A 57,671-nucleotide genomic window follows, 5' to 3' on the forward strand; every position below is an offset into this window, starting at 1 on the left:
TTCACATTCGAAAGCTCCACACCCGTCCCATCCGACTTCACGCGGATCTTAACGTTGTAGTCAACAACCCGCTTTACCGGGACCAGAATCTTCATCGTGGGAGCCTCCATCTCTTCAATTTCGCGGCCATCACATCCGTCCGCGCACAGCTTCGGGATCATAGGGAGATTCCGCGATTACACGCGCCTTGCGCATCTCCCCCAGGATCGACACTTCCAGTTCGGTCCCGAAGCTTCCAAGCTCGACAGGGAGCAGGGCGAAAGCAACGTCGCAGCCAAGCGTATAGGCGTAACCGCCGGAGGTGATACGGCCGGCCAGTTTGCCCTTATGATAGACACCCTCATGAATGTACGAGCTTGCTCCGTCCGTATCGATGGAAATCGTGACCGATCGCTGTTTGACGCCCTGCTCCTTCTGCCGAACCAGGGCCTGCCTGCCGATAAACTCGCCCTTGTCCAATCGAATGAAGCGATCGAGGCTGCTTTCCCAGGCAGTCAGCTCCGGATTCATATCCCGGTACATGGCACGATAGGATTTTTCGAGCCGGAGCGATTCCAGCGCCTGCAGGCCGATCAAGCGCAGGCCATGCGGCTCGCCCGCCGCCAGCAGCGATTCCAGGAGATGACGCTGATAGCAAAGCGGATGGTAAAGCTCCCAACCGAGTTCGCCTTCGTAGTTGACGCGCAACAGGCGGACATCGGTGGCAAGCCCGACCGTACCCGATTTCACGCCAAACCACGGGAAAGCCTCATTGGAGAGGTCGATCTCGGTCAGGCCCCGCAACACCTCGCGCGCCTTCGGTCCGACGATCGTGAAGCAGCCACGCTCATTCGTCGCGTTGCGAAGCCACACGCTGCCGTCCTTTGGCAGCAGCCTGGAGAGATCGTCGTAGTTCCAGCGCTCCGCCCGCGGCGTCGATATGAGATAGAAGGTGCCATCCTCCAGACGCGAAACGATATACTCCGCCTGGACACCGCCGTTCTTCGTCAGATGGTGGCTGAGATTGACCCGGCCGATTTTCGGCAGGCGGTTGGCGAGGATGCCGTCGAGCCAGGCCTCGGCGCCTGGACCGGAGACCTCGAATTTCGTCATCGGCGTCATTTCGACGAGGCCGACGGCGTTGCGCACCGCATGGACTTCCTCGCCGACATATTTGCCCTTCTCCGTCCAGCGCCAGCTGTGCTGATCCTTGGCCTCGACACCCTCCGGTGCGAACCAGTTCGGCATTTCCCAGCCGTTCAGCACACCCCAGACGGCGCCGCGCTTCGTCAGAATATCGTAGGAGGGTGCGGTCTTTTGCGGACGGGCTGCCGGCATGTCCTGGCCGGGATAATGCAGCTCGGCATGCGTGCCCCAGCTTTCCCGTACCTTCTGCCGCGTCCATTCCTTGTTGGCATAATCGCCGAAGCGGCGCGGGTCGAGTTCGGACGTGTCGAGGCTGTTGGCGCCTTCGACGATACGCTCCGACAGGTAATAGCCGATGGCGCCGCCCCAGAGGATACCGCCGGGCACGCCCTCCGCGATCCAGACATTCTCCAGACCCCAGGCCGGCCCCATTAACGGCAACTCGTCGGCCGTCATCTGGAACGGACCGCGCACATTCGCCTTGATGCCGACCCGGCCAAGGGCCGGAACGAGGTCCATGGCACGTTCCCAATTCCAGGAGACGGAATCGAAGTCCTCCTCCAGCAGGTCGGCACCGAACCATTCCGGAACGCCATTCTCGGCGAAGAGCTTGAGGTGTTCGGTCTTTTCATAGGGACCGAACATCAGGCCATCGCCCTCCTCGCGCAGATAGCCCTCGAAGCCCTCGTCACGCAGGATGGGCATTTCCGGCAGGCCCTGCCGCTTGCGCTCGATCACCTCCGGAACGGCGTCCGTGATCCAATACTGATGGACGATAGGGATTGCCGGAATTTCGAGGCCGAGCATGGCGCCGGTCTGGCGGGCATAATTGCCGGTCGCCGAGATGACATGTTCGCATATGATCTCACCCTGGCTGGTCAGGATCTTCCACTCGCCACCCGGCATGCGTTCGAAGCCGCGCACTTCGGTATTGAGATAGATCTTGGCACCACGGTCGCGCGCGCCCTTGGCCATCGCCTGGGTTACATCGGCGGGCGCGATATGACCATCATCCGGGTGATAGAGAGCAGCCAGCATGTCGTGATTGTTTTCGAGCAGCGGCCAAAGTTCGCGCGCTTGCTGCGGTGTCACGAGTTCGGCGCGGATGCCCTGAACGGCGGCGACGCTCATATAGCTCTTGTATTCGTCCAGACGGTCACGCGTGTTGGCGACGCGCAACTGTCCGCATTTGTGCCAGCCGACATGCTGGCCGGTCTCCGCTTCCAGGCCTTCATATATTTCGATCGTCTTGGCGATCATCCGGCCGATATTGATGCTGCGCGCATAGGAGGGAATGAGGCCGGCGGCATGCCAGGTGGAGCCGGCGGTCAGCTGCGTGCGCTCCAGAAGCGCGACATCCGTCCAGCCGCGTTTGGCAAGACCGTAAAGGATGGCGGCGCCGACACAACCACCGCCAATGACCACGGCGCGAGCATGAGTTTGCATGGAGAGTTCCCGGTTTGATTTCGGGCGAGACTACCGACCAGGAATGCACTTGTGACGTTGCAAAAAAATGCAGAGGAGCATAACTTCAATTTATGCACAGACTGCGATCCCTGGTTCCCTCGGCAAATTATCTTTTCGTCTTCGAGGCCGCGGCACGACGACGGAGCTTCACGGCGGCGGCCGAGGAACTGAATGTCAGCCAGCCGGCCGTCAGCAAAACGATCAAGCTGCTGGAAGAGGCGACGGGGCTGAAACTGTTTCGCCGCGAACACACGCGCCTCGAACTGACCGCCGAGGGCCTGAGGCTCTACAGGGAAACGCAGCAGACCTTCGACCACCTGCACATGGTCTTGACCTCCTTGCGCACGAAGCATTCGAACGACACTGTCAGAGTGTCGTTCTCGACCTCCTTCGTGCAACTCTGGCTTCTTCCGCGCCTCAAGGACTTCAAGGGGAAGTATCCCGATATCGCACTGCGCATCGAGGAAAGCAGTCGCGACGACCAGGATCTGAATGAGGAAGACATCGATATTTCAGCGCGTCTCGGCATCGGCAAATGGCCGGGGATACATGCATGGCACTTCGTAACCGAGGAAGTCATCCCCGTTTGCAGTGCCGATTATCTGAAGGAGCACGGTCCCGTCAACGAACCGGCCGATCTGCTCAATCACCGGCTTCTGCATTTCGAAGAAAGACACCGTGTCCGGCTTGGCTGGCGAGAATGGTTGACCCACCATTCGGTCCCGATCACCCGCCTTAAACAGGACTTCGTCTTCACGGACGCGCTCAGCTCGATCGAGGCTGCCGTTCTCGGACAAGGCGTGGCGCTGGGCTGGAAGCACCTTGTCCACGATCACGTTCAGGCTGGTCGTTTGGTCTATCCGCTTGATGCCGTCCACCGCTCCGGCCAAGCCATTTATGTCGTCATGCCGGCGCAGCGCCCCACAAAACATGGTGCGACGCTCTTCCGGGATTGGCTGCTCGAACAGAATGCCGACGCACCGATCAGCGCGGCCAAAGAGATCCCCGTTCCCTGACCGCCGACACGATCAACGTCAATTCGCCGCCGCCCTCTAGAACCGCTCGCCGGAAAAATGCGCGAGCTGGGCACCGACCTCGTAATAGGATTCCCTGAGGCCTCTCAGGGACTGCTGTCTTGCATCGGTGACCGGCAGCGGTAGGTCGGCCTCCTCCAGTTCGCCGAGAATATGACGGGCCAGGACTTGGCCGAACACGGTGCCCGGCGCTATGCCGCGGCCATTGTACCCGGAAAAGCCGACGATGTTCCGCCCGAAACGATGGAAGCGCGGCAGGGCATTGTCGGTCATGCCGATCTTGCCGTACCACTCATATTCGAATTCCACCGACCCCAGCTGAGGAAACAACCGGGCGAGCGCACGTTTTGCCCAGGCGACATGGATGGCCGTACCGGTATTGCGCAAGGCGCCGACGCTGCCGAACACGAGGCGACCGGCCCTGTCCATCCGGAAAGACGAGAGGATTTCCTTCGTATCCCATGCACCTTCCCGACCGGGAAGGATCGTCTCGCGCAGCTGGGGCGACAGCGGGCGGGTGGCGAGATTGAAATAGGGAAGATGCACCTGCTCGCGGCGGACATTCGCCCATGGTCCCTCGCTATAGGCATCCGTCGCAACGATGACCCATTCCGCGATCACCGACCCGCTGGCCGTCGAGACCTTCCAGCCCGTTCCTTCCTGGGCGCAAGACAGAACGGGAGACCCTGTATGCAGCACGGCGCCCGCCTGCAACGCGGCATGCGCCAGACCACGCACATAGGCGAGCGGTTGCAGCGTGCCCGCGCGTCGATCGAGAAGCGATCCGGCATAGGCTTTCGTGCCGATGCGGGCCGCCGTCGCCGCCGCATCCAGGAGTTCGACGGGCGCTCCACGCTTTTGCCATTGCCTCGCGCGTTCGGTGATTTCTTTCAAGCCAGCCTTGCCGACCGCACAGTGCAAAGTGCCGTTGCGCTCGAGTTCACACTCGATGCCATGTTTGTCGACAATGGACATCACGATTTGCGGACCATTGCCGAGAAGCTGGAGGAGCCGCTCACCGTGGACCTCGCCGAGCTCCCCCGGCAGGTCGTCGGGCATCACCCACATGCCCGCATTGATCAGGCCGACATTGCGGCCCGATCCGCCGAAGCCGATTTCACGACCCTCGAGCACGACGACGCGCCGCCCGGCCTCGGCGAGATGCAGAGCCGCCGAAAGCCCGGTGAAGCCGCCGCCGACAATCACCACATCCGCGACGAGACGACCGGTCAGGCAAGATGTCCGAGGGGGTGCAATGGCGGTCTTTTCCCATAGGCCATGGGAACGTGCGTCATTCAACATATCATGGGTCCTTCCGGTCGACCGCGCATTCAGCCCGGATCCTTGTTCTTCGGCTGACCGAACGCATAGTCGGTAATCTTGGGCAGCAGGATTTCCCGTCTATAGCCCGGCGGCTTGTCTCCGACGGATGCGCCGGCATTCAAAATCGCGGCCTGATAATCGTCGCCAAAGAGCGCGTAGGGATAGGGAGCATCGATGGCGGTGGTGCTATCGAGTTCGGAACGAAATTCGGGCGGAATTGTAAAGTCCAGTGCGGCAAGATTGTCGTCGAGTTGCGAAAGCCGGCTCGCGCCGATAATCGCCGCCGCGACGCCAGGGCGATTGACGCACCAGTTCAGCGCCACCTGCGCCATGCTGCGCCCCATTTCGCCGGCAATCCTTTCCAGTACGGTGAGGATGCACCTATTGCGCTCGGTGAACAATCCAAGGCCGCCGCCGGATGCATCTTGCGACAGCCGCCCCTGTTCCGCCGAACCGGGGCGATATTTTCCCGATAGGAGCCCCATGGCGAGCGGGCTCCATGCGGTGATGCCAAGACCAAGCGTCTCGGCAAGCGGCACGAATTCGGGCTCAATGCTGCGCTCGACCAGCGAATAGGGCAATTGCAGGCAGATGGGCTGGGTGAGAGCATGCGCCTCGGCCCAAGTCTGAGCACGCGCGGCATACCAGCCGGGCACGTCGGAGAGCCCGGCATAGCGGATCTTGCCGGCCCGCACGAGGTCGTCGAAGGTTCGCATGACCTCCTCGGCGGGCGTCATGCGATCCCACGTATGCAGCAGATAAAGATCGATATAGTCGGTCTTCAGGCGCTTGAGCGAAGCATCGACCGCCTGCATCATCGCCTTGCGACCGTTACCGCCGGCGTTGGGATTGCCAGGCGACACATTGTTGGAGAATTTCGTGGCGATGACGACATCGTCGCGCAAGCCCGCTTCGGCGACGAAGGCGCCGACGAGTTTTTCGCTCAGTCCCCCCGCATAGGAATTGGCGGTATCGATGAAATTTCCGCCCGCGGCGATGTAGCGGTTGAAGATTGTTCGTGCGGCCGCCTCGTCCGCGCCCCAGTTCCCACCGATACCGCGGATGCCGCCGTTGCCGAAGGTCATCGTGCCCAGCGCCAGGCGGCTGACGCGTAGTCCCGAGCGCCCCAGCAGATAATATTGATCGACAGCCATGGTTGAGGTCCTGGGCGAAACGGCCGCGCGTCACATGCTGCCGGCATAAGGCCGGCGGGCGATGCTTTGCTGGACGTAGTTGATCATTGTGATGAAGTCAAAGACAGGACGCCCGGTGACGGCTTGTACCGCATGCGCATAGGGCGGCAGGTCGCTGCATTCCAGCAGGATGGAACGCACCTCCGGATGCTCTTCCACCAGCCGACGGGCGACCCGCGTCACCTCGCGTTCGATTTCGGCGGAATCGAGCGTCCCCTTTTCCTCGAGGATCGCTTCGCGAAACTCCGTCTGATCCTCCATGCCGGCAATCGCCAGGGGAATGCTGTCGGGGATGTTGCAAGCCCTGAAATGTCGCGGCGCGAGCCGCGATGCATTGGCGGTGATGATACCGACGCTGCCGCCGCAAAGCCCGTGCATGAAGGGAACCTGCATCAGGCTGGATAGGAAGACCGGAATGTCGAGCATCGCCGCCACTTCCTCCTGAAAATAGGCCATGAAACCGCAGGCTCCGGTAATCGCCTTGACCCCTCGAGCCTGCAACTCCAGCGCCGCTTCGATGAAAGCCTCCTTCAGGGCGGGATCGCGCTGATTGAGAAGCCTGTCGATCGAGGCTCCGCGCACTTCCTGAAACCGGACGGGATAGGTGTAGGTGGTAGCATTTCCGACGTTGCCGGGAATGCAAGGATAGGCCGCATCGAGGATCAGGATGCCGATCTGCTCGCCGTACCATGACTGCGTCTTGCGCGTGACCGTGTAGACCGTCATCGCCGATATCTCCCTAACTCTCTTCGCATACATGCGGGGGAAGATCGCCTCCCCCGCACATCATGGCCTTACTGCACCAGACGCGGAGCGCCGGTTTCGCCCGCCGTGCCGTCGAGGCCGTAGGATTTCAGGATCTTGACGATCGTTCCGTCCTTATGCATCGCCTCGATATTGCTATCGAGCGCTTCGCCGAACTCCTTCGCCTTCAGCGAATAAGGAAAGCCGGCCTGCGCCGCTTCCTTGGTCGCCTTCACGCGCGGATCCGCGGCCGCGACGGCAACCTTGACATCCTTCAACGCACCCTTCTGCGCGGCGACAACCCCCGTCGAATAGCCGTCGACGGCGACATCGATACGGCCGGCGAACAGATCCTGCTGCATGTTGACGGAATTCGGATAGAGCTTCAGCGACGCGCCAAGCACGGTCTTCAGATCGGCAACCCAGAGATAGCCCTGAACGGTGCCCACCTTCTTGCCTTCGAGATCGGACACCTTCTTGAAATCCTGCTTCGAATAGATCGCCATCTGGTCCGTGTAGAGCGGCGCTGAGAGGCTCATGACCTTGGCCCGCTCGGCGGTGCGATACCAGTCGCCGGTGGTGATGTCGGCCTGACCGGAAAGGACATACTGGATCGCTGCGGCCGGATCGACGGCAACCGCCTTGACCTTGAGGCATTCGCGCTTGGCGAATTCGGCGGCGATGTCGCCGTCGATCCCCTTCATGTTACCGCTGTCATCGAGATAGGAGTGCGGCGCATAGGTCGTGACGGCAACCGTCAGCGTACCGGGCGCGATGGTGGTGAACTTATGCTGCGGCGTGCAATCCTCGGCATGCGCGATCTGGGCCGACAGGAGCATGCCGGCAATGCCGGACAGAAGGAGGTAAGTCTTGGACTTGAATGCGGGCATGCCGGAATTCCTTTCTGTTGAAGATTAACGTTGAACATAAAGACCCGCCCGCTTTTCGACATGACCGACGAGAAGAGCGGCGGGTATCGAAATGCAGGCATAGAGAGCACCGGCGCAAATGAGGGCCGGGAAATAGCGGAAGGTGGTGGAGCCGATTTCGTAGGCACGGCTCACGAGTTCCGGCAGGGCAATCGTGAAGCATAGCGACGTGCCCTGGAAAATGAGGATCGAGAAGCCGAGAAGAGCCGGCAGCGCCACGCGCAGGCCCTGCGGAAGCAGGACAAAGCGCAATTCGTCGGTCCGGTTGAGGCCGAGCGCCTCGGCGGCCTCGCGCTGGCCATGCGCGATCGATTGCAGGCTCGCCCGGATGATCTCGCTGGTATAGGCGCCGGTGTTCCAGGCAAGCGCGATCACCGCCGCAGCAAAGGACTCGATCGTCAGCCCGATGCTCGGCAATCCGAAATAGATGAATTGCAGCAGCACCAGAGCCGGCGCGCCGCGCCCCACCTCCACCAGAAAGAGCGAAATGGCCCGTAGCGCCCTGCTGCGCGCCAGCACGCCCAAGGCAAGCAAGAGCCCCAACGGAATACCCAGCAACAGGCTGAGCGCGGTGACCTGAAGGCTGATGGAAAGGCCGCCGAGAAGCTCGGGCATCCAGGAGACGATTTCGTCGTAGCTTGGAAACATCACCGCGCCACCTTGGATCGGAGATGCGCGTCGGCCATACGCGACAGCCAGGCCACCGGCAGGCTGAGAAAAATGTAGAACAGTCCGACGAAGGCGAAGATTTCCAGACCACGGAACGTCAGCTGCGAAAGCTGGTTGCCCTGGTAGGCAAGCTCGGTCACCCCGATCGTCGAGGCGACGGCCGTCTCTTTCATCAAGCCGATGAGGTAGCTTGCCGCCGACGGCAGCGCCACCCTGAAGGCCTGCGGCGCCACGACGTCCCGCATCGTGGACCACCGGCCAAGATCGAGGGCCGCGCAGGCCTCCCATTGACCGTGATGGATCGAGTTCAGCGCACCGCGATAGATTTCCGCCATGTTCGCCGCAGCGATGAGGCCAAGGCCGGCGAGCGCCGCCACGAAGGGGCTGATCGGGAAAACGCTTATCCCGAGACCAAAGAAGATGATGAACAACCAGAGGATCGGCGGGATGGCGCGCACGACCTGGATCGCGATCGATGCCAGAAGGCGCACCAGGAAAAGCCGGCTTCGGCGAGCCGCCAGAAGGGGAATTGCGAGGAGAGCGCCAATGGTAAAGGAGCCGATGGTCAAGGCCGTGGTCCAGGCAAGGCCGCGAACGAACAGAAAAAGATCGACGGCACTCATCGGTCATGCACCGCGCGAAGGAAGCGGCGTGTCCGCTCATGCTGCGGATTGCGCATGACCTCGGCCGACCGGCCTTTCTCGACGATCTGGCCATCCGCCATGATCATCACCGTGTCGGATACGTTTTCGGCGAACCCCATCTCGTGGGTGACGACGATCATCGTCATCCCGCTCGTGGCAAGCTCCCGCATGACTGCCAAAACCTCGAGCCCCAGCTCCGGATCGAGCGCGGATGTCGGCTCGTCGAACAGCATGACCTCGGGATCAAGCGCGAGAGCCCGGGCGATGGCAATGCGCTGCTGCTGTCCGCCCGAGCAGCGGCCGGGAAACTGCGCGGCCTTTTCCGAAAGCCCGACGCGGCTAAGCAACTGCATCGAACGCTCGTCCGCTTCCGCCCTGCTGCGGCCAAGCACCCGCTCCTGCGCAAGACTGACATTGCGCAGCACGGAGATGTGGGGAAAGAGGTTGAATGACTGGAAGACCATGCCGACACGCCGGCGCAGGCTCGAAAGCTCGGCAGGGGACACTGGTTGCGCCGCGTTAATTGTGGTTGGACCAATGGTTATCGTGCCGCCCGACGGAGGCTCGAGATAATTGATGCAGCGAAGCAAAGTGCTCTTGCCCGAACCGCTGGGTCCAATGATCGCGAGAACCTCACCTGAACTGACTTCGAGATCGATTTTGTCCAGAACGGTATGTGTTCCGTAACGCTTGCTGAGCGAATGCAGGCCAATGAGCGTTTTACCGGTAGTGGCTTTCATCTCCGGCCACGCTCGACACTTGCGTTGGAACGTAAGTCTTGAACCATCGCCACTGCATACGATGTCACCAATACCGTCGACTCCCGATGAAGCGCACGCATCAGCACGGGCGTGAATGGCCCTGGCTCATGGCGTCGTGACTATCTGCCTTGTTGGTCGCCTCGCTTTGGAAGCGTCCCGTTCCCACTTTTGTTAGCGAAACTCTAACAGTGACGGATGGGGATGGGAGTCGAAAAAAAATAGCGGCCAGGATAACTTGAGGTTATGCGGCCAGGACAAGTGCAAATAGCTCGCTAGAAGGAAGCAGACGGCTTTCCAGCGTCAAATCATACCCTGAAGCAACCCGAAACGCAGGTCTCACCGGTCCTTGGATATGAATCATCGATCCGGTTTCATCAAGACGGTCACTCGGTTTTGCTCTGGGACAGCGAAACCGGGCCACGCCGGACGAACCACGGGATGATCTTGGAGCGGGTTTTCACATATTCCGCATAATCCGGACCCCACAGATTGATGAGATTGCGCTCCAGGAAATAGATGCCGATCATGATGTAGATCGTCAGCCCGATCGCGAAGACGAGATGGCCGACCGTCATGGTCGGCGTGACCCAGAAGGCAATGATGAAGCCAAGGAAATCGGGGTGGCGAGAGTAGTACCAGAGGCCTTTGATGGTGATCGGCCAACCGACCTTGTAATATTCCGGCGTCGTCAGAGGGGCTTTGGTATAGGGCCGGTCTTCAAGGAAATCGATCACCTGATCGACACCGAAGACCTTCCAATGGCCGACGAGGATGGTGGCCCACAGCACGGTCAGCCAGCCGGCGAAGGAAATCCACCCCAGGAGCGGCCGCCAGAACGGATCTTCGACGTTCCAGATGACATTGGGTATCGGCCGCCATTGCCATTGCAGCAGCGCCAGCGCGGCGATCGCTACGACGATATAGGTCGATCTTTCCAGATGCTTCGGGACGATCCTTGTCCACCAGTTCTTGAAGGTCGGCCTGGCCATCCCGGAATGCTGCAGACCGAGAATGAGCAGAAGCCCGATATTGATGGCCAAGGCGGTCCAGAACGGTTCCACCGTTCCCATGTCGATCGACTTCCAGGGAAAGACGGCGCCGAACCGGCTGTTGATGATCGGTCCGAAGAAGTTCCCGACAAAGCCGACGGTATAAAGCAGGATACCCCAGACGCCGATGATGTAGATAAAGCTGCCATAGAGGAAGGCGAAGACCTTTCGCCGTCTCAGCCTAAGTTCTTCTGCACTTGGTTCAAGGAACTGGCCCATTTCATAATCCCCTTTCTTGCGATGAGATCACGACTCCACTGCCTGTACGACGATCCCGGCTTCCGGCCGGTCGGTACGCGATCGCATGGGACACAGGTGGCAAACCCCCTGCCCTCAAGTGTCGAAAATTGCCCTGCCGGCGTATTGACCGAGAGATCGGTAACTCTCCCATTGATCGTCATCGAAAAACTGGTCGATGGTCGCTTCGTTGGGAAAACTCGCATGCGTCGTCGCATAATTGCGGACATCAGCCGGGATTGCCGGCGCGAGGTTGGCCTTGATCAGCAGAAGCCAGGAGCTCCTGCCCGGTTGATCGCGGTAGCGAATTCGCGCCAACGCCGCGCAGGCCGGCCCATTCCGCTTCAGCTGTTCGAGGCTTCCGAGCCGCTCGGGATGGGCGATCAGGCCCTTGATCCAACCGGGGATGATCACTGGCGCCGCGGCGTGTTCCAGCCCCTGCCAGGGATTTGCCGCGGATTCACTTGAGCCGGGGTCCAGCCAGATAAGCTCGGCATCGAAATCGAGCCGCGCCTGGCGCATCAGGATGGCGAGATCATCCATCCGATATTGCTCGTCCTCGGCCGCATCGACGGCGATGATGAAGGGCAGCCGCCGCCTGATCAGCTCGTAGAGGCCGGTCGTGTCGAAGTGCCCGCCATCGCTCAGATACCAGCGCCGGGCGGATGGGCCTTCGAAAGAACCGCGCCATTCGTTGAGCAACATAGCCTGCACGGCAAAGATGGTGGCCGGCAGCGACTTTATTCGTTGCCATAGGTTGGGAGGATATCTGCCGGGGCGTTGGCCGGCATTGATGCCGCTGTTCCACCAATAGCCGAGGCGCACGTTGAGCAGTCCCAGCAGGAGCGACATCGGCAAGCTGCTGGTCCGCCCGGCGCCCGTGGACACGGCCGCGGCCGAGATCGCAAGCCAGCGTCCGAGTGTCAACTGCTCGACCGTTGCCGTTTCCGACGACCACCGACCCAGAACATGGAACTTGTGAGGATCGGGCGCCACCGGCAACGCGCGAACGATGGCCTTGTCGGCGGCCAGATCTTCGGGAGGTGTTTCCCAGATGGCGTGATATTGCTGGCCGACGCTGATGCCGCCCGGCCCGAGGCACATCGGCAGCCCCTTGTTCTGGCGAAGCTGACGGCCGGAAATATGGTCGACGGTCTGATTGATGCAGACATTGATGAGATGCAGCGGCCCGCCGTTGCGCTCCGGATGATAGTCGCTGAGCGACATGTCGTCGCCCTCGTCGGAGACCTGGATCGGCACCGGCGCGTCCGTGCCGACGGGGTGAACGCGCCAATTGTTCGACGCCCCCAGGAACGTCCGCGTCAGCTTCTGCGTCAGGGATTGCTGCAGGGAGGAAAGGTTGAGGAAATTGATCGCGCGGCCGGCGGCCGCCGAGACGGCCAGCCCTGCAAGAGTGACCCAGACGCCGGTTGAAAGCCCCTGTTTGAAAGCGCTATGCGCCAGGATATCGACCGCGAGAAACAGCAGGGCCGCAAAGGAAAACGCCAGGACGGGAATGAGAAGCTTGCCGCTGGCCTTGCCGGTCATTTGGGCGTCGTCACGCGGAATGAGACCGATCACCAGCTTCCGTAGAAACAGGAGGAGCGGCGAGGCGGCCAGCATCGATCCCGCCATGGCCGAGCTGTGGTCTTTCGCCGCAATGGCGCGCGCAAGACTGTCGACGAGGACAAATCCGACCGTCCCGACGAATATCAGAAGAACGCTTCCAAGCACGCGGGACAGCCGATTGCGATAAAGCGTGGCAAAACCGCCGCCGGTCGTATGGGAGGAGACGTTCCAGCGTACGCCTTCCTGCCAGAACCAGGCCAAGACCAGAACAATCGTGGCGATGAGGGCCATGCCGCCGATACCGCCGACCCCGATCGCGGCAATCATGCAGCCCAGCAGGACCAACCAGCCAAGAATGCCGAAACGCGAATAGGGCGATCTCACCCCGCCGTTGGGGGTCAGCCAATAGCCGATCGAGATCGGCAGCACGGCGAACAGCAGGAGCGCCCCCGATGCGAGCCACCAGGGCGAGACGGATATGCCGGCTATCTTCCACTCCACGGCCGCGCCCGGCAATATCATCTCGGCTATCCACCGAAGCGATCCGAGACAGCCGAGGAAGAAGGCGCCGACACAGAAAAGCACGGCCGCGAGGTTCCTGGCGATGATGGCGATATCCGTTTGCACGTCGGAACGGCCGCCACCGATCAGATAGTCCGCATGCCGTCGCAGCCACCAGATCTCCGCAGAATTCGGATCGGTCAGGGTAGCCTCGATGCGCTCGATCTTGTCCGGGGTGTCCTCGGTCATGCGTGTGTAGAGCCGGCCGAGGAAGCCGCCGATATAGCCGCCGCCGGATGCCGAGGACAGAAAGTCGACGCGCCGCAGGATTCCGGTTGCCGCCAATGCCTGCAGGACGCCCAGCGCATAGGTGGCACTGCGGATGCCGCCGCCCGACAGGGCAAGCCCGATGCAATCCTCGGGCAGCGAGGTCGGCGCGAGCTCCTTCGGGTCGGCGACGGCATCAAGCTGACCGCGGCGGCGATGGATCGCGGCGGCTTCGCGCTGCTCCATCTCGCTCGGATAGGCCGGAGAATCCGCCAGGATCGCATCCGCGGCCTTCTCGGCGATCATGAACACGGGCGTAACGATGAAATAGCCGGGAATGCGCGGAAATACCGAGGCATCGACAACCCGCAGGCCGCGAACGCCATGGACCCGGAAGCCGCTGTCGAGCACCGCACCCTTGTCTCGCAACGACTTGACGTTCGGCTGCCAGCGGTCCGGACCCATCCGGCAGGTGCCGCAGGCATGGTGCCCCCATGCCTCGTCCTGCACCCATTGCCTGAGCGCCGGCCCGTCACTCGCCACGCCCTTGCCCGGCTGGATCTCGTCCTTCATGCCGGTGATCTTGCCGTTGATCTCGCGCACGCGCTGGATGGCTTCGCAGACCGCGTCGAGATCGGCGCCATATCCGGCAGGTCCCTCGGAGAAGGAATGAAAATTGATATCGGGCACGTCGAAGGCATCGTTCGTGCGTAGGGTGACCGTGCCGTGATTGTTGTCGGTATAGGCTTTCAATATCACCCAGGTCCAGAGATCGCGCTGGTCGCGAGGAGCGCCCTTGCTGCGCCTCAGCAGTTCCCTGGACCAGTTCCAGTAATAGCCGCGGAAGGCGGCCGGAACGCCGAAGACGAACAGGTCGGGATTTTCCTTCTTCCTGTTGGCCGTTGACGACAGCATCATCGCGAGCGCGCCGCCATTGGTGCCATAAAGCCCTGTCCCGTCGGCGAGCCACTGGGCCCGCAGCGGGTCATTGGGGTCGCCGGGCCGGAAAGTGGCCCCCTTTAGCGTCGCGAATTCCTTGCGCATTTCGGACACGACGCTGACTTCGTAGCGATCCTGAAGGTTCGCCCCCACGCCGGGCAGATTGACGACCGGAGCGATCTCGGTGCCATCCTTGTCGCGCGGTCCGGCGATGCTGAGCGCCTTGAGCCTCCTGGCATCGCCAATGCCGCTCAGCATCAGCAGCTGAGGACTGTTGAAAGATCCTCCGCAGACGACGACTTCCCGGCTGGCGAAATACTGTATCGTTTCTCCGGCTTCCGCTTCGCCGTTGCGTTTCGAGGCCCTGTAGAGATACTTTCCGAACACCGCCTCGACGCCGACCGCGCGGGGGGCTGCGCCGTTTTCGCCTTTTTCGAAGATAAGACGCGTCGCGTGGGCACCGGTTTTCACGACGAGCCGGTCCGGATATCTGGACGCGACCTCCAGCAACCATTCGCGCAATCCGTACCGCGTCCGGCCGTTGGTTCCGATGGATATCAGGGAGAGCCGCGCGCGGCTGTCGATATCGGCGGCGCGCACGTTCGGATCGAGAAACTGGATGATCTGCAGATGCGCGAGCGCCCGCCTGAAGATCGATCGCTCGCCCTTGCCGGCAAGGGCAGACCATATGACATCGAAGATGAGGCCGAGAAAGGTGCGGTCACGCCGCGCGACGCCGGCAATGACGATAGGGTCGATGAAGCTTGTCGGCTGCCAGCCCCTGAAGCCGTGGCCGTTCGGATCGAGATGGCGCTGCGGGTTGATGAAGGTGGCGATGGCCTGCACGAACCTCAAAAGCCCGCCGAGAATGCTGCCGAGAAAGCCCTTGTAGACCTTGTAGTACAGACATTGCTCGATCTTCGGAAAATAGCCCTGCATGTTTTCCGAGCGCCAGCTGTCGTCGCCGGTCAGCCGGGCGATGTCGTCCCAGTCGGAATCGTTGGGACGGATGATGATCATGGCATGATGCGACGTACAGCCGCCGAGCGCCGCCGCGCGCGGATAAAAGATGCCGCCCTTGCCGGTTTCGCCGTGCTGCGAGGGGTCCCTGGCCGGATCGTACTTGCTGTCGGCGCGCTGTTTGGCATTGCTGTCGTAATGGCGTACCGAAAAATCCCAACTCGTCACCTCGTCCTCGGTCGCCGCGCCGTTGTAGGCGGGGACGTCGTAGACTTCCCTCGGTTTGGCACTGTCGTCGATCGCCGGATCGGTGCCTGCCTCGATGAGCAGGACGCGCCGGCCGCTGAGCGCCAGGCGCGCGGCCAGCGGGCCGCCGCCCGCCCCGGACCCGACGACGATATAGTCGAAAGGCGTGACGGCGGGATCGCTCGCCTGCGCGATGGCCGTATCGATCGTGGCTTGCTGCGACTCCGTTGCCATGGCCTCTTGTCGGTCTCCGTTTTCGAGGACGTCAGAGCGTTTTCAGGAATGCCTTGAGCTGCTTCTTCTCGTCATCCGGCAATGCATCGGCGAACCAATGTCCGCGGTCCTGCACGAAATCGGGGCATTTGCTCACGCGCATCAAGGGTGCCGCCGCCTCGTCGCGGAAGGCTTCCCAGGCAGGACCGTCCGGGAGGGAGCTCTTTCGGACACGCAGAATGCCGCGGGTCAGGCCGAAGACCGCCTGCAGCAGATCGCCCGCCGGCGCTTCCGGGTTCATATTCATGACCAGACTGACGGGCGTGCCGGTCGGAATGGGGCCGACTTTCAGGTCGCCCGCCTTGCCGTCGAAGAAGGCATTCGCCTGCTGGCTCGCAAGCAGGCTGAGCAGGGCAAGCACGGCGAAGATGGCCTTGCCGATCCAGAGGCGACGAGTGGCGAACCACAGCAGCGCTGCAATAGCTGCCGCCGCGACCGGTACCAGCCACAGGAGCGGATAGACCGTGTCGACCCGGCTCGCGCGCAGCGCCACCCCCGCCAATATGGCGGCCAACGCGAAGACAAAACCCGCATGTCGCGGCCGCCCGACGACCGCCAGCAACGCTGCTCCCACCGCAAGTCCCATCCACAGATAGGTCGCGAGAAAGGAGGTCCAGAAGGGACCGATCACGCTGCTGATGAGCGGACGGATGAACCGGGCCGGAAAATCGATCCATGTCGGCTGCGTCGTCCGGTAGATGAAGCCGCGGTCGCCATCGGCAAGCGCCATCTTGCCACGAAGATCGCCGGGCAGGCGGACGCTGCTCGTCTCGCGCTTTCCGCTCCACAATATCTTGTCGATCGCGTCGTCAAAAGCTTGCATGCGGCCCTTGACGGAGGGATCGCCGGTATATTCGCCGAGCGTATTGTTGTGCAGGAAGGGGGCGGTTGCCCACAGGCTGATCAGCGAAGCGGGCCGGTAGTATCCCGGTCCTCCGGCGGGGGGAGCATAGGTATCGTTGTTGCCCCAGCGGTCGGCCGGTTTTCCGGAGAAGGGGTTGAAGAAATGCACTTCGCCGACGGCTGGAAGCGACTTGTAGGTTTCCGAGGAGAAATTGTCCCAGACCTGTCCGCGCATCGCATTGGTGCCGACGGCGCGGGCGGAGTTCGTGCCGACGAGCGTGATCGGCACGCGGATGTCGGTCGACAGGTAATTGTCCTTCAGGAAAGCATCCGGCAGATCCGCGGGCTGGCCCGCGAGCGCGCGGATCTGCTTGACGTAGTCGCCGTAGTTCTTGCTCCTTGTGAAATCCTGCCAGTCGGCGAAATCCATCGGCAGGGTCAGCGTCGCCGAACTGTCGAAGCTTGGCACATCCTTGCTTGCCCAATCGCGCGAAAAGCGCAGGGTGAAGCCGGCCGGCTGCTTGCTGGAATGACAGACGGCGCAATTTTCGACGAACACATTGCGGCCATGGGCAGCATCGTTGCGTTCGGCATCGATGATCGGCTTGCCTTGAGGCGTGTCGGCGAGATGCATCGGGCGCGTGACGCTTTCGCCATCCTGCTGGCTGCGATAGGTGAAAAACGCAGCAAGATAGGGAATGCGATATTTGTCGGCGGTGCGCCAATAGACAGAGTTCTTGAGGGCGGTCGAAACCGCGAAGGGACGCTGCGGGGTAAATCCGACGATGGAGTTCTGCACCCGTTTCCACTCCTCGGAATAGGCGCCTATGTTGAGATAGACGCGCGACAGGGCGCCGAAAATCCCAACGCTGTCCGATCCGTCCAAGAGGACGCGCGGCGTATGTCTGGGGTTGGTTCCCTGCTGCGGGTCCTCGATATGCGGGATGAGGAGGTTCGCCGCGCTCTGGTTTTCGGGCGGGTTCTTCTGGGCGCGATCCAGCCGTGCCGGCACGCCGAATATGGCGGTGATCGTGTTCGGATTGTTGATGTGATCGGTGCTGACCAGGGAGGTGTCGATCGTGCCCGGCTGCTGACTGGCCAGGAACTGATAGAGGAAGCTTTCCGGCTTCTTGAGATTGGCGAATGTCGAGACCGGATTCCAGTATTGATCGCCGACGGTTGTCGACAGGTTGGACCATTGCGGCTTTTCGACGTCGGCTGGTGGATTGAGAGGATGCGGCGCGATATGACAGAAGCCGCAGGACATGCTGACGCGGAAAGGCCGGACCAAGTTGGGATCGGCATTGACGGAGATATCCGTGTAATAGGGATCGCCCGGCGCATCCTCGACGCGCGTCTTCCAGTATTGCCGCGCTTTGCGGGCGGCATCGGTCTTGCCGAAGAAATCCGGATTCGGCATCAGCCTCAGGCCGACGATACCGCTGGGATAGCCATAGACATCAGGATCGAGGCCGTCATCGGGAAGCGCAGCCAGCACTTTGTCATACTGACCCCGGTCCCACGGCTCGAAGGCCTCGCAGCCGGATCTTGAGGCAGGACGGGCCACCAGGGCTTGCGTCTTGGGATCGATGTCGGTGCCGGGCTGCTTCAATTTGATTTCTTCGCCGTCGGCCTGATCGACATAAAGGCCGAGCAGCCGCTTGGTCCTGTCGGTCTGCGCCTTCATTCCCGGCTGGTTGATGAGGCCGAACCTGGCAAATCGTTGGTCCCGGTTTCTGGAATCCGTCAGGACCAGAAAATCGGTCAGCCCGTAGCCGTGCTGCTGCACCCAGTTCCAGAAGACATCATTGCCTTCGCCCCAAAGCATCCAGGTATTCTTGCCTCTGATCGCGCTGCGCGCCTCCGGGCTGACGGCGCCACTGGTTTGATAGTCGAACGGATGCAACTTGCCGTCGGCGCCGGGCACCATGTCGACATCGCTGAAGAGATTGCGCGGTTCGGCTGGAAAGCATTCCCCTCCGCGCTTGTTCAACGGCGTGCCCGCCTCGGTCAGGCCGCCCTGCGGCTCATCCGGAGGGGCCGATGGATCGATCCCGTTCGGTGTCGCGTCCCATCCCGCTTGCGATCGTGGGGTAAGCGACGCCCCCGGATAGTCGCTCGGCTGCGCCAGCGCGATCTGAGGGGCGGTGATCAGCAATGTCATGAAAACAGCGATCGCCCGCAATGCGTTGGCACTGCGCAACAGCGCGTTTCGGAAACTCGATATCGCCAGACCGCCCACCGTCGTCCCCCGTGTGGAAGTTGCCTGCTTTACGAATTCTTCCTGCTACAATGATGCTCTTCGCTGCCGATATCCTGGCTTGCGGAATTGGCCTTCTCTTGCAGCCTGTCCGGACAATCCATGTCCCGGTCTCTTGCCGCACGAAGAGAAGTATCTATCAGCCGCTCAACGCACGACCACGGATAGCTTGCCCTACAAAGTTGAGATTAAATACTCTAATTAAAGTATTAATTGCCTTTTGTCGTTTGGCAAGCGGATTCTTGTTAAACCTCCGTTTGATTATAAATTTCCGCACACAATCTGAGAGTTCGTTTCCGCTCTCGACCGGGCTCGGTCATGCGCAGACAAGCGCGCCTCAAGTCGCGCGAACAGATCGGTGACATTCGCCCGGCCGGTCATCTTGGTGAAAGCCAGGTGACGTTTGCAGGGGAAAGCTTCCGACAACGCTCCGGCAATATCGGGGAATCGCAAATTGGCGAAGAACCGCGCACGACCTGGGCGAGCTCACGGTAAATCGGTTTTGGCGACGCAATGGCACATAAAATCAAAATTGCTATTTTCGAGGTGACAAAATTAACTCGGTCCCGGAAATGAAACCAATAAGGGGACCACAATGGGAACGAAACTTTCATTGATCGGTGCGGGCACCGCGATTGCCTTGCTGCTTTCGAACGAGGCTTTTGCACAGACGGCCGAGGTCATGCACTACTGGACGAGCGGCAGCGAAGCCGCCGCGATCAAGGTCATCGCCGATGATGTTGCCAAGAAGGGCGGCACCTGGAAGGACAGCCCGGTTACCGGTTATGAGGCCGCGCGCGCCGCTGTTCTCAGCCGTCTTGCCGGCGGCGACGCACCGACCTCGATGGTGGTCGATCTCGGCGAAATCAAGCCGCTGGTCGAACAAGGCATCCTGGCGCCGATCGACGACATCGCCTCCACCAAGGGCTGGCAGACATTCCTGCCCAAGCTGGTCGTGGACAAGGCGAGCGTCGACGGTCACCTCTACGCCGTTCCGATCGATATCGGCACCGCCAACTGGATGTGGTACTCCACCAAGGTCCTGAACGACGTCGGCGTCAAGCCGCCGACAAGCTGGGACGAATTCTTCGCCGCCGCCGACAAGATCAAGGCCAAGGGCTATGTGCCGCTCGCCTTCGGCGGCCAGGCCTGGCAGGAAGCGCTCGTCTTCCGTTCGATCATGATCGCAACCGGCGGCAACAAGTTCTACACCGACGTCTACACCAAGCACGACGTCGACGTTGCCGGCGGCCCGCTGATGGTGAAGTCCTTCGAAACCTTCGCCAAGCTGCGCGGCTATGTCGACGACGGCAATGTCAACCGCAACTGGAACGACGCCACCAACATGGTCATCACTGGCAAGGCCGCGATGCAGATCATGGGCGACTGGGCCAAGGGCGAATTCCAGGCTGCCGGCCTGACGCCGGGCAAGGAATATGGCTGCGAGCTGGCGCCGGGCACGAACGGCGTGCTGAACATCGTCTCCGATACCTTCGTCTTCCCGGTTGGCGACAAGCCTGAACAAGTCGCGGCCCGCAAGCTGCTGGTCGACGTGATGATCGCACCGGAAACCCAGCTTGCCTTCAACGCAGTCAAGGGCGCCTTGCCGCCCCGCATCGACGTGAACCTCGCCAACGCCGACATGTGCACGCAGAAGGCGGCCGGGCTGCTCAAGGATCCGAACGCACTCGCTCCGAACGCCGAACTGTCCTTCACCAGCGAAACGGTCGGCGCCATCAAGGATCTGGTCACCCAGTTCTGGAGCAACCCGTCGATGACGCCTGCCGATGCCGCCAAGCAATATGCCGACATCGTTGCGCGGAACTAAGTCCTGCCGTTAGGTATCCGCTGCCCTGGCATGGTTGCCGGGGCAGTTTCGTAAATGAGTTGCGATGTCGACGAACGGGGGCAAGCAATGTTTAAAAAGAACCTGGCGGCCAAGCTGACGCTTGTGCCCAGCGCCGTGGTTATCGCCGTGTGCTTCTACGGCACGATCCTCTGGACATTCTATATTTCGCTCACGCATTCGACGATGCTGCCGAACTACACGTTCTACGGGTTCGGTCAGTATGCGGCGCTGCTGTCCATGCCGCGCTGGCACACCGCCTTCGCCAACATGCTGATCTTCGGTAGCCTGTTCATCGCCGGCTCGCTCATCATCGGCACGACGCTGGCAGCGCTTCTCGATCGAAACGTCAAGGCCGAAGGGCTTTTCCGCGTCCTCTTCCTCTATCCGCTTTCCATGTCCTTCGTCGTGACCGGCCTCGCCTGGCAATGGCTGCTGAACCCGACGACCGGTATCGAAGCCCTCGTGCGCGGCTTCGGCTGGGAAAGCTTCCAGTTCAATTGGCTGGCGAGCCCGGAAAAGGCGATCTACGCCGTTTCGATCGCTGCCATCTGGCAGTCCTCGGGCCTCGTCATGGCCATCATGCTCGCCGGCCTTCGCGGCGTCGACAGCGACATCTGGAAGGCCGCCAAGATCGACGGTATCCCCGTCTGGCGCTCCTATATCAGCATCGTGCTGCCCATGCTGCGCCCGCTGATCCTCACCTGCGTCATCCTGCTGGCAACCGCCGTGGTGAAGAGCTACGACCTCGTCGTCGCCATGACCGGCGGCGGTCCCGGCATCAGCACCGATGTGCCCGGAAAATTCGTGGTCGACCTGCTGTTCCAGCGCGCCAATATCAGCACGGCGGCAGCAGCCGCGATCCTGATGTTGCTGTCCGTCATCTGCGCCCTTTCTCCCTATGTCTATATCGAGCTCAAGAGGCAGAAGCGATGACTGCGACCCCTCTCGCCCAATCCGGCGCTTCGACGATCCATGCCGTGCCTCGCACAGCCAAGACAAAGCCCGGCCGCATCCTTCTCTATGTCATCCTTTCGCTCGCGCTGGTCTATTACGCGATCCCGCTGCTGCTGGTGATCTCGACATCGCTGAAGACAGCCGACGAGCTGCGCACCGGCAACATCTTCACCCTGCCCCAGGGCCTGAATTTCGATGCCTGGACGAAGGCATGGCTGACGGCCTGCACGGGTATCCAATGCAACGGCATTCACGGGAATTTCTGGAACTCCGTCGAGATTGTCGTGCCCAGCGTCATCTTCTCGATCCTGTTTGGCGCGCTTACCGGCTTCGCGCTGTCGCAGTGGCAGTCGAAATTGAGCCGCGTCATCCTGCTGTCGCTGATGCTCGGCGCCTTCATTCCCTACCAGGTCATTCTCTATCCGCTGGTCAGGATCTTCAGCACCGTCGGCCTTTACGGCACGCTGCCGGGGATCATCCTGATCCACATCATCTTCGGCCTGCCCTATATGACGCTGCTGTTCTTCAACTTTTACCAGGGCGTGCCGCCGGAGCTTTCGAAGGCGGCGAAGATGGATGGCGCCGGCTTTTTCACGATCTTCTTCGAGATCATGCTGCCGATGTCGGTCAATGTCCTTGTCGTCGCCATCATCATGCAGGCGACGGGCATCTGGAACGACTTCCTCCTGGGCCTGATCTTCGCCGGGCGGGACCACCTGCCAATCACGGTACAGCTCAACAATATCGTCAATACAACAACCGGCGTCAAAGAATACAATGTGAACATGGCCGCGACCTTCCTCACCGCGCTGCCGCCGCTTCTCATCTATATTCTTTCCGGACGCTATTTTGCGCGCGGTCTCGCCGCCGGCGCGGTGAAGGGCTAATGCAATGACACAGATCTCCGTTATCGACGCCAACAAGTCCTTCGGACAGCAGCATATCCTGCGCGATATCAACCTGTCGGTTGCCAGCGGCGAGTTCATCGTCCTGCTCGGCTCTTCGGGCTGCGGAAAGTCGACGCTGCTCAACGTCATCGCCGGCCTGGAGGACCTCGATACCGGCAAGATCATCGCCGGCAGCCAGGATGTGACCAACGTCGATTCCAGCCGCCGCAATATGTCGATGGTCTTCCAGTCCTACGCGCTCTACCCGACGATGACAGTGCGCAAGAACCTCGGCTTCGGTCTGCGCGTCAACAAGCTGCCGAAGGCCGAGATTGCCGAGCGCGTCGAATGGGCCGCCAACCTGCTGCAATTGACGCCGTTGCTCGATCGCCGTCCGTCGCAGCTCTCCGGCGGCCAGCGCCAGCGCGTGGCAATCGGCCGGGCGCTGGTGCGCCGCAGCCCGATCTGCCTGTTCGACGAACCCCTGTCCAACCTCGACGCCAAGCTGCGCACCGAGATGCGGCTGGAGATCAAGAAGCTGCATCAGGAACTGCGCAGCACGATCGTCTACGTCACCCACGACCAGATCGAAGCGATGACGCTGGCAACCCGCGTTGCCGTCATGAAGAGCGGCAAGATCGAGCAATATGCCTCGCCGGACGAACTCTATGAGAAGCCCGAGACCCTGTTCGTCGCCGGTTTCGTCGGATCGCCGGGCATGAACCTGCTGCCGGCTCGCATCCGGATCGAGGATGGCGAGCCGATGGCCGCCATTGGCGACCATCTGTTGCCGATCGACGCCTATCCGTTCCGACAGCCGGCCATCGATGGCCAGGAGATCGTCATCGGCTTCAGACCCGAAGATATCCAGCTCGCCGACGAACGGGCAACCCTGCCGACGCTTCCGGCGCCGATCACCTTCGTCGAACCGATGGGCGCGGATACGCTTGTCTGGTTTACGCTCGGCGAACAGAAGCTGTCGGTCCGCCTGCCCACCGCAAAGGCGCGCGGACTGTCCGGAGACGCACGCCTGGCATTCAATCCGGCCACCGCCTCGATCTTCTCGAAGGAAAGCGAGCAGCGCCTCTAAAGCAATTCCAGGAAAAGTGCGGAGCGGTTTTCCGTCCGGAATTGCGTAAAAACAAAAGGATAGAGTGGTTCAGCGGTCCGGTGAAGCGCTGAACCACTCCAAGCGCTGCCTGCGCAGTCGCCGAATGCGGCCTGCCTCCTTATCCCCGGCAGAGCTGCTCGATCAGCCGGTCCATCATGGCATCGCAGCGCTGCAGCTCCTGCTCTTCGATATATTCGTCCGGCTGGTGCCCCTGGTTCATGTTGCCGGGGCCGATCACCACGGTTTCCAGACCCAGCCGTGTCGCGAACAATCCGGCTTCCGTCCCGAACGACACCTTGGTCATCGGCGCTTTACCGAGCAGGTGCCTTGCGAAGGCCACGGCAGGGCTGTCGTCTGACGTTGCCAGCCCCGGATAGGCGTTGCGGACGTCGATGTCTGTCCCGGCGCCCGCGGAGGCGCGGATGCGGGACAGGATGTCCTCGATATTATCCTCCGCCAGATGGCGGATCTCGAAATCGACCGAGGCCCTTTCGGCAACGATATTGAGAACCTCGCCACCGGCGATCTTGCCGGCATGAACCGTCGTGTACGGCATGTCATAGTCCGCATCCTGCCGGCCGGTCTCGACGATCTCCCTTTGTGCGGCGCGGAGTATGGCGACGAAATCGCAGGCGAGATGGATGGCATTGACGAAACGCGGCGCCAGCGAAGAATGTCCCGCCTCGCCCCGAAAACGTGCCTGCGCCGCCAGCTTGCCCTTGTGACCAAGAGCGATCGACATCGACGTCGGCTCGCCGACGATACAAAGCGACGCCTTGAATTGTTCTTTCGCCAAGGCATCGATGAGCGACCGCACACCGACACAGCCAATCTCCTCATCGTGCGAAAAGGCAATGTGCAGCGGACGCTTCAATGCCTTCGGATCGATGCGATCCGCAACGGCCATGACGCAGGCAAGAAAGCCTTTCATGTCTGTGGCGCCCCGGCCATGCAGCCGTGTGCCTCGCCGCGTCAGCTTGAAAGGGTCCGATGTCCATGCCTGCGTCGCGACCGGAACCACGTCCGTATGGCCGGAAAGGACGATGCCATCGTCCTGTTTCGGCCCGATAGTGGCAAACAGGTTCGCCTTTTCTCCGCTGCCATCGGGAATAAGGCGGCACTCGAAGCCGCGGTCGGTCAGATAGCCGCGGACGAAATCGATCAGCGGCAGGTTGCTGTCGGCGCTGATTGTCGGAAAGGCGATGAGGCGATCAAGCAGGTCGAGCGTGTTCAAGGCATACTCTCAAAAAAGGAAGGCCCGCATGCATTGCGAGCCTCTATCGGGATCTGTCTTCAACGGCGCATTAATTCGCCATGGTCTCTTCGTCAGCCATCGTCTTGTTGATGTCGGCCAGCAGAGCCGCGATATCCGCCTTCGGAAAGGCTTGGCGAAAGCGCCGGTCGAAGGTGGTGAACATGCCGAAGAAGGAATTGGCGCAATGCTCCAGCATCCGATCCGCGGCTTCCTCGTCGATCGACAGATGCTTCTGCAGGAACTGGTTGAACTTCGCCCGTGCAATCGGATTGGCGAGCACGAAGACCGGCTGCGTGTCCCATTTCACTTCGCGGTGGCGCGAGGCGCGCGAACGGATCTGCAATGGCGCTGCCAGGTGGATGTCGCGCGAGGATGAGCCGATTTCGATGTGAATGGCATCGTCATCGAGAATCCAGCGGCCCTTGCCGGAATCATAGAGAGCGAAGTCGGCCGCCGGAACGGTCAGCGTCAGGCGCTTCGATTGACCGGGCTCGAGATGAACCTTGGCGAAGGATTTCAGCTCGCGCTTCGGCCGCTGCAGCCTCGGCTTGCCGTAGCGGACATAGAGCTGCGTCGCTTCCTTGCCGGCAACGGCGCCGGTGTTGGTCACCGTGAAACTCGCAACGACCGCCTCGCCGGCATTCAGCTCCGCGCGGTCCAGCGTCAGGTCCGAATAGGCGAAGCTGGTATAGCTGAGGCCGAAGCCGAAGGGATATTGCGGCTCGATCTCGCGGGCATCGTACCAGCGGTAGCCGACATGAATGCCTTCGCTGTAGGAGTGCCGGCCGTTCTCGCCGGGATAGCTGAGATAGGAAGGCATGTCCTGCATGCGCTTCGGGAAGGTCGTGGTCAACTTACCCGAAGGGTTGACGACGCCGAAGAGAATATCGGCAATGCCGCCACCGGTCGCTTGGCCGGAGAAGAACATCTCGACGATCGACTTCACCTCCGAAATCCACGGCATGACCACCGCATCCGGGCTGGCAATGACGACCACGACATTCGGATTGACGGCGGCAACGGCGCTGACGAGGGCATCATGGCCCGGCGCGAGATCGAGCGTCGTGCGGTCCGAACCTTCGCCGTCATAGCCGTTCTCGGTGGAGACGAAGATGACCACGACATCGGCGCCACGCGCGCCTTGGACGGCTTCCGCGATCAGCGCCGCGCGCTCGCCTTCCACCTCGCTGGTGCCACGATATCGATCAACCTTGATGCTGTCGCCGGCCAGCTTGATGATCTCGTCGATCGGCACATCGACGAGGGTCGGCGTCGTGGTGGCGCAGCCCGAACCCTGGATGACCGGAACGCCGGCGCCTTCGCCGATGACCACCATCCGCTTGACCCTGGCAGGCGTGATCGGCAGGAGCTGATCATCGTTCTTCAGCAGCACCATCGATTCTCCGGCCATGCGGCGGGCGAGCTTGTGATGCGCATCGCGATCGAAGACCGTATCGCGACGCTCGCCGCGCTTGCCGGCGCGCACCAGCGCCAAAACCCGCGCGCAGGCCTCGTCGACGACGGCCATGTCCACCTTGCCGGCCTTAATGGCGTCCAGCAGATCGCTCTTGCGCGTTTCGCTTTCCGGCATGTCGAGATCGTTGCCGGCGTTGAGCGATGCGGGGCGATCCTTGATGCCGTGCCAGTCGGAAACCACGAGGCCATCATAGCCCCATTCCTCGCGCAGCACCTTGGTCAGCAGCCAGGCGTCCTCGGCGGCCTGGACACCGTTCAGGCGGTTATAGGAGCTCATGACCGTCCAGGGATTGCTCTTGGCAATCGCCCGCTGGAAACCCTTCAGATAGATTTCGCGCAGTGCCCGCTCGTCGACGACGGAATCCATCGATGTACGTTCGACTTCGGAGTTGTTGCAGGCGAAGTGCTTCAGCGAGGCGCCGACGCCGTTTTCCTGCAAGCCGTTGATGACGCCGGCGGCGAAATCACCGCTGACGACCGGATCTTCGGCATAATATTCGTAGGAGCGGCCGCCGAGCGGCGTGCGGCGGATATTGATGCCCGGGCCGAGCAGCAGGTGCACGCCGAATTCCTGGCATTCCATGGCAAGCGCCGTCCCAAGGTCATGGGCGAGATCGACATCCCAGGAGCAGCCGAGGCTGGAACCGTTCGGGAAGCAGGTCGCCTGCTTCATCGCACCCCATGCCACCTCGACATGGCTGGCCCGCTGGCCGACAACATTGAGAAAAGCGGAGAAGTCGACGCCGCCGGCCTGGTCGTTGTCGATCTGGTGGATCGAATAGCGCACGCCGTAGGTGCCGTCGGTCATGACGATGCTCGGAATGCCCAGGCGCTCGATCGCCTTGGTCTTCCACATGCGATGCCCGGCCAGAAGGGCGACTTTTTCCTCGGTCGTCATTTCCGCGATCAGCGCCGCGAAGTCACCACTGATAAGCTTGTCTGAAGTCACGTCATGTCTCCAAGATATCTCTGCACAGGCAATCTACGGAAGGTCGAGCAACGCCGGACCGTAACCGGAAAAGCTGTTGCGATCGATCATGGCACCCGGCCGTGCGCGGAGAAATGATCTTTTTCCGAGGCGACGCTTCGTCAAAAACTTGGCTGCCGGATCAGCCCGGCGCCTTGCGCCGCTCCATGGTGGGCGCAACCATTCCCGGAATATAGGCATCCGACACAAAGGACTGGCAATGCTGCTGAAACATTTCGATCAGCCGTGACTTGCGGTTCTGACTGAGCGTGATCACGCCGATGACCATCGGCTTCTGCCCGCCGGAGATTGGAACGCGAACCACCGGCCGGCCGTCCATGGCGAGTTGCGAGCGGGGACGAACATTGGCGATCGTGTAGCCGTAGCCGTTTGCTACCATCGTGCGGATAATATCCTGATACGCCGACCGCATGACGATGGTCGGCTCGACGCCCGATTTCGCGAACAGCCCGAGGAAATATTCGCGGCTGATGGGCAGATCCAGCAGGATCAAGGGCGCATCGACGAGCTCGTCAAGGCTGATGGAGGAATAGCGCGCAAAAGGGTGCGCCTCGGCGACGAGGATATGCGGCGGCAGGGTGGCCAGTGGCACGAAGTCGAAGCCTTCGGGAATGAGAAGGTCATAGCTCAACGCGACGTCGATTTCGGCATGCTGCAGCTTTTCCAGCAGCTCCTCATGGTCGCTGACAGTCTGAATGATGCGGGTTTCCGGAAAGGCGGAGGTGAAGGAGTGCGACAGCTCCGGCATGATCATCGACGCGAGCGTGACCATGCAGCCGAGCGACAGCTGCCCCCTGATCTTGTCGTTCACTTCCGAGGCAACCGTATAGATGTTTTCCGCCTGCTCGACGAGTTGCTTCGCCTCAACCAGCATCAGCCGCCCGGCCGGCGTCAGCGACAGCCCCTTCGCGTGATGACGCACGAAGAGCTGCGTTTGCAACTCGGTCTCCAGGTGGGTAATCGCCGTCGAAATCGATGGCTGGGAGATGTTCAACCGCTCCGACGCGAGCGTGATACTTCCTGTCTCCGCAGTCGCAATGAAATATTCGATCTGACGGAGCGTGTATCTCATCGCACCTTTATAAATCCGCTAGCCAAAAGAACAAGCAACGATGGGCGCATTATTCGTCCCCGGGGACGCCGAAGGATGGAGCGGCGCTCGGGTCAAGCGCGCGCCTGACATAGTCTTCCATCTGCGGTTCGTAGACGCACCAAAGATCCTGCAGGGCCGCGATCGGCTGGTCGTGCCAATCGACACGCAGATCGACGACCGGCCAGGCGACGTCGCGCACGACCTTCAGCCCGGCCGAACGCACCGGCCCTGCTTCGCCGCCCGCCTCAAGACCGGCCGCGAGGGCTCGAACCAGCCGCGACGGCAGATCGCCGTCAGCCGCTTGGAAGGCCGCGATCATATGCTGCGGCACATCGGTATTCGCCAGCAGATTGCCAGCGGCGATGCAACCCGCTCCCTTCGCCATGGCATGGATACCCAACGTCCGCTCGCCGGAATGGCCGGCAACATTGCCGCGTGCATCGACGATGGCGAGCTGCCGATAGGCGGCAAAAGGCGTCGACGCCACGAGGCGCGCCAGGGCATCCTCCGCCGTCGCGCCCAATGCCAGCATCTCCAGACCCGAGATGCCCAGACCCGGATCGGTGATATTCTGGCTGGCCACAGCGCCGGCGCCGGCGCGGACATGCGAGCAGCGCGCCGCCACAGCCGGCGAAGAGGAAGAGATGGCGATACCGAACATGCCGGTTTCGGCGCAGCGGGCGGCGATGGAGAAGGTCATGAGATCGCGATCCCTTTATTCAGGAATGACGGCGATGGCGTCGACTTCCACCAGCCACTCGGGGCGGGCGAGCGCCGAGACAACGATGCCTGTCGAGACCGGGAAGACGCCCTTCAGCCACTTGCCGACGACACGATAAACGGCCTCACGATAGCGCGGGTCCACGATGTAGATGGTGATCTTACAGACGTGATCGAGCGACGAGCCGGCCTCGTCCAGCAGCATCTTGATATTGGCCATGGCCTGTTCCGTCTGGCCCGTGACGTCACCGATGGCGACGCTGGCGGAGCTATCGAGATCCTGGCCGATCTGACCGCGCACGAAGACCATGGTGCCCTTGGCGACGACCGTCTGGCACAGATCGTTATCCAGCTTCTGCTCCGGGTAGGTATCTTTCGTATTGAACTTGCGAATGCGGGTATGAACCATGTTCGAACTCCCTGGAATTGAGAAACGTGCCTTTTGCTGCGGCGGCTGAGGCGAATGCAGAATGTCTTGCTGACGGCAGCTCTCAGCTGCCGTCATGGCCAGAGGGACGGTATTCGTCATACTTGCGCTGGGTCGAGATGCGGTCAGCGAGATGCTTGGCATCGTGCCAGACTCCCCAGATGAAGCTCGATCCCCTGCGTGATTGCCACGGAAGACCGAGGAAATAGATGCCACGCTCGGGCGATACGCCGCGCTGGTGCTTCGGACGGCCACGCTCGTCGAGGACATCCATCTTCAGCCAACTGTAATCCACGGAGAAGCCGGTCGCCCAGATGATCGTGCGGATGCCGGCCTGCGCCAGATCGAGGCTGAGGATCGGGTTGGCAACGCAATCCGGCTCCGGTTCGATCCTGCGGGCTTCCGGATCTGCCGGCAGCTCGATGCCGTTTCGTGCCGCATATGCGTCGGCTTCGTCCAGCAGCGCCATATAATTGGCGTCACCCCGCGCCAGGTTTTCGGCCAGATCATCGGAGAAGCTCAAGCTGGTCCCATCGCAGGAGATCGTACGGCCGAGCAAGGTCATGCCCCGCCCAGCCAGACGACGGAAGTCGATGGTATGACCGCCGCGCGCGCCGCTTACGGCGATCGTCACGTGTTCGGTGCCAGGCCCGGGTGTTTCGGCGTCCCATTTTCCGAGAACCCCAAGCCACCAGCAGAAATCGCGGCCGCGATAGGCCCGCGGCGGGCGATCATGCGGACCGACGGACAGATAGACGCGCCGTCCCGCCAGAAGAAGCTCCTCGGCAATCTGAGTCCCCGACGAACCCGCGCCGATGACGAGAACGGCACCCTCGGGCAATTGGCCCGGATTGCGATATTTCGTCGAATGCATCTGCACGATATCCGGCGCGTCCGCAATCAGCTCGGGAACGACAGGAACCTGAAAGGCGCCGGTCGCGGCGACGATATTCTGCGCCTCTATCACACCATCGGACGTTTCCACACGGAAGCCGGGGCGGCCAACATGTCTTTCGACGCTTCGCACGTCTACACCACAGCGAATGGGGGCGTCGATTTGCTTTGCGTAAGCCTCGAAATAATCGGCAACGGCTTCCTTTGGCGGGAAGCTGTCCGGATCCACATTGGGAAACGCCAGCCCGGGGAAACGATCATGCCACGCGGGACCGTTGGCAACCAGAGAATCCCATCGTTCCGAACGCCAGCGCTCGGCAATCCGGCTGCGCTCCAGCACAAGGTGAGAGACACCAGCCTTGCTCAGGTGTTCGCTCATGGCAACTCCAGCTTGGCCGGCGCCGACAACCAGAGTGTCCACGATTTCAACTGACATAGCTGCGTCCTCTTCCCATTTCAGGGCCTTGTGCGGTTTCTCATCGCAGCTGTAGTGCACTCGATCTGGGTAGAAAATTACGTTTTCATTTCGCAGTGCTTAGCCTGGCGCTAAGCATGAACGTCTGATGATGGCAGAGTAAGTTCGAAATGCTTAGAGGGCGGTGACGAACCGCGCCGGGTTCGCCGGAGGCTCCAACGTCGGAGAGAGTGGAGCAGATATCCGGAGCCTGATTGGCAAGCGATGCTCTTCGCCACATATGTTGCGCGGCGTTCATGACTGAAGACCCCGTGCCCAGTAATGTTCATGCGCTCTTTTGGGCTGGGATGATCCGGCGTTTAACGGCCCGGCAGTGTCGATTGCTCAAGCATCGTCCACGCGCCGCGCCGTCGGCATGGCGAAAAACATAAACGGCATTCAATCATCAACAATGCTCATGTCCCGCTCCGCTCCCATATCGGGCATACCCTGTATGCCGATCACCGCTCTCATGAACGATGCCCGCTCGGCTGGACCGGACGCGCCATTTCAGCTGAAGGCGATATCGCCGACGACCCTTACTCTTACACGGCGCGCGCCGCCGGGCAGATAGGCGATCGGGATATCCTCGACTTCGAGGGTTTTCAGGCTTTCGCGGTTGGCGCCGGAAGCGACGGCGGCATCCTGCGCCTCTATCTCTGCCCTGGTGATCGCCTCGTCACGGCTCAATCCTGAAAACACCTGATCGACCTCGCCCGAAACCTGAGCCATCGCGGCGCCGAGCGCGTTGGCGACGCCGGCATTCTCGACGCGTAGAACCTCCGAGGCTCCCGCGATCCTGTCGGGGATCAGGAAGGCGCCGCCGCCGACAGCGATCAAGGGCACATCCTCGGCCGACGTCTTCATCTGGTCGAAGCTGTCTGTCACCATATCGCGGACGCGTTCAAGGCTCGCCTTGACGAAGGACGGATCGAGATCGCGGACACGATCCTTGTCCCCCATTTCGATCAGACCGGCGGCGACGGCGACGTCCGAGGTCGTCAGCGTATTGCCGCCGAAGACGCGCGCCTCCGTCAGGATGCGATAGCCGACCGAGCGCGGGCCGATCTTGCCGGTTTCCGGATCGATGATCGTACCGCCGCCAAGCGCGATCGGCAGAAGATCGGGCATGCGAAACAGCGTGCGCACGCCGCCGATATGGACGATGTTGTTGGCCTCACGCGGGAAGCCGCCAACGAGGCAACCGATATCCGAAGTCGTGCCGCCGACATCGACGACCATGGCGTCGCTCAGCCCCGTCAGGAAGGCGGCACCCCGCATCGAATTCGTCGGACCAGAGGCGAAGCTGTGAACCGGATTGGCCGCGGCGACATCCGCCAGCGCCACCGTACCGTCATTCTGCGTCAGGTAGAAAGGCGCGGCAACGCCTGCCTCGCGCAGCGCATCCGAGAACGCCTGGACCGTGGTTGTACCGAGCGACTGCAGCGCCGCATTGAGAAGCGCGACATTCTCGCGCTCGAGCAATCCGATCCGCCCAAGCGTATGCGATAGCGTAATCCTTGCATCCGGGATGACCGAGCGGACGATCTCGGCAGCCCTGACCTCGCATTCGGTCGTCAATGGAGAGAAAGTTGCCGATATCGCGATCGAGGTGATGCCGGCATCGCGGATCTTCATCGCAGCATCGCGGATCTCGTCGGGGACCATCGGCACGAGCGGGCTGCCGTCATATTCATGGCCGCCATGCACCATGAAGATAAGGGGATCGACAGCTGCGCGCAGATCACTAGGCCAATCGCACATCGGTGGCAGGGAGGCGCCTGTCGGCAGCGCGACGCGGATCGCCGCCACCCTTTCCAGCCGCGCCCGCTCGACGACGGCATTGGTAAAATGCGTGGTGCCGATCATCACGGCGTCGATCGGCCGGCCGGACGCACCGGCATGGCCGGCGACGTGGCTCAAAGCCGCCTTCACGCCTGACATCACGTCCTGCGTGGTGGGAACCTTGATGGAAGCGATGATCGTCTGACCATCGATCAGAACGGCATCCGTATTGGTGCCGCCAACGTCAATGCCGATGCGTTTCATGCGAATACCGATCTGAAATCAATGTCATAGCCAAAGGCACGAGGGCCGACGGCTGCTATCCCCGCAGGCGAGGTCAAAAGTTCGGGCGCAGGCAAGGCAATAACGGTCACACGTTGGCCGTAACGCAGGGATTCCGTGCCGATAGCACTGCCGGAAATCGTGTCGAGGAGGCAAAGAAGGTCCGGCGTCATCGCCACCGGCTCGCCATCCCGGAAGGCGACCGCCCATTCGTTCTGGAAGGCCAGTTCCATGCGCGCGCCCCTGTCGGCATCAATGCCTTCGATCACGGTCCGCCCGCGCAGGAAGCCACCGGTGGTTTCACGCGCGACATCGATCACCTTGCCGCGAAACAGTTGCTTGCCGCCCTCGTGATCGAGAACCGCCTTCACCGGATCGTCGTGACGCGCACGCGCCTCGATGACGGTGCGGCCGAGTTCCGTCGCCTTGGTGATGGTGTAGTGGATACCCCATTCCTTTACCTCGCGGCCGGTGCGCGGCGCCTTGCAGGTGGCGGCGGTCGAGCCCACTTCGGTGCAGACCTTGCGCGAGATGCGCTCCATCCATTTCCAGGAAGCCGCCTTGGTGACGATGACTTCGTTGTCACGCACATCGACGAGGGAAAGTGGATACATCGGCAGATTGCCGATAGCGAATGAGGTCATCTGCGCTTCGGGATAGGCCCGTCCCATCGCATCGGCATTGACGACCGGCCGACCGAGCATCGCGGCGGCAAGAAAGGAGGACAGCGCATTCGAGCCGCCGATCTCGACGCTCATGATCGCGCGAAAGGGCTTGCCGAGATAATCTTCCATGACCTCGACCGCGCGCGCCAGATGCACGGGATCGCTGAGACGCTCCTGCCCGACCAGCGGCGCGCCCATTTTCGAAACGACGGCCACCATGTCGTCATCATCGAGCGCCATCGGGTCCATCACCTGCACGCGACGGCCCTCGGCGTAGAGCCTGCGAAGGTTAAGGGTCGAGATATAGGGATTGCCACCGCCTCCGGTTCCCAGGATCCAGGCTCCGGTTGCAAGCGGTTCGATATCGTCTTCGGAAAATTCCTGAAGCATGTTTCACCTTCGGCAATAGAGCAGTTCGGCTTTTCACGGAAACTCCGAGCCGCTCCATCTCTTTGTTTTCTCGCAATTCCTGACGGAAAATCGCGCCGCACTTTTCCTGGACTTGCTCCCGCTGTCCCGACCCCGAATGGGGTCGGGTCGATGTCTTGTGCAGGCGAGGATCAGTTCGCCTTGCAGTCCCAATGGAAGTTCGAGAAATTCAGGTCCCAGCTCTGCATGGGAATGAACTCGTAGCCCTGAAGGCACTTGTTCGCCGCATAGCGCCGGTTTGGCGATACGGCCCATACGTCGGGCTGCAGCTCGGCAAGCTTTACCTGCAATTCCTTATAGGCCGCGTTTTGCTCCTTGATGTCGGTGGTCGCCCTTACCTTGTCGATCAGGGCGTCGACGTCGGGATTCTGCAGCCATTCCATCGACATCCAGGTGCCGGCAGCCTTGGAGTGATACTGGTTATAGAAAATCGCGTCCGGCGACGGATAGTTGGGCGAGATGTTGACCTGCGTCGAAGCGGGCGTGGTTTCCGGCTTCGACGAAAGCTCGACGATACGGTTCCAGGGCTCGGGCTTGATATCGAGCGTGATGCCGATCTGCTCGAGATTGGCCTGCATCAGCAGCGCCACTTCGGACTCGAAGGCGAGCGAAGCGACATAGCTGTTGACGAGCGTGATCTTCTGGCCGGCATATTTCGACTTGGCGAGCTCTTCCTTCGCCTTGTCGAGATCGAAGACGCCGGGCTGAATATCGTCGTTATGGGCATCCTTGAACACGGTCGAGAGCGGGCCGGTCATGTCGAAGCCCGGATAGATCGCCTCCTGGATGGTCTTGTAATCGGTGGCATAGGCGATCGCGCGGCGTACATGCACATCGTCGGTCGGATAGACCTTGCTGTTCAGCTTGATGACGAAGCCGCCGGCCGTCGTCGACTGGAGCAGCTTGTAGCCCGGCATCTTGCCGAGAGTTTCGTAAGTATCGTTGCCAAGACCATGCGAGGAGAGACCCAACTCGCCCTTTTCGGCAAGCGCCTTGACGGTGGCGTCGTCGCTCGTCTGCACGAAGCGCACTTCGTCGATCGGCGTTCCCTTTGTCCAGCCGAGGAAGTAATCGGGATTGCGGGCGATCACCATATCGGCGGAGCGATTGTAGCTGACGAGCTTGTAAGGGCCCGAACCAGCCGAGTGTTCGCCGACATAGGCTTCGCCCCATTTATCGTCCGGCTTGGCGTTGGCCTCGATCAGCTTCTCGTTCAGCGCCATCATCAACGGCGTGACGGCCATGAACGGCGAGAACTGCCGGTCAAGTTTGACGACCACGGTCTTGTCGTCGGGCGCGGTGATGTTGTCGGGCTGCACGAGGCCGACGATGAGGTTCGACGGCCCCTTGTTGATACCAATCAGGCGCCGAATGGACCAGACGAAATCGGATGCCTTGACGGCCGTCCCATCCTGGAACTTGGCGTCATCGCGAAGATGGAAGGTGTAGGTCAGACCGTCCCCGGAGATGTCCCAGGATTTTGCAAGATGAGGCACGATCTCACCCGAGGGACTGACAGTCGTGAGCGCATCATACATGTTCACGATCGCCATGTAGCCGGTATAGTCGGTGACCTTAGCCGGATCGAGCGAACTGAAAATCTGCATTGTGTTGACGGCAATCGACACCTTGTCGGCCGCCGACGCTACGACCGACGTCAGCGGCAACGCCATGACGCTGGCAAGCAGAAGCGTCGGAAGACGCAGACTTTTGAAACCCATCTTCATTCTAGTTCTCCTCTTTCATGCGGGAACTGCCCCGCTTATGGTTAGACTGCCTTTCGTTCGGGCCCAGGCAACGGCGAATAGGTGATGTCCGGGTAGCCGAAGGCCGCAGGACCGACGACATCGAGCGCACGGGCGCTGCGAAGCAGCTCGTGGCAGGGGATGGCGATGATCGCGACGCGCTGGCCGTAGCGCAGCATCTCGGTGGTGATCGGATAGCCGGTATCGACATCGAGAAGAACGATCAGATCCGGCACGCAAACTTCGATCACGCCATCACGGCGGAAGACCAGGAACTCGTTCTGGATCGCCACACTGGCAGTCTGGCCGCTGCAATCGTCGAAGCCGGCAAGCTCCATTTCGCCCACGACGAAGCCGCCGCGCAGATGGCGCTTCAGGTCGGTGATCTTGCCGTTGAAGACGCGCCGGCCACCCTCCAGCGCACAAACCGCCGCGATCGGATCTTCCTGCGCCTTGCGCGCCCGGATCACCGCTTCGCCAAGCGCGATCGCCTTGGTGTAGCTCTTCGGAATGCCGTATTGATGGACATAATGCGCCTGCATCGGTGCCGTCGCCAGCATCGCCGCGCCGCCCTGCGCCACCACGCAGGCGCGTGCCATGCGCTCGTGCCAAACCTCGGAGACGGCATGGCTGAAGATGACGGCATTGCCATGCAGGTCGCACATCACCGAAGGCGTCGAGCTGTGACCGTAGATCGAGAAGGTCGTCATCTGCATTTCGGGGAATGCCCGGCCCATGCCGTCGCAATCGAGGATGGGCAAGCCGCCGAGCGCCGCCGTGACAAGCGGGTTCATGGAATTCGCACCGCCGATCTCCTCGCAGACGATCGCATCGATCGGCGTGCGGATGAGCTCTTCCATGGCGCGCAGGCAGCGCAGCCCTTCACGCCCTTCGCGGATACGCTCGACGCCGACGACCGGTGCGCCGATACCGCCGATCGACATGCACAGAGCGTCCGGCTCGATGGCATCAGTCGCCAGAACCTTCATTTCATAGCCGGCCTTCATCGCCTCGAGGGCCAGCAGCTTGCCCTGATAGGGATTGCCGCCGCCGCCGGTGCCGAGAATGCCCGCGCCGATTTCCAACGCATCGAGATCTTCGGGCGTCAGCCGGCGCAGAGCGGCATCATCGTATTTCTGCTTGCGCGTCTCAGGCATGATGGCCTCCCATTTCACCGACGACTTTGACGTGAATGCGCGTGGCGTTGCCCGGCAGGTAGGCAAGCGGCGTGTCCTCGCGCTCGATAACCTCAAGAGTTTCGGCAAGCGCGCCGGCCGCGATCGCCTTTTCGCGAGCTTCCGCCTCGGCTTCTGCCAGCGCGCTCTCGCGGGTGCGACCGTTGACGAGCGAGAAGACGCGATCGGTCTCACCGCTGATCTGGGCGATAGCGGCGCCGACGGCGTTTGCGACGGCGAAATTCTCCGGGCGAATGACGTCGAGATCGCCGATGCGATCCGCCATCAGGATCGAGCCGCCGCCGACAGCAATCACCGGCACCGGCGTCGAGGAGATCCGGCTCCGCTCGACGCAGGCCTCCAGCATGGCGTTGATCTTGCCGATGGCGGAATCGACAAGACCCTTGTCGAGATTGGCGACCAGTGCCCGATCGCCGATATTGGCCTTGCCATCGGCAACCGCGATATCGGTGGCGGTCAGCGTCGATCCGCCAAAGCACAGCGCCTCCTTGCGCACGCGATAACCGACCGACTTCGGTCCAACTGACATACCCGTATCGCTCTTAACGACAAACGAACCGCCGCCGAGGCCGATCGAGAAGACATCGGGCATGCGGAAATTGGTGCGGACCCCGCCGATATCGACGGTCGTGGAAGCCTGGCGGGGGAAACCGTGCGAGAGCGCGCCGACATCCGTGGTCGTGCCACCGACATCGACCACGACGGCGTCCTTCAACCCGGTCAGGAATGCCGCACCGCGCATGGAATTGGTCGGACCGGAGGCGAAGGTCAGCACCGGAAAAGCACGAACGACATCGGCCGCCATCAGCGTGCCGTCGTTCTGGGTGATGTAGAACGGGCACGGGATGCCAGCCGCAGCCAACGCCTTGCCAAAGGCAGCAACGGTGCGATCGGCCAGCGACAGCAGGCTCGCATTCATGATCGCCGCACTTTCGCGCGCCAGCAGGCCGTGGCGACCGATATCCTTCGACATGACGACGGGCAGCCCCGGGCAATGCTGCTGCAGGATCTGCTTGGCGCGCAACTCCATCGCATCGTTGATGCCGCTGAAGACGCAGGTCACCGCCGCAGCCTTCAGGCCCTTCGCGCGGATTTCGCCAGCGATGCGCACGATGGCATCCTCATCGAGCGGCGAAAGCTCGCGTCCGTCGAATTCGTAGCCGCCCTTCACCTGATAACCGTGGTTGCCGACAATTTCGCGCAGATCGTCCGGCCAATCGACCATCGGCGGCAGGCCGGCGCCTGAGGGCAGGCTCAGCCGGATGGCCGCGACTTCGTCCATGTGACGGCGCTCGATCACCGCATTGGTGAAATGCGTCGTGCCGATCATCACGGCCGCGATGCTTGTCCGGTCGATGCCGGAGGCCTCGATGACTTTCTCCAGCGCCTCGATCACGCCCGACGTCACATCCTCGGTCGTCGAGGCCTTGACCCCGGCCAGAACGGTCTTTCCCTCCAGGACGACAGCATCCGTATTGGTGCCGCCCACATCAATTCCAACGCGATACACGTCAGGCTCCTCTTCGATCAGTCTGTGGTTTTGACGAGGAAGCGCATGCGCTCTTCCTCGGTCACGGCGGGCTTCAAGCCTTCCTCCTCGTCGGTGACGACGGGAATCGCGGCGATCAGCGCGCGTGTGTATGGATGATTGGGGGCGGCGAAGACCGCCGGCGTCGGGCCTTCCTCAACGATCTCGCCACGCAGCATGATGGCGATACGCGAGCAGAAATTGCGCATCAGCGACAGGTCGTGCGAGATCATCAGATAGGTGAGGCCCAGCTCCTCGCGCAGCTGCAGCAGCAGCTCGATCACGGTTTTCTGCACCGACACGTCAAGGGCCGCCGTCGGTTCGTCGAGGATCAGGATCTTCGGCTCGGCGGCGAGAGCGCGGGCAATCGCCACACGCTGCTTCTGGCCACCCGAAAGCTCATGCGGATACTTTGACAGATAGGATTGCGGCAGGCGCACGAGCTCCAGGAGCTGTTTCATCCGCGCCTCGCGGGCCGGTCCATCCATGCCGATGGATTTCAGCGGCAGCGCCAGGGTTTGCTGGACATTGCGCTTGGGATTGAGCGACGTGCCCGGATTCTGATAGACGATCTGCGTCAGCCGCTTGCCGCGCTCCGGTGCCGGCGCATCGATGGTGACGCTGCCCGAGGTCGGGCTCGACAGATCCATGATGATGCGTGCGACCGAGGTCTTGCCCGAGCCGGATTCGCCGGCCAGTCCGAAGATTTCGCCCTGGCGCAGCGTCAGGTCCACGTCGCGGACGGCATGGAAACCGGGCTTCCGGCCATAGATCTTGTTCAGTCCTTCGACCTTGACGATGGGCGCACGGTCGCTCTGCGGCAGATCGATAACGCGCGCGCCATAGAGCGGCGGCACCGCGTCCAGCAGCGCCTTCGTATAGGCCTGACGCGGGTTGGTGAGTATCTCGTGGCAAGGGCCTGCCTCGACGATATCGCCGTGATGCATGACCACCACCCGGTCGGCGACCTTGCGCACGACGCCGAGATTGTGGGTGATCATGAGAAGAGCCATGTTCTCCTCGATGACCAGCTGGTTGATCAGATTGAGGATTTCGTCCTGCGTCGTCACATCGAGTGCGGTGCCTGGTTCGTCGGCGATCAAAAGCTTCGGCTGGTGCAAAAGCGCCAATCCGATCAGCACGCGCTGGCGCATGCCGCCCGAAAGTTCGGACGGATAGGCATTCATCACACGCTCGGCATCGGCCAGCTGCACGCGGCGCAAGACGGCGGCGATCCGCGTGCGACGTTCCGCCTTCGACGAGCTGACACCATCGCGCTTGTCGGCAAAACGCATGACGTCATCGAGATGCGTGCCGATCTTGAAGACCGGATTGAAGGAGGAGAGCGGGTCCTGCATGATCAGGGAAAAGGCCGTGCCCTTCAGCGCTTCCCGCTCCCTCCGTTGCATTTTCAGGACGTCCCGCCCTGAGACCGATATCGCGCCGGAGTTGATCGTTGCATTCTTCGGCAAGGTGCCGATGATCGCCTTTGCCGTTACGGACTTGCCGGATCCTGTCTCGCCGATCAGCGCGACGCGCTCACCGGCTTCAACCGTGAAGGCGATATCACGCAGAACCTGGCGGGTGCGGCCGTAGGTAGTGAAGGAGACGTTCAGAGCCTCGATCTTCAGAAGCGGGTCGCTCATGGCTCAGCTCTCCACATCGAACATGTCGCGCAAGCCATCACCCAGAAGATTGAAGCCGAGCGTCACGTAGAAGACCGCGGCACCGGGGCAGACGACTTCCCACCAATAGCCGGGCATGAACTGACGGCCGTCGGAAACCATCGAGCCAAGGTCCGGAATGGGCGGCTTTACCCCGAAACCGAGAAAGCTGAGGGTCGCGCCGAACAGGATCACGAAGGCGGCGTCCAGCGTCGTCTTGACGGAGATGACCGCAACACAATTCGGCAGGATTTCCCGAAACAGGATGTGCATCGGCCCTGCGCCGGCAAGCCGTGCCGCCTCGATATAATCTTCGGAGGCGATCGACTTCGAGACGGAGTAGATCAGCCGCGCGTGCCAGGTCCACCATAGCAAGGTGATCGCGATCATCGCATTCATCAGGTTCGGCTCGAGCAGGTTCGACACGGCAAGCGCCATAACCAGCGGCGGCATCGCCAGCATGACATTCGTCAGACCCGTGATGACCTTTTCGACCCAGCCCCCGAAATAACCGGCGATCAGGCCGAGCACCGTGCCGATCGGCACGGAAATGCCGAGCACGCCGATAACCAGCAGGAGCGAAACGCGCAGGCCGAAGACCGTGCGGGAAAAGATATCGCGACCGACCTTGTCGGTGCCGAACCAATGCGCCGCGTCAGGCGCTACGTGACGGGCGCGGAAATCAACAACGGCACCCACATGTTTCGGATAGGGCGTCAGCCATGGCGCGAAGACCGCCAGCACGACGACCGAAATCAGGATCAGCGTACCGATCACCGCAGCCGGATTGCGGCTGAAGCGATACCACATCATGTAGCCCGTGCTCAGCCCACGGTCGGACGTGTCAAGCATCTTCATATCGGCCATCAGCGTGCCTCCTTGCGGCGCAGGCGCGGATCGATGATCGAGATCAGGACATCCACCACTAGGTTCGCAACGATGAAGAACAGGCCGGCGACCAGCACCACGGCGGTCACGGCATTGAGGTCCTTTTGCAGGATGGCGTTCAGCCCATAGGAGGCAAAGCCGCCCCAGGCGAAGACCATCTCGATGACGAAGGCATTGCCGATGAGCGATGCGAATTCCAGGCCCATGATCGTCAATGGCGCGATCGACGACAGCTTGAGAAGATAGCGGAAGATGATGACTCGCTCCGGCACACCGAAGCTCTGCAAGGTCAGAACATGATCCTTGCGCTGGTTCTCCAGCATGGAGGACCGGGTAATGCGGGTGATCTGGCCGATGCCGGCCATAGCCAGCGCAAAGGCCGGCAGGACGAGATGCCGGAGCGCGTCGACGAAGACATCCAGCCGTCCTGCCAGCAGGCCGTCAATCAACAGGAATCCGGTCGGTCCGGGCTGAAAGCCTAAGGAATGATCGAGGCGGCCGATGATCGGCCAATCCGGCAGCCAGCGGGCGGCAAGCAATTGCAGGCTGATCGCGAACAGGAAGCTCGGAATGGTGACGCCGGTCAAGGACAGGATGCGGCCGATATGGTCCAGCGCGCGATCCCGGAAATGCGCGGTGATGACGCCGAGCGGAATGGCCACCACGAACATGAAGATCACGGAGACAAGCACCAGTTCCACGGTCGCCGGCACCGTCTGCTCCAGATCGGTCGTGACGGGACGCTGCGACACCAGGGACATTCCGAGATCGCCTCTAAGCGCCTTGCCGACATAATCGACATATTGCACCAGAAGCGGCCTATCCAGGCCCATCTGACCGCGCAGCGCATCGACCTGATCTTGCGTCGCCGCCGGGCCAAGGGCCATGCGCGCGGGATCTCCCGGCACGACGCGCGCCAGCGCGAAAATCATGATGGAAAGCGCGATCATGACCAGAATGAAGGTGCCGAGCCGCGTCAGGATCGCGACCAACGGGTGTTGCTGCATCGATGGGAAGTTCCTTGTTCGCCAGCTAACTCTCGAACAACAATCCCGATCTTCCGGCAGCGGACAACTGCGCCGAGGTATAGTTTTTCAGCTTTATGGTATAGGTTATTTTTCACGATGCGCTTACAAATCTCGCATGGACAGACTGATACCCCGCCCCCGTCTTTGCGACCGCATCGCCTCGGAGCGAGCCGGCGTAATCTTCCTGCGCGCGCCCGCCGGTGCCGGAAAGACCACAATTCTGTCCATGGCTGCCAGGGCGATGGGCAGACAGGTTTGCAGCCTGCCGCAGCCACGCATGAGCGACATCGCGAATGGATGGCTTTTCTGGGACGTGCCGGTTTCCGCGCGCTCGGTTCGCCTGTCCGCCCCGCTCGTCGAGACCATCGGCGTTCTGGTCATCGCCTGCCGCCCGGATCAGCGCATCAGTGGGCTGGCACGGCTGATCCTGCATCGCGGTTCCGTTACGCTCGACGCCGATGACCTGACATTTTCGCCGGAAGAGTTGCAGGATCTTCCCATCGAGGAGGCTCGTCGCCTCGTCAGGGATTATGCCGGCTGGCCGGCGTTTCTACCGTTAGGGCGCCTGCGGGATCCGCGACTCGGCATCGACTACCTGCGCGAAAACTTCCTCGGTCACCTTTCGCCGGGGCAGACGGCGTCCCTGTCCATCTGGCTCGAAGCGCCTACCTCATTCCAGGCCGAGGAATGGACCGGCCTCTTGCCGCCCCTGCTGGTCAGGGCGCCGGATGAACATCCGGAACTGCTGAAGCTTCTCACCATCGCCGTCAGCGAACGCCTGGCGACCTTCGAGACGACGGTCGCCGTGATCGAGGTTGCCTCCGCCTTCGAACGGGCTGGGCGAGCGCCCGCCGCCATGGCGCTGCTTCTCGATCACGGGCACGAGGCGCATGCCGCGCAAATACTCGAGCGTGCCCGCGGCCTGGAATTGATCTACCGAAATAGCCTTGGGACCTTTCGCGACATCATCATGCGCTTTTCCCATGAGATGATCTCAACCAACGAAGTCGTGCTCTTCGCCCTCGCCCGCACACTCCTGAAACTGGGAGAACTGCAGCGCGTGCGCCATCTGGTCGGCAAGCATCTGGGCTCGGACTATCTCGACCCGCTCAAGGTCTTGCTGCGCGGATCGCGCTTTTCCTTCGCGGCACGAACCTTCCGGCTCAACCTCATGATCTCCGAGGATCTGATGCCGACCGATGCCATGATCACCCGCCTCGGCGAATTCATGGCAGACTATCCGATGGGCGATTACGGCAAATGGGCCGCCTACTACAACGCGCTGCTGGAATTCGAAATTCGCCGCCGGAATTTCCGCGAAGCGGAAGCCGCCGCCGCCCGCGCCTTGATCTATCTCGGCCATATGGGTGGCCAGCCGCTGCTGGAGTTCTTCATCCATCTGCATCAGACAGTGCTTCGACTGATGAGCGGCGATGCGCTCTTTGCCCGTCACGCCGCACAGGCGGCGCGGCAGAAACTGGAGCAGGTACCGCACGCTGCGGAGGCGGAATTCCGCATGCTGCGGCTCGCGGAAGCCTGCATCGCCTACGAGGCCGGCCAGCCGCGCGATCTGCTTCAATTCGTTCAAAAGGAGTTCGATGGGTTCGCCGCTGCGGAGATCTGGCCGAGCCTGATGCAATTCGCTCTTCACTATGCATCGCAGGTGCTCGCGGATCACTTTCCGATGGTGATCAGGCCCGGCTTTCTCGACGGGCTCTGGATCCATCTGTCGGAGGGGCTGCAGTTTCACGCGATGATGGAGATCCGCACCGCGATTGCCTATCAGAACGCCAATCGCTGGCACGATGCGGCGGCAACCCTCTCCGCGGTTCGCATGCGGATCGGCCGCAACTGGGTCGAAAGCGCCAATGAGGAATTGACTCGCCTGACCAGACGAGACGAGATTTCCTACGCCATGGCATGGCTGCGCGATTCCGTGCGCCTCTCGACGCCGCGACCCTATCTGTCGCACCAGATCGATGCATTGATCGCCAACTCGAAAGTCACCAACCGCGAGAAGGTCGCCCTGCAGCTATGGCAAAGCTATGCCGCCTACCAGCGCCGGGACAATGCCGCGACGCGGGCGCATCTTCTGTCGGCGCTTGAAAGCGCCACGCGCCTCGGCTGCAACGGCGTGCTCTCCGAGGAGCGGATCTTTCTCTCGCCGCTTCTCAAGAACCAGCGCATTCGCAGCTTCATCGAAACCTCATCCGATGTCCGCACCGCACTTTCGCTCTTTGCCGCTTCGGTGAACTCGCCGCAGGCAAAGGCATTGCAGGGTGGTCTTTCTCAGCGCGAGGTCCAGATGCTACAGCTGATCGCCAGCGGCATGTCGAACAAACGCATTGCCCACACGCTCAATGTCTCCGAAGTAACGGTGAAATTTCATCTCGGAAATCTGTTTCGCAAGCTTGGCTGTCATCGCCGCGCCGAAGCGATCCGGGCGGCAACCGCGCTCGACTGGCTATGACTGTAGGACGATGTGACGGTATCCATCACTGAACGGGGAGGGTATGGATCGGCAAAATCCGCACACGCTCCGGTCATGATCTTCCAATCCGCTGTGATGCGGTGCCGCGAAGAGATTTCTGACTGCCGAAAAGATCGATACAAAGTGTTGGATACCTGGGTGTCTTCAGCTTTACAGCCTCGACCTCGGAGCCCGTCGGGGTGCCCACCCCATCCGAGCCATCGACCCTGCGTCTCGCATCTCGGGCGTTACGGCAGAGCACATGAAGGGCGTCGTCTTTGTCAATACATGTATAGACATTACTGTTGAACGATGGTTCTATCCCACAAAACCAAGGGGATCATCATGGCCAATACAATGTTCGATCTGGCAGGAAAAATCGCAGTTGTGACCGGTGCAAGCCGCGGTCTAGGCCAATGGATTGCGCTGGCGCTGGCCGAAGCAGGCGCCGATATCTGCATTACGGCGCGCGATGAAACTGCGCTAAGCGAGACCAAGCAAAAGGTCGAGGCTCTCGGCAGGAGGGCCATCACGAGCGCCCAGGATGTGACGGACATATCGTCCATCGAAGACACCCTAGGCAAGTTCGAGAGCATCACGGGCGTCATCGATATCCTTGTCAACAATGCCGGCTACGAACAGGTATCTCCTTCGCTCGATGTCGACGAACAGATCTGGGACAAGATCGTGGGCACCAATCTGAAGGGCGCATTCTTCTGGTCGCAAGCTGCAGCGCGGCGGATGTCTCGCCAGTCCCAGGGGGGAAGCATCATCAACCTATGCTCCCTCACCTCCTATGTCGGGATCCCAACGGCCGTGCCCTACGGCTCGTCCAAGTCGGGACTGCTCGGCATGACACGGGCACTTTCAGCCGAATGGGCGCCACTCGGCATTCGAGTGAATGCGGTGGCTCCCGGCTATTTCCGGACAGCGATGACCGACGGGTTTTATCAGGATGAAAACTGGGCGGCACGGATGCTCGAAAAGATCCCGCAGAAGCGGTTCGGTAGCGCCTCCGACATCGGTGGCGCTGTTGTCTTTCTTGCGAGCGGCGCATCTGCCTACGTTACCGGCCAATGCATTCCCGTGGACGGCGGCTTCCTCGCGTCCATCTAGATAAATGGGATAAGATGGTGCTTGACAGCACGGGTCCGATGCTTAATGTCTATAGATGTATATACATCTATAGACAACAAAAAGCGGGAACGAAGTCTTCGAGACTTCCTGGGAATTTGCCGGATACCAACATCCGGCGTCCTCGAACATACAGATGCCGTATCAACGCCGAGCGTCCCTCTTTGCGATGGGGCCCGTGCGTTCACGCGAACCGAACTTGAATCGTCGCCGTCACCACCGCGCGAGCGATCGTGGCTGCCTGCGCCCAGGAGGCGCCAATGAGGGAATGTGCAATGGCCGAAGTCACTTTTCATGAATATTCGAAGCTTGGACCGGACGAGAAGGCCACGCTCCTGCGCCGGTCCGAAACGGACATTTCAGGGTTTGTCGAGAAAGTGGCGCCGATCCTCGAGGCGGTGCGCACCGAAGGCGACCGCGCTGTTGCCCGCTTCGGCCGGGAACTCGACAAGGCGGATATCACCGAAGCAACGATCAAGGTGACCGATGCCGAGTTCGACGCCGCGTTCAAGCTTGTCAGCGAGGATGTCATCGAGGCCATCACCTTCGGCATCGACAATATCCGCCATTTTCATGAAGAGCAGAAGCCCGAAGCCATGTGGCTGAAGGAAATCAAGCCAGGCGCCTTCGCCGGCGACCGCTTCACCCCGATCAAGTCTGTCGCGCTGTACATTCCACGCGGCAAAGGTTCGTTTCCGTCGGTCACGATGATGACCTCCGTCCCCGCCGTCGTTGCGGGCGTTCCGAACCTGGCGATCGTCACTCCGCCAGCACCGGACGGACGCGTGGATGCCGCAACGCTCGTGGCGGCACGTCTGGCCGGTGTCGAAACCGTCTACAAGGTCGGCGGTGCACAGGCAGTCGCGGCTGTCGCTTACGGCACGGAAACGATCAAGCCGGCGCTAAAGATCGTCGGACCAGGAAGCCCTTGGGTGGTCGCTGCAAAACGCAGCCTGGCGGGCATCATCGATACAGGCCTTCCCGCCGGCCCTTCCGAAGCCATCATCTTCGCGGACGATACTGTCCATGGCGGCCTCGCAGCGCTCGACCTGTTGATCGAAGCCGAGCACGGTCCCGACTCTTCCGCCTATCTCGTGACCCATAGCCGGCGCGTAGCCGAGGAGGCGCTTGCCGCCCTGCCCGAACATTGGGCACGTATGACCCAACAGCGGGTCCAGTTCTCGAGCGCGGTCCTTTCAGGCAAGTGCGGCGGCATCATACTGACCTCCTCGGTCGAGGAAAGCTACGATTTCATCAATGCCTATGCGCCCGAGCATCTCGAAATCCTGTCGCAGGACGCCTTTGCCCATCTCGGCCATATCACAGAGGCCGCCGAAATCCTCATGGGTCCTCATACCCCCGTCAGCATCGCGAATTTCTGCCTTGGCCCCAACGCCGTATTGCCGACGAGCCGCTGGGCGCGCACATTCGGTCCGCTGTCGGTCACCGACTTCGTGAAACGCAGTTCGATCGGCTATGTGACGGCGCCGGCTTATCCCGAATTTGCAAAGCGTGCCCACAAGCTCGCGGAATATGAGGGCTTCTCGTCGCATGCACATGCCGTCTCGGCCGTCCGCGACGCCTATCTTCCGAAGCGGAGCTGATCGGATGAAGGCCGTCCGGCTTTACGACGCGCTCGATCTGAGGGTCGAGGACATTGAAAGACCGGGCCTGCCACAAGCGGGTTACGTGACGATCGACGTTCGTGCGGCGGGAATCTGCGGCTCGGACCTCCACAACTACCGAACCGGCCAGTGGATCAGCAGGCGGCCATCGACGGCTGGACACGAATTCTGCGGTCGTGTCTCAGCAGTCGGCGAAGGCGTCGAAGGTCTGGCCGTCGGCGACTTGGTCACGGTCGATTCCCGTTTTTATTGCGGACAGTGCGAGGCCTGTAAATCGGGCCGCACCAATGTCTGCGAACATCTCGGCTTCGTCGGCGAGATCTGCGATGGTGGCTTTGCGGAAAAGGCCGAGCTGCCCGCCCGTCTCGTTTTCAAGCACGATCCGTCGCTCGACCCCGCGGTGGCGGCCATGGCAGAACCTTTGGCCGTCGCCCTTCATGCGGTGCGACGGCTCAATCCACCCCGAGGCGAAGCGATTATCCTTATCGGTTGCGGGACGATCGGCGGTCTTTGCGGATTGCTGCTTTCGCATCTCCACGACGGGAAGCTGCTGTTTGCGGATTTGAATGGCCGTCGTGCCGAGATGGTCGCCGGCATCTGCACAGGCTCGGCGGTCGCGCTGGACAAGTCGCAGGCAAGGGCTGCTCTCGGCGACGCGCGACTGCGTTATGCGGTAGATGCGACGGGAAGCACGAAGGCCATTGCGCAAGGCATCGACCTTCTCGACGGTGGCGGCGCCTTCGCTCTTGTGGGCATCAGTCACGGAAAGCTGGATCTGGATCCCAACATCCTGGTTGAGCGCGAGATTTCCCTGATTGGCTGCCATGCCTTTGAAAGCGAACTCGCTGACGCCATCGCCCTGCTGCCGAAGCTGCAGCCCTCACTTCTGCAATTCAGCGAGGTCCTGAACTCGCTCGACGAAATTCCTGATGCCTACCGCCGGCTCATCGACGGGCGGACGAACAAGCTAAAGACGATCATTCGGATCGCCGATTGATCTGGGACACGCCTCGGCGTGAGATGGAGATAGAATTGTCCGGTCTCTCAAATACCGCGCTGCCGCTCTACGAAAAGGTCAAGGACTTCGTCCTCGACAATATCGGAAACGGGAACTGGCCACAGAACGAGAAGCTCCCGTCCGAGCACGAGTTGACGTCGTCGCTTGGTGTCTCCCGCATGACGGTCCATCGCGCGCTTCGCGAACTGACCGCCGAAGGCTATCTGCGCCGGGTCCAGGGTGTCGGAACGTTCGTTTCGCCTCCCAAAGCGCAATCGACCCTCATCGAGATCAGCAATATCATCAGCGAGATCAAAGCACGCGGAAGCCGGCATCGCGCCGAGGTGATCGTGCTCGAGCGGCTCGAGCGGCCGGATCAAATGCTACTGGACGCGTTCGAGTTCAAAAAGCTTTGCCCCATCGATCACTCGCTGGTCGTTCATTACGAGAACGGTGTCCCTGTTCAACTCGAGGAGCGCTACGTCAATACGGAGCTCGTGAAGAACTATCTCGATCAGGATTTTACGTCCATCGGCACCTACGATTACCTGCAGCACAGCACACCGCTCACCGAAGTCGAGCACCTCATCAGCGCCGTGCCGGCGACTGAGCGACATGCGCGCCTCCTGCACATCCGCGAGCGCGACAGCTGCCTGGTCCTCAACCGAAAGACCTGGACGGGGCAGACGATCGCCACCGTCAATACCTTCACCTATGTCGGCAGCCGTTATTCGCTTGGCAGCAGATACCTGCCGCCCCAAAAGTGAAAAGCGGACATGTCAGCGCAAGAGTGAGAGAGATCATGAGACAGCCCAACAGTCGGACCGCAATCATCCGGGAGAAAGCCAAGGCACGCGACGGCGGCGCCGAAGCTCTGCTCGCAGAGCTGTTGCAGGATCTGTTCGGGATCGAGGCACACGATCTGGCAATCAACCACGACCAATACAGCCTCAATTCTCTGAACGGCTTCTTCGAGGCCGACGGGAAGCCATACTTCTTCAAATTCCACCAGGAGGAAAATGAGGAGGAAATGAGCGGTGAATATTATCGCGCCGATATCCTCGCCAAGGCCGGCCTGCCGGTCGACCAGCCCGTGATGATGTCGACCCTTCCGGGCGAGCAGATTCTGGTCTACAGACGCAGAACGGACCCCCGTTTCTCCGACGTCCTGCGCAGGCTCGACGAGCTTCATGATGAGCAAGCGGCAAGTGAGGCCGTGGATGCGGAACGCCGGCTCAACGAAGCCGTCCTGTCCGTCTATCTGAAGACACTGCACCCCGTCACACCTGGCCAGGTCATGAAGGAGCCGGTCCATCGGCTGTTTTACGATCGGCTGATCACCGCGCCGGAGGGAACTTACCCGGGTGGCCGGCTGGCAAGCTTCTATGTTGGCAAGACGTTCGAATTTCCAGGCGCCACGCTTTCCTGGGAAGCACTGTCGCAAGCCCGCTTCGTCATCAACGGCATCGAATATCGCAACACGCTTGGGGAGCTGTTCGACGCCGCGCATGCAAGGCTGGACCCCATGCGCCTGGCGGACAGCGGCGGCGTGACGGCACATGGCGACGCTCACAACGCCAATGTCTGGTTCGAAAGGCAGGAAGGGCACGCGAGCCTGTCGTTCTTTGACCCGGCCTTCGCCGGCGAGCACATTCCGACGCTTCTGGCAGAGGTGAAGACGACCTTCCACAATATCCTCGCCCATCCCTACTGGCTCTATGACCCGGCTGTCGCCGAGCAGACATTCAAGGCAACGGCGAAATACGAGAAAGGCCGCCTCCTTGCGGATTTCGATTGGGCGCCAAGCCCGGTTCGCGAGGCGCTTCTGAAAACGAAAGCGGAGACCATGTGGAGGCCTCTGCTTGCCGCCCTCAAGCAACGCGACATGCTTCCTTCAGACTGGCGCAATGTTGTCCGGCTTGGGCTTTTCCTGTGCCCGACACTCGTCATGAACTTGCGGGCCGGTGCGACGAGCCACAATCCGACATCCTCCCTGATCGGTCTTTCAGTGGCGATGATGGTAGGCTCCGAACCCGAGCAGGGCACCGACCTGGTGACCCGTTTCCTCGCAGCCATAGATCCGGAGGTGTAAGATCGTGACGATCGTCAACATCGATGACCTCCGGCTTGCCGCTCGCCGGCGATTGCCAAAACTGTTCTTCGATTACATCGACGGCGGCTCCTTCGCCGAGGAAACCCATCGTCGCAACAGGGACGATTTTTCGCTCTTGAGGCTGGGGCAGAACGTTCTCGGCGAATACGCCGAGCCGGATCTGTCGACCGAATATCTCGGACGGCGACACTCTCTGCCATTCATGCTGGGACCTGTCGGCTTTCTTGGCCTCTACACGCGAAACGGAGAGCAGAAAGCAGCACGCGCCGCTCATGCCGCCGGTATCCCGTTCTGCCTCTCGACCTTCTCGATCGCCTCTCTGGCGGACCTCCGCGATGCGACCGACGGTACGCTACATTTTCAGCTCTACGTGCTCGACGACCGCTCACTCTGCGAGGAATTTCTGAGCGCTGCGGAAGAGGCCGGCGTCGAAGCGCTGTACGTGACCGTGGATACGGCCATCACCGCTATCCGCGAACGCGACGTCCGAAACGGCTTCCGATCTCTGACGCGTATCACGCCGCGACTGTTCGCGAGCCTCTGCCGAAAGCCGGCCTGGTTGTTCGACGTTGCTCGCGGCGGCATGCCCTCCGTCCGGGCGGTGACGCATCGGGCCGAGTTCGGGACGGGCGCGCTCGAACAGGCCGCCAATCTTTCCAGGCGCATCGACAAAAGGCTCGCATGGAAAGACATCGAGACATTGCGTGACCGGTGGAACGGCAAACTGATCATCAAGGGCATTCTTTCACCCGAGGATGCAATGAAAGCGCAAGCGATCGGCGTCGACGGCATCGTGATCTCGAACCATGGTGGTCGCCAACTCGATGGCGCGATCAGCACCATTGCGGCGCTTCCCAATATCCGGGCCGCAGTGGGAGCGGGCTTCACGCTGATGCTCGACGGCGGGATTAGAAGAGGCAGCGACATCATCAAGGCGGTTGGAATGGGGGCTGACGCAGTCCTGCTGGGTCGAGCCTACACCTACGGGCTCGCCGCTGCCGGCCAAGCCGGGGTCGACCGTGCGATCGCGACATTGCGCCAGGAGATTTCGATTACCTTGGCCTTGATGGGCGTCAGCTCGATTGCCGACCTCAAGGCACGAGGCTCGCACCTGATATTCAAACAATGACCGCTGACGCCGGCGAAAGGAGACAGGCACTTACACACGATATCGCCCGCCGTGACCTTGATGGTCGGGCGTAAAACTTCTGAAGATGCAAGCTGTATGATCCGTTAAAATCATCAAAAGAGGGGTTCCCAATGAACTACAAATCCATCAGCAAGCAGTTTTCCCGTGCAGCGATCGCGCTCGGGATCGTCGGCGTCCTCGCCACTGCGCAAGCCAACGCCCAGGATCAGATCCCGTCCAAGCCTGAGCCGGGCGCCTTCAAGATCGGCATCGAGCCATGGCTCGGTTACGGCCAATGGCACGTCGCCGCCAGCAAGGACCTGTTCAAGAAAGCTGGCCTTGAGGAGGTCGAGCTTGTCAATTTCAGCGAAGACAAGGACATCAACGCAGCGCTTGCCAGCGGTCAGCTCGACGCCGCCAATATCGCGACGCACACGGCCATGGGCATGGTTGCCGCGGGCCTGCCGGTGAAGATCGTCTCGCTCCTCGATTTCAGCTTGAAGGCGGACGCAATCCTGGCCGGTAGCGACATCAAGAGCGTCGCCGACCTCAAGGGTAAGAACATCGCCTTCGAGGAAGGCACGACCAGCGACATCCTGCTGAACTATGCGCTGACCAGCAACGGCATGACCATCGACGATATCACCCGCGTGCCCATGCCGGCGGCTGATGCCGGTACGGCGCTGATTGCGGGCCGTGTTCCCGTTGCCGTCACCTACGAGCCTTACATTTCCACAGCGATGGCGCAGGACAAGAATATCAAACTGCTGTTTGAAGCAGGCAAGGATCCGGGCCTTGTCTCCGACGTTCTCGTCGTTCGCGAAGAGGTGCTGAAGCAGAAGCCAGGGCAGGTTCTGGCGATGATCAAGGCATGGGACGCTGCTCTGGCCGACTACAAGGCCAAGACCGAAGAGGACCGCGCCATCATCTCAAAGGCGGTGGGCGCATCTCCGGATGATCTGAAAACGGCCTTCGACGGCGTTCAGTATTACAGCTCTGCCGAAGCCGCCAAGGCCTTTGCCGGTGATTTCAAGACAAAGACCTTCGCCGATGTTCTGAAGGCAGCGAAACAGGCTGGTCTCGTGACCCAGGACGTTTCCGCCGACAGCATCATCGACACGTCGTTTGTCGACGCAGCGAACAAGTGACCTCCGCACCAACGGGACGAAAATGTCTAGCTCCGAACTATCCTCGACAACGAAGGAAAGACCCCGCGCGCAGTCGCGCGCGGGCGTCGGCAGGCCTCCGAGCGCCTTCCGGATCGGTGACCCGCTCAGCGGCCAATCATTCTTCATCATCGCCCTGGCCGTCTTTGCGCTGCTGTTCATCGTATGGTGGCTCGCCACCGCTACCGGCTGGGTAAAGCCGATATTTCTCCCCTCGCCCGCAGCGGTGTGGGCCAAGATGGTGGAACTGGCGGTCGATGGCACGCTATGGACCGATGCGGGGATCAGTATCTACCGCATGCTTGTCGGCTTTCTGATTGCATCGGCGCTGGCGATCCCGATCGGGATCATGATCGGCTGCTTCAAAACCTGGGAAGCCGCCATCGAGCCCTTCGTCGACTTCGTCCGCTATATGCCGGTTGTCGCCTTCGTTCCGCTGACCATTCTTTGGGCCGGAACAAGCGACATTCAGAAGTTCGTGATCATCTTTATCGGAACGTTCTTCCAGCAGGTGCTGATGGTCATGGACAGCGTCAAGCGTGTTCCGGCCGACTTCGTCGGGCTGGGCCGCACGCTCGGCATGTCGGAAACCAAGATCCTGCGCCGTATCGTCCTGCCCTCCGCCCTCCCCGGCATCTGGGACACGCTGCGCATCAGCCTCGGTTGGGCCTGGACCTGGCTTGTCTTGGCGGAACTCGTGGCGGCGACATCCGGCCTCGGCTATCGCATCGTCGTCTCGCAGCGATATTTTCAGACGCAGACGATCATTGGCTATATCCTGCTCCTTGGTCTGCTCGGTCTGATCACCGACCAGAGCATGAAGGCCCTGGAGCGCGTTTTCTTCCGCTACGCTTCGAGGCATTGAGATGAGCGAACCCAAACTCAAGATCGAAGGTCTCAACAAGTGGTACGGCGGCAGGAAGAACCGCGTTCATGCCCTCAGCGGTATCGACCTGGAACTTGCCGACAACGAGTTCGTCTCCCTGGTCGGCGCCTCCGGCTGCGGCAAGAGTACATTGCTGTCCATCGTCGCCGGCCTTCAGGGCTTCGACAACGGCGTTCTTCTGACCGATGGCGCACCGATCGTCGGCCCGGGGCTTGATCGCGGCGTCGTCTTCCAGTCCTACACGCTGCTGCCGTGGCTGACCGCACAACAGAATGTGGAATTCGCCCTGCAGGCGGCAGGCCTCCCGACAGCCGAATGCCGGGATATCGCGCGTCATCATATCGAGCTGGTGAAGCTCACCAAGTTCGCCGATGCCTTTCCATCGCAACTGTCGGGCGGGATGAAGCAGCGCGTCGCCATTGCGCGTGCCCTTTCCTACCGCCCGAAAATGCTGTTGATGGATGAACCGTTCGGCGCGCTCGACGCTCTGACCCGTCATCAGATGCAGGAACTCCTGACGCAGATCTGGGAAGAGCATAGGCTGACCGTTCTCTTCGTCACCCACGATGTCGAAGAAGCCGTTTATCTATCCGACCGCATCGTGGCGATGAGCATCAATCCGGGACGTATCAACGCGACCTTCCACGTGGGGCTCGCACGCCCACGCAATCAGGATATGATCGCCTCCTCAGAATTCGTTGCGCTTCAAAAGCAGGTGCTTGCCGCAATCCGGGCCGGATCACAAAGCGAATTGGAGCATTGATTCCGCCGATGCAAGGCGGCACAAGACATCTGCGCATTTGATCTCAATCCAAAGGAAAAGCCATGTTCGAAACCCTCACTGTCGCTCCACCGGACAAGATCCTCAGCCTCTCGGTTCTGTACAGGAACGACGCGCGGCCGACGAAAATGGATCTCGGGGTCGGCGTCTACAAGGATTCACAGGGTGCGACCGTGATCATGCGGGCGGTGCGGGAGGCCGAGAAGCGCCTTTATGAAAGCCAGACGACCAAGACCTATGTCGGCATGGCGGGTGACGAAGGTTTCAACAAGGCGATGCTGAAGCTGGTCTTTGGCGACGATACGGACCTTTCCCGCATGTTCGCCTGCCAGACGGCGGGCGGCTCGGGTGCGCTCCGCACCATCGCCGACCTGCTGGCAAAGGCCCGGCCCGACGCGACGATCTGGATGTCCGACCCGACATGGGCAAACCACGTGCCGATCGCCAAGGCCGCCGGTTTCAAGACGGCGACCTATCCCTATTTCGATCCGGACAGCGGTGCGGTGAAGGCCGATGCCATGCTCGAAGGACTGAAGCAGGCGAAGGCGGGTGACATCATCCTGCTGCACGGCTGCTGCCACAACCCGACTGGTGCCAATCTGACCATCGAGCAATGGGGGCCGGTCGCCGAGCTTCTCGTCGAACGCAACCTCTTCCCCTTCGTCGATCTTGCCTATCAGGGCTTTGGCGACGGCCTGGAAGAAGACGCCGCCGCCGTCCGCCTGCTCGCGAGCAAGGTGCCGGAAATGGCCGTTGCCACCTCCTGCTCGAAGAACTTCTCGGTCTATCGCGACCGCGTCGGCGCCGTCATCCTGATGGGCAAGGACGCCGAAAGCGTCAAGATCGCCGGTAGCCAGGCGCTTGCCACGACCCGCGTGCTCTATTCCATGCCGCCGGACCATGCGGCCGCGGCCGTGCGCATCATCCTCGAAGACGAGGCGCTGCGGGCCGACTGGAAGTCTGAGCTCGAAGCCATGCGGCTTCGCATGCTCAACCTGCGCCAGGGCTTTGCCGAGGCGCTCCGTCGCCAGTCAAACTCCTCTCGCTTCGACTTCATCGCCGATCACCGTGGCATGTTCTCCCGGCTCGGCCTGACCGAAGCGCAGGTCGACCGCCTGCGCGACGAGTTCGGCATCTATATGGTCGGCGATTCCCGATTCAACGTCGCTGGCCTCAAGGAAGACCGGCTCGATGACCTCGCCAAGGCTGTGGCTGCGGTACTCTGAAAACCGGAAGCTGAAGTCTGGAGCGGTTCAATGATTTCGTGAAACACTGAACCGCTCTATGACGATTGCGCCGGAAGGCATCACCTAAACGGGGGCGTCATACGGCCTTGCTTGCGCCGTCCGAGTTTCCGCGCTCGATGATGGAGAGATAGCGTTCCGCCGCCTTGGCGAACTTGGCCTCCCAGATCAGGTGAGCCTCGCGGAGATTGCGATCCCGGACGGCCTCGAACAGCTTCATCACATAGTTTTCCGCGTCACCTTTCCGATCGGTATAGACAACCCCCAACAGGTTGTTGAACCGGCGAACGTCGCCGGTGAGTTCGGAGAAATAGCGTATCGTTCGCTGAAGGCCGGTTGCGTCGATGATAGCCTGCTGAAATTCGAGATCGTTCTGGACCGTTTCCGCCTGGCTCTCCAGCTCCGCACAGCGTACGGCATTGTGTGCCAATTTCTCCAGCCGTTTCAGGTCGGCATCGGACAGCCGATCCTCGTCCGCCATCAAATAGTCGAGCGCCAGCATTCCGAGAGCCACGCGGATCTTGTAGACCTCCGTCACGCTTGCCGCTTCCACCGCACTGACGGTGGCGCCCTTGTTGCGCTTGAGCTCGACGAAGCCTTCGCGCGCCAGCAATCGCAGCGCCTCGCGGACGGGGTGCCTGGATACGTCGAGCATTTCCGTTAGCTGCTGCTCGATCAGACGGTCTCCCGGCTTGAAATGACCGGCGATGATGGCTTTTCGGATCTGCTCGGCGGCGAACTGCGTCGCCTCCATGTTGTTCATGGGAGTGATGATCGAATCTGAACCGGTTATAGCCATGATGCCCTCATTATCATTGCGGAGCGTCGTACTGTACCTGTTTGCTTTTGTCGATCATATACAAAGAATGGCAGCCTGCGGGGCTCGCGCGATCCGCGAGAGATGGCGCGAGCCCCCGAGAAATCACCCCGTGAGATCACAATGAGATGGCTATCTGCTTGGCGGGCTTCGCGCCGGCGCCCCGATAGGCGGTGATTTCGATTTCGAACAGATATTCCGGACCGCCGAGCGGGCCGCAGCTCACGCAGCTTGCCGGATCGATACCGCGAAACTTCTCACCCATATAGGCCATGACATCCGGAACGTCCTCCTGCCGCAGGATGAAGATCCGCCGGCGGACGACGTCGGCGAGCGATGCGCCGACAGCTTCCAGAGCGCCCTCGACGTTTTTCATCGCTTGTTTGGCCTGCTCGACTGCCGTGTCTGGCATTGCCCGGGTCTTGTAGTCGCGTCCTGCCGTCAACGACATGAAGATCCAGTCCCCGACCGCTACGATGCGGGAGTAACCCTCCTTGTCTTCGAGAATGCTGCCCGACTTGACCTTTACGATTTCCGTCACTGAAAATTTCCTTGCTTGAATTCGATAGGGTTCCGAGAGCTTAGATCGAGATGCCGCCGTCGATGGCGATTGTCTGACCGGTCGTCATCTTTGCGGCGAAGCCGAGATAGACGATGAGTTCGGCAACTTCGGCCGGCGTGGCGAGACGCTTCATCGGCGTTGCCGCGATCGTCGCCTGCCGGCGCTCTTCGGACCATTCGATGCCCCACGAACTGTCGACCGCCCCTGGCGCAACCGAGTTCACGCGAACGTCGGGCGCAAGCGAGCGGGCGAGGTTCTTCGTCAGGTTGATGACGGCTGCTTTCGAGCCGCTGTAGGCGATGGTGCTCGCGACGGCGCCGAGTCCGGCAATGGACGCGGTGTTGACGATCGCCCCTCCCGCCTGTTTCAAGGCCGGCGCGGCCGCTTTCGAGCAGC

44 protein-coding genes and 1 pseudogene (1 of these 45 running past the window's edge) are annotated in these 57,671 nt (G+C 61.3%); 16 read left to right on the forward strand and 29 right to left on the reverse strand.

Features of this window, described 5'->3' with window-relative positions:
• Positions 1 to 95, reverse strand: a pseudogene (locus FHX11_RS13815) (electron transfer flavoprotein subunit beta/FixA family protein); the annotation flags it as partial.
• Positions 96 to 129: 34 nt separating this feature from the next.
• Positions 130 to 2,571: an FAD-dependent oxidoreductase gene (locus tag FHX11_RS13820; RefSeq protein WP_184358221.1), complete on the reverse strand. Its 2,442-nt coding sequence runs from the start codon at positions 2,569 to 2,571 to the stop codon at positions 130 to 132.
• A 92-nt stretch (positions 2,572 to 2,663) separates the two neighbouring features.
• Here FHX11_RS13820 and FHX11_RS13825 point away from each other — a divergent pair, with 92 nt between their 5' ends.
• Positions 2,664 to 3,608: a LysR substrate-binding domain-containing protein gene (locus tag FHX11_RS13825; protein WP_184358222.1), complete on the forward strand. Its 945-nt coding sequence runs from the start codon at positions 2,664 to 2,666 to the stop codon at positions 3,606 to 3,608.
• A 36-nt stretch (positions 3,609 to 3,644) separates the two neighbouring features.
• On the opposite strand, the gene FHX11_RS13830 is transcribed toward FHX11_RS13825, so the two are convergent.
• The 10 genes from FHX11_RS13830 to FHX11_RS13875 form a co-directional block, all read right to left on the reverse strand.
• Entirely contained in the window at positions 3,645 to 4,928 is a 1,284-nt protein-coding gene (locus FHX11_RS13830; protein WP_184358223.1) for an FAD-binding oxidoreductase, read from the reverse strand.
• Between the two features lie 29 nt (positions 4,929 to 4,957).
• Positions 4,958 to 6,103, reverse strand: coding sequence for an aldo/keto reductase (locus FHX11_RS13835; protein ID WP_184358224.1), 1,146 nt, complete (start codon positions 6,101 to 6,103; stop codon positions 4,958 to 4,960).
• 30 nt (positions 6,104 to 6,133) lie between these two features.
• Positions 6,134 to 6,868: an aspartate/glutamate racemase family protein gene (locus FHX11_RS13840; RefSeq protein WP_184358225.1), complete on the reverse strand. Its 735-nt coding sequence runs from the start codon at positions 6,866 to 6,868 to the stop codon at positions 6,134 to 6,136.
• Positions 6,869 to 6,936: 68 nt separating this feature from the next.
• Complete coding sequence (locus tag FHX11_RS13845) at positions 6,937 to 7,776, reverse strand: transporter substrate-binding domain-containing protein (RefSeq protein WP_184358226.1); 840 nt, start codon at positions 7,774 to 7,776, stop codon at positions 6,937 to 6,939.
• Positions 7,777 to 7,800: 24 nt separating this feature from the next.
• On the reverse strand, positions 7,801 to 8,463 hold the full coding sequence (locus FHX11_RS13850) for an amino acid ABC transporter permease (protein ID WP_184358227.1): 663 nt from the start codon (positions 8,461 to 8,463) through the stop codon (positions 7,801 to 7,803).
• Complete coding sequence (locus tag FHX11_RS13855; protein ID WP_184358228.1) at positions 8,463 to 9,107, reverse strand: amino acid ABC transporter permease; 645 nt, start codon at positions 9,105 to 9,107, stop codon at positions 8,463 to 8,465. The genes FHX11_RS13850 and FHX11_RS13855 overlap by 1 nt, the downstream gene beginning before the upstream one ends.
• Positions 9,104 to 9,868, reverse strand: a complete 765-nt coding sequence (locus FHX11_RS13860; RefSeq protein ID WP_184358229.1) for an amino acid ABC transporter ATP-binding protein — start codon at positions 9,866 to 9,868, stop codon at positions 9,104 to 9,106. The genes FHX11_RS13855 and FHX11_RS13860 overlap by 4 nt, the downstream gene beginning before the upstream one ends.
• 404 nt (positions 9,869 to 10,272) lie before the next feature.
• Positions 10,273 to 11,157, reverse strand: coding sequence for an isoprenylcysteine carboxylmethyltransferase family protein (locus FHX11_RS13865; RefSeq protein WP_184358230.1), 885 nt, complete (start codon positions 11,155 to 11,157; stop codon positions 10,273 to 10,275).
• Positions 11,158 to 11,271: 114 nt separating this feature from the next.
• On the reverse strand, positions 11,272 to 15,891 hold the full coding sequence (locus tag FHX11_RS13870; RefSeq protein ID WP_184358231.1) for a GMC oxidoreductase: 4,620 nt from the start codon (positions 15,889 to 15,891) through the stop codon (positions 11,272 to 11,274).
• 31 nt (positions 15,892 to 15,922) lie between these two features.
• The gene (locus tag FHX11_RS13875) at positions 15,923 to 18,976 is read right to left on the reverse strand and encodes a hypothetical protein (protein ID WP_184358232.1); all 3,054 of its coding nucleotides are present in this window, start codon (positions 18,974 to 18,976) and stop codon (positions 15,923 to 15,925) included.
• A 652-nt stretch (positions 18,977 to 19,628) separates the two neighbouring features.
• Here FHX11_RS13875 and FHX11_RS13880 point away from each other — a divergent pair.
• From FHX11_RS13880 to FHX11_RS13895, 4 genes are all read left to right on the forward strand, one after another.
• Positions 19,629 to 20,861, forward strand: a complete 1,233-nt coding sequence (locus tag FHX11_RS13880; RefSeq protein ID WP_184358233.1) for an ABC transporter substrate-binding protein — start codon at positions 19,629 to 19,631, stop codon at positions 20,859 to 20,861.
• Between the two features lie 87 nt (positions 20,862 to 20,948).
• The gene (locus tag FHX11_RS13885; RefSeq protein WP_184358234.1) at positions 20,949 to 21,815 is read left to right on the forward strand and encodes a sugar ABC transporter permease; all 867 of its coding nucleotides are present in this window, start codon (positions 20,949 to 20,951) and stop codon (positions 21,813 to 21,815) included.
• Positions 21,812 to 22,723 (forward strand): carbohydrate ABC transporter permease, encoded by a 912-nt coding sequence (locus FHX11_RS13890; protein WP_184358235.1) that lies wholly within the window; start codon positions 21,812 to 21,814, stop codon positions 22,721 to 22,723. Before FHX11_RS13885 ends, FHX11_RS13890 begins: the two co-directional genes overlap by 4 nt.
• Positions 22,724 to 22,727: 4 nt before the next feature.
• On the forward strand, positions 22,728 to 23,813 hold the full coding sequence (locus tag FHX11_RS13895) for an ABC transporter ATP-binding protein (RefSeq protein WP_184358236.1): 1,086 nt from the start codon (positions 22,728 to 22,730) through the stop codon (positions 23,811 to 23,813).
• A 139-nt stretch (positions 23,814 to 23,952) separates the two neighbouring features.
• Here the strand turns inward: FHX11_RS13895 and argE are convergent, their stop codons facing one another.
• From argE to FHX11_RS13965, 14 genes are all read right to left on the reverse strand, one after another.
• Entirely contained in the window at positions 23,953 to 25,068 is a 1,116-nt protein-coding gene (gene argE / locus FHX11_RS13900) for an acetylornithine deacetylase (RefSeq protein ID WP_184358237.1), read from the reverse strand.
• Positions 25,069 to 25,138: 70 nt separating this feature from the next.
• The gene (locus FHX11_RS13905; RefSeq protein ID WP_348649705.1) at positions 25,139 to 27,514 is read right to left on the reverse strand and encodes a glycoside hydrolase family 3 C-terminal domain-containing protein; all 2,376 of its coding nucleotides are present in this window, start codon (positions 27,512 to 27,514) and stop codon (positions 25,139 to 25,141) included.
• Between the two features lie 160 nt (positions 27,515 to 27,674).
• Entirely contained in the window at positions 27,675 to 28,625 is a 951-nt protein-coding gene (locus FHX11_RS13910) for a LysR family transcriptional regulator (protein ID WP_184358238.1), read from the reverse strand.
• A 49-nt stretch (positions 28,626 to 28,674) separates the two neighbouring features.
• The gene (locus FHX11_RS13915; RefSeq protein ID WP_184358239.1) at positions 28,675 to 29,346 is read right to left on the reverse strand and encodes a DUF1028 domain-containing protein; all 672 of its coding nucleotides are present in this window, start codon (positions 29,344 to 29,346) and stop codon (positions 28,675 to 28,677) included.
• Between the two features lie 15 nt (positions 29,347 to 29,361).
• Entirely contained in the window at positions 29,362 to 29,775 is a 414-nt protein-coding gene (locus FHX11_RS13920; RefSeq protein ID WP_184358240.1) for a RidA family protein, read from the reverse strand.
• A gap of 82 nt (positions 29,776 to 29,857) precedes the next feature.
• The gene (locus FHX11_RS13925) at positions 29,858 to 31,123 is read right to left on the reverse strand and encodes an NAD(P)/FAD-dependent oxidoreductase (protein WP_184358241.1); all 1,266 of its coding nucleotides are present in this window, start codon (positions 31,121 to 31,123) and stop codon (positions 29,858 to 29,860) included.
• Positions 31,124 to 31,651: 528 nt separating this feature from the next.
• Positions 31,652 to 33,190, reverse strand: a complete 1,539-nt coding sequence (locus FHX11_RS13930; RefSeq protein ID WP_184358242.1) for a hydantoinase/oxoprolinase family protein — start codon at positions 33,188 to 33,190, stop codon at positions 31,652 to 31,654.
• Positions 33,187 to 34,263: a DUF917 domain-containing protein gene (locus tag FHX11_RS13935; protein WP_184358243.1), complete on the reverse strand. Its 1,077-nt coding sequence runs from the start codon at positions 34,261 to 34,263 to the stop codon at positions 33,187 to 33,189. Before FHX11_RS13935 ends, FHX11_RS13930 begins: the two co-directional genes overlap by 4 nt.
• A gap of 170 nt (positions 34,264 to 34,433) precedes the next feature.
• Positions 34,434 to 36,029 (reverse strand): ABC transporter substrate-binding protein, encoded by a 1,596-nt coding sequence (locus tag FHX11_RS13940; RefSeq protein WP_184358244.1) that lies wholly within the window; start codon positions 36,027 to 36,029, stop codon positions 34,434 to 34,436.
• A 41-nt stretch (positions 36,030 to 36,070) separates the two neighbouring features.
• The gene (locus tag FHX11_RS13945; protein ID WP_184358245.1) at positions 36,071 to 37,204 is read right to left on the reverse strand and encodes a DUF917 domain-containing protein; all 1,134 of its coding nucleotides are present in this window, start codon (positions 37,202 to 37,204) and stop codon (positions 36,071 to 36,073) included.
• Positions 37,197 to 38,753, reverse strand: a complete 1,557-nt coding sequence (locus tag FHX11_RS13950) for a hydantoinase/oxoprolinase family protein (RefSeq protein ID WP_184358246.1) — start codon at positions 38,751 to 38,753, stop codon at positions 37,197 to 37,199. Before FHX11_RS13950 ends, FHX11_RS13945 begins: the two co-directional genes overlap by 8 nt.
• Before the next feature lie 17 nt (positions 38,754 to 38,770).
• Entirely contained in the window at positions 38,771 to 40,417 is a 1,647-nt protein-coding gene (locus tag FHX11_RS13955) for an ABC transporter ATP-binding protein (RefSeq protein WP_184358247.1), read from the reverse strand.
• 3 nt (positions 40,418 to 40,420) lie between these two features.
• Complete coding sequence (locus FHX11_RS13960; protein WP_184358248.1) at positions 40,421 to 41,302, reverse strand: ABC transporter permease; 882 nt, start codon at positions 41,300 to 41,302, stop codon at positions 40,421 to 40,423.
• Positions 41,302 to 42,330, reverse strand: coding sequence for an ABC transporter permease (locus FHX11_RS13965; RefSeq protein ID WP_184358249.1), 1,029 nt, complete (start codon positions 42,328 to 42,330; stop codon positions 41,302 to 41,304). Before FHX11_RS13965 ends, FHX11_RS13960 begins: the two co-directional genes overlap by 1 nt.
• A 136-nt stretch (positions 42,331 to 42,466) precedes the next feature.
• Here FHX11_RS13965 and FHX11_RS13970 point away from each other — a divergent pair, with 136 nt between their 5' ends.
• From FHX11_RS13970 to FHX11_RS14020, 11 genes are all read left to right on the forward strand, one after another.
• Entirely contained in the window at positions 42,467 to 44,821 is a 2,355-nt protein-coding gene (locus FHX11_RS13970) for a LuxR C-terminal-related transcriptional regulator (RefSeq protein WP_184358250.1), read from the forward strand.
• Positions 44,822 to 45,166: 345 nt separating this feature from the next.
• On the forward strand, positions 45,167 to 45,937 hold the full coding sequence (locus FHX11_RS13975) for a glucose 1-dehydrogenase (RefSeq protein WP_184358251.1): 771 nt from the start codon (positions 45,167 to 45,169) through the stop codon (positions 45,935 to 45,937).
• 293 nt (positions 45,938 to 46,230) lie between these two features.
• Positions 46,231 to 47,559 carry a histidinol dehydrogenase gene (hisD, locus tag FHX11_RS13980; protein ID WP_184358252.1) on the forward strand — a complete coding sequence of 443 codons (1,329 nt, stop codon included), beginning with the start codon at positions 46,231 to 46,233 and terminating at the stop codon, positions 47,557 to 47,559.
• A gap of 4 nt (positions 47,560 to 47,563) precedes the next feature.
• On the forward strand, positions 47,564 to 48,577 hold the full coding sequence (locus tag FHX11_RS13985; RefSeq protein WP_184358253.1) for an alcohol dehydrogenase catalytic domain-containing protein: 1,014 nt from the start codon (positions 47,564 to 47,566) through the stop codon (positions 48,575 to 48,577).
• A 35-nt stretch (positions 48,578 to 48,612) separates the two neighbouring features.
• The gene (gene hutC / locus FHX11_RS13990; protein WP_184358742.1) at positions 48,613 to 49,344 is read left to right on the forward strand and encodes a histidine utilization repressor; all 732 of its coding nucleotides are present in this window, start codon (positions 48,613 to 48,615) and stop codon (positions 49,342 to 49,344) included.
• A 35-nt stretch (positions 49,345 to 49,379) separates the two neighbouring features.
• On the forward strand, positions 49,380 to 50,669 hold the full coding sequence (locus tag FHX11_RS13995; protein ID WP_184358254.1) for a hypothetical protein: 1,290 nt from the start codon (positions 49,380 to 49,382) through the stop codon (positions 50,667 to 50,669).
• A gap of 4 nt (positions 50,670 to 50,673) precedes the next feature.
• Positions 50,674 to 51,819 (forward strand): alpha-hydroxy acid oxidase, encoded by a 1,146-nt coding sequence (locus FHX11_RS14000; RefSeq protein ID WP_184358255.1) that lies wholly within the window; start codon positions 50,674 to 50,676, stop codon positions 51,817 to 51,819.
• 131 nt (positions 51,820 to 51,950) lie between these two features.
• On the forward strand, positions 51,951 to 52,967 hold the full coding sequence (locus FHX11_RS14005; RefSeq protein WP_184358256.1) for an ABC transporter substrate-binding protein: 1,017 nt from the start codon (positions 51,951 to 51,953) through the stop codon (positions 52,965 to 52,967).
• 22 nt (positions 52,968 to 52,989) lie between these two features.
• Positions 52,990 to 53,850: an ABC transporter permease gene (locus FHX11_RS14010; protein ID WP_184358257.1), complete on the forward strand. Its 861-nt coding sequence runs from the start codon at positions 52,990 to 52,992 to the stop codon at positions 53,848 to 53,850.
• A 1-nt stretch (position 53,851) separates the two neighbouring features.
• Positions 53,852 to 54,634, forward strand: coding sequence for an ABC transporter ATP-binding protein (locus FHX11_RS14015; protein WP_184358258.1), 783 nt, complete (start codon positions 53,852 to 53,854; stop codon positions 54,632 to 54,634).
• A gap of 62 nt (positions 54,635 to 54,696) precedes the next feature.
• Entirely contained in the window at positions 54,697 to 55,878 is a 1,182-nt protein-coding gene (locus FHX11_RS14020) for an amino acid aminotransferase (protein WP_184358259.1), read from the forward strand.
• A gap of 97 nt (positions 55,879 to 55,975) precedes the next feature.
• On the opposite strand, the gene FHX11_RS14025 is transcribed toward FHX11_RS14020, so the two are convergent.
• From FHX11_RS14025 to FHX11_RS14035, 3 genes are all read right to left on the reverse strand, one after another.
• Positions 55,976 to 56,695 carry a GntR family transcriptional regulator gene (locus tag FHX11_RS14025; protein ID WP_246780998.1) on the reverse strand — a complete coding sequence of 240 codons (720 nt, stop codon included), beginning with the start codon at positions 56,693 to 56,695 and terminating at the stop codon, positions 55,976 to 55,978.
• A gap of 136 nt (positions 56,696 to 56,831) precedes the next feature.
• Complete coding sequence (locus FHX11_RS14030) at positions 56,832 to 57,254, reverse strand: RidA family protein (protein ID WP_184358260.1); 423 nt, start codon at positions 57,252 to 57,254, stop codon at positions 56,832 to 56,834.
• A 40-nt stretch (positions 57,255 to 57,294) separates the two neighbouring features.
• Positions 57,295 to 57,671: the 3' portion of an SDR family oxidoreductase gene (locus FHX11_RS14035; RefSeq protein WP_184358261.1), read on the reverse strand. The gene runs 385 nt beyond the window's last position; only the last 377 of its 762 coding nucleotides appear in the window; the start codon falls outside the window, past its right edge — the gene reads right to left on this strand; it ends in the stop codon at positions 57,295 to 57,297.

The organism is Rhizobium sp. BK602 (assembly GCF_014195095.1).
In the GTDB taxonomy this organism is placed as follows: Bacteria; Pseudomonadota; Alphaproteobacteria; order Rhizobiales; family Rhizobiaceae; genus Rhizobium.

Excerpts from the sequence above, each read along its gene's own strand:
- FHX11_RS13820 (WP_184358221.1), bottom strand. The coding sequence starts at position 2,571 with ATGCAAACTCATGCTCGCGCCGTGGTCATTGGCGGTGGTTGTGTCGGC.
- FHX11_RS13825 (WP_184358222.1), top strand. The coding sequence starts at position 2,664 with ATGCACAGACTGCGATCCCTGGTTCCCTCGGCAAATTATCTTTTCGTC.
- FHX11_RS13830 (WP_184358223.1), bottom strand. The coding sequence starts at position 4,928 with ATGTTGAATGACGCACGTTCCCATGGCCTATGGGAAAAGACCGCCATT.
- FHX11_RS13835 (WP_184358224.1), bottom strand. The coding sequence starts at position 6,103 with ATGGCTGTCGATCAATATTATCTGCTGGGGCGCTCGGGACTACGCGTC.
- FHX11_RS13840 (WP_184358225.1), bottom strand. The coding sequence starts at position 6,868 with ATGACGGTCTACACGGTCACGCGCAAGACGCAGTCATGGTACGGCGAG.
- FHX11_RS13845 (WP_184358226.1), bottom strand. The coding sequence starts at position 7,776 with ATGCCCGCATTCAAGTCCAAGACTTACCTCCTTCTGTCCGGCATTGCC.
- FHX11_RS13850 (WP_184358227.1), bottom strand. The coding sequence starts at position 8,463 with ATGTTTCCAAGCTACGACGAAATCGTCTCCTGGATGCCCGAGCTTCTC.
- FHX11_RS13855 (WP_184358228.1), bottom strand. The coding sequence starts at position 9,107 with ATGAGTGCCGTCGATCTTTTTCTGTTCGTTCGCGGCCTTGCCTGGACC.
- FHX11_RS13860 (WP_184358229.1), bottom strand. The coding sequence starts at position 9,868 with ATGAAAGCCACTACCGGTAAAACGCTCATTGGCCTGCATTCGCTCAGC.
- FHX11_RS13865 (WP_184358230.1), bottom strand. The coding sequence starts at position 11,157 with ATGGGCCAGTTCCTTGAACCAAGTGCAGAAGAACTTAGGCTGAGACGG.
- FHX11_RS13870 (WP_184358231.1), bottom strand. The coding sequence starts at position 15,891 with ATGGCAACGGAGTCGCAGCAAGCCACGATCGATACGGCCATCGCGCAG.
- FHX11_RS13880 (WP_184358233.1), top strand. The coding sequence starts at position 19,629 with ATGGGAACGAAACTTTCATTGATCGGTGCGGGCACCGCGATTGCCTTG.
- FHX11_RS13885 (WP_184358234.1), top strand. The coding sequence starts at position 20,949 with ATGTTTAAAAAGAACCTGGCGGCCAAGCTGACGCTTGTGCCCAGCGCC.
- FHX11_RS13890 (WP_184358235.1), top strand. The coding sequence starts at position 21,812 with ATGACTGCGACCCCTCTCGCCCAATCCGGCGCTTCGACGATCCATGCC.
- FHX11_RS13895 (WP_184358236.1), top strand. The coding sequence starts at position 22,728 with ATGACACAGATCTCCGTTATCGACGCCAACAAGTCCTTCGGACAGCAG.
- FHX11_RS13910 (WP_184358238.1), bottom strand. The coding sequence starts at position 28,625 with ATGAGATACACGCTCCGTCAGATCGAATATTTCATTGCGACTGCGGAG.
- FHX11_RS13915 (WP_184358239.1), bottom strand. The coding sequence starts at position 29,346 with ATGACCTTCTCCATCGCCGCCCGCTGCGCCGAAACCGGCATGTTCGGT.
- FHX11_RS13920 (WP_184358240.1), bottom strand. The coding sequence starts at position 29,775 with ATGGTTCATACCCGCATTCGCAAGTTCAATACGAAAGATACCTACCCG.
- FHX11_RS13925 (WP_184358241.1), bottom strand. The coding sequence starts at position 31,123 with ATGTCAGTTGAAATCGTGGACACTCTGGTTGTCGGCGCCGGCCAAGCT.
- FHX11_RS13930 (WP_184358242.1), bottom strand. The coding sequence starts at position 33,190 with ATGAAACGCATCGGCATTGACGTTGGCGGCACCAATACGGATGCCGTT.
- FHX11_RS13935 (WP_184358243.1), bottom strand. The coding sequence starts at position 34,263 with ATGCTTCAGGAATTTTCCGAAGACGATATCGAACCGCTTGCAACCGGA.
- FHX11_RS13940 (WP_184358244.1), bottom strand. The coding sequence starts at position 36,029 with ATGAAGATGGGTTTCAAAAGTCTGCGTCTTCCGACGCTTCTGCTTGCC.
- FHX11_RS13945 (WP_184358245.1), bottom strand. The coding sequence starts at position 37,204 with ATGCCTGAGACGCGCAAGCAGAAATACGATGATGCCGCTCTGCGCCGG.
- FHX11_RS13955 (WP_184358247.1), bottom strand. The coding sequence starts at position 40,417 with ATGAGCGACCCGCTTCTGAAGATCGAGGCTCTGAACGTCTCCTTCACT.
- FHX11_RS13960 (WP_184358248.1), bottom strand. The coding sequence starts at position 41,302 with ATGGCCGATATGAAGATGCTTGACACGTCCGACCGTGGGCTGAGCACG.
- FHX11_RS13965 (WP_184358249.1), bottom strand. The coding sequence starts at position 42,330 with ATGCAGCAACACCCGTTGGTCGCGATCCTGACGCGGCTCGGCACCTTC.
- FHX11_RS13970 (WP_184358250.1), top strand. The coding sequence starts at position 42,467 with ATGGACAGACTGATACCCCGCCCCCGTCTTTGCGACCGCATCGCCTCG.
- FHX11_RS13975 (WP_184358251.1), top strand. The coding sequence starts at position 45,167 with ATGGCCAATACAATGTTCGATCTGGCAGGAAAAATCGCAGTTGTGACC.
- hisD (WP_184358252.1), top strand. The coding sequence starts at position 46,231 with ATGGCCGAAGTCACTTTTCATGAATATTCGAAGCTTGGACCGGACGAG.
- FHX11_RS13985 (WP_184358253.1), top strand. The coding sequence starts at position 47,564 with ATGAAGGCCGTCCGGCTTTACGACGCGCTCGATCTGAGGGTCGAGGAC.
- FHX11_RS13995 (WP_184358254.1), top strand. The coding sequence starts at position 49,380 with ATGAGACAGCCCAACAGTCGGACCGCAATCATCCGGGAGAAAGCCAAG.
- FHX11_RS14005 (WP_184358256.1), top strand. The coding sequence starts at position 51,951 with ATGAACTACAAATCCATCAGCAAGCAGTTTTCCCGTGCAGCGATCGCG.
- FHX11_RS14010 (WP_184358257.1), top strand. The coding sequence starts at position 52,990 with ATGTCTAGCTCCGAACTATCCTCGACAACGAAGGAAAGACCCCGCGCG.
- FHX11_RS14015 (WP_184358258.1), top strand. The coding sequence starts at position 53,852 with ATGAGCGAACCCAAACTCAAGATCGAAGGTCTCAACAAGTGGTACGGC.
- FHX11_RS14020 (WP_184358259.1), top strand. The coding sequence starts at position 54,697 with ATGTTCGAAACCCTCACTGTCGCTCCACCGGACAAGATCCTCAGCCTC.
- FHX11_RS14025 (WP_246780998.1), bottom strand. The coding sequence starts at position 56,695 with ATGGCTATAACCGGTTCAGATTCGATCATCACTCCCATGAACAACATG.